Annotated in this window: 53 protein-coding genes (1 of these 53 cut by a window edge); 22 read left to right on the top strand and 31 right to left on the bottom strand. The window is 46.5% G+C overall.

Going from position 1 to position 57,671, the window contains the following annotated elements; genetic code table 11:
- Positions 1–563, top strand: partial view of a Calx-beta domain-containing protein gene (locus QUA02_RS08735; protein ID WP_333026743.1) — the 3' end only. 1,267 nt of this gene lie to the left of the window's left edge; the window shows 563 of its 1,830 coding nt (coding positions 1,268–1,830); its start codon lies off the left edge, out of view; the stop codon is at positions 561–563.
- A gap of 155 nt (positions 564–718) precedes the next feature.
- On the opposite strand, the gene QUA02_RS08730 is transcribed toward QUA02_RS08735, so the two are convergent.
- Positions 719–916 carry a hypothetical protein gene (locus tag QUA02_RS08730; protein ID WP_333026742.1) on the bottom strand — a complete coding sequence of 66 codons (198 nt, stop codon included), beginning with the start codon at positions 914–916 and terminating at the stop codon, positions 719–721.
- 11 nt (positions 917–927) lie between these two features.
- The gene (locus QUA02_RS08725; protein ID WP_333026741.1) at positions 928–1,068 is read right to left on the bottom strand and encodes a hypothetical protein; all 141 of its coding nucleotides are present in this window, start codon (positions 1,066–1,068) and stop codon (positions 928–930) included.
- 479 nt (positions 1,069–1,547) lie between these two features.
- On the opposite strand from QUA02_RS08725, the gene QUA02_RS08720 reads away from it, so the two are divergent.
- The 5 genes from QUA02_RS08720 to QUA02_RS08700 all read left to right on the top strand — a co-directional run bounded on the left by QUA02_RS08720 (position 1,548) and on the right by QUA02_RS08700 (position 6,566).
- Positions 1,548–3,275 carry a diflavin flavoprotein gene (locus QUA02_RS08720; RefSeq protein ID WP_333026740.1) on the top strand — a complete coding sequence of 576 codons (1,728 nt, stop codon included), beginning with the start codon at positions 1,548–1,550 and terminating at the stop codon, positions 3,273–3,275.
- Between the two features lie 346 nt (positions 3,276–3,621).
- Positions 3,622–4,251 carry a vWA domain-containing protein gene (locus QUA02_RS08715; RefSeq protein ID WP_333026739.1) on the top strand — a complete coding sequence of 210 codons (630 nt, stop codon included), beginning with the start codon at positions 3,622–3,624 and terminating at the stop codon, positions 4,249–4,251.
- Positions 4,244–5,989, top strand: a complete 1,746-nt coding sequence (locus QUA02_RS08710) for a diflavin flavoprotein (RefSeq protein WP_333026738.1) — start codon at positions 4,244–4,246, stop codon at positions 5,987–5,989. Before QUA02_RS08715 ends, QUA02_RS08710 begins: the two co-directional genes overlap by 8 nt.
- 132 nt (positions 5,990–6,121) lie before the next feature.
- The gene (locus QUA02_RS08705) at positions 6,122–6,370 is read left to right on the top strand and encodes a type II toxin-antitoxin system HicA family toxin (RefSeq protein WP_333026777.1); all 249 of its coding nucleotides are present in this window, start codon (positions 6,122–6,124) and stop codon (positions 6,368–6,370) included.
- The gene (locus QUA02_RS08700; RefSeq protein WP_333026737.1) at positions 6,357–6,566 is read left to right on the top strand and encodes a type II toxin-antitoxin system HicB family antitoxin; all 210 of its coding nucleotides are present in this window, start codon (positions 6,357–6,359) and stop codon (positions 6,564–6,566) included. Before QUA02_RS08705 ends, QUA02_RS08700 begins: the two co-directional genes overlap by 14 nt.
- Before the next feature lie 218 nt (positions 6,567–6,784).
- On the opposite strand, the gene pgsA is transcribed toward QUA02_RS08700, so the two are convergent.
- The 6 genes from pgsA to QUA02_RS08670 all read right to left on the bottom strand — a co-directional run bounded on the left by pgsA (position 6,785) and on the right by QUA02_RS08670 (position 14,672).
- Positions 6,785–7,303, bottom strand: a complete 519-nt coding sequence (gene pgsA / locus QUA02_RS08695; RefSeq protein WP_333026735.1) for a CDP-diacylglycerol--glycerol-3-phosphate 3-phosphatidyltransferase — start codon at positions 7,301–7,303, stop codon at positions 6,785–6,787.
- Between the two features lie 157 nt (positions 7,304–7,460).
- Complete coding sequence (locus QUA02_RS08690) at positions 7,461–8,309, bottom strand: ADP-ribosylglycohydrolase family protein (protein WP_510182593.1); 849 nt, start codon at positions 8,307–8,309, stop codon at positions 7,461–7,463.
- Positions 8,310–8,382: 73 nt separating this feature from the next.
- Complete coding sequence (locus QUA02_RS08685) at positions 8,383–9,048, bottom strand: sugar transferase (protein ID WP_333026776.1); 666 nt, start codon at positions 9,046–9,048, stop codon at positions 8,383–8,385.
- A 330-nt stretch (positions 9,049–9,378) separates the two neighbouring features.
- Entirely contained in the window at positions 9,379–13,845 is a 4,467-nt protein-coding gene (locus tag QUA02_RS08680) for a hypothetical protein (protein WP_333026733.1), read from the bottom strand.
- Positions 13,846–14,009: 164 nt separating this feature from the next.
- Positions 14,010–14,240 (bottom strand): hypothetical protein, encoded by a 231-nt coding sequence (locus tag QUA02_RS08675; protein WP_333026732.1) that lies wholly within the window; start codon positions 14,238–14,240, stop codon positions 14,010–14,012.
- Between the two features lie 120 nt (positions 14,241–14,360).
- Positions 14,361–14,672, bottom strand: a complete 312-nt coding sequence (locus QUA02_RS08670; RefSeq protein WP_333026731.1) for a hypothetical protein — start codon at positions 14,670–14,672, stop codon at positions 14,361–14,363.
- A 262-nt stretch (positions 14,673–14,934) separates the two neighbouring features.
- On the opposite strand from QUA02_RS08670, the gene QUA02_RS08665 reads away from it, so the two are divergent.
- The 4 genes from QUA02_RS08665 to cobT all read left to right on the top strand — a co-directional run bounded on the left by QUA02_RS08665 (position 14,935) and on the right by cobT (position 18,406).
- Positions 14,935–15,645 carry a Crp/Fnr family transcriptional regulator gene (locus tag QUA02_RS08665; RefSeq protein WP_332985332.1) on the top strand — a complete coding sequence of 237 codons (711 nt, stop codon included), beginning with the start codon at positions 14,935–14,937 and terminating at the stop codon, positions 15,643–15,645.
- 85 nt (positions 15,646–15,730) lie between these two features.
- On the top strand, positions 15,731–16,228 hold the full coding sequence (locus QUA02_RS08660; RefSeq protein WP_333026729.1) for a universal stress protein: 498 nt from the start codon (positions 15,731–15,733) through the stop codon (positions 16,226–16,228).
- A gap of 182 nt (positions 16,229–16,410) precedes the next feature.
- On the top strand, positions 16,411–17,166 hold the full coding sequence (locus QUA02_RS08655; RefSeq protein ID WP_333026728.1) for a DUF2232 domain-containing protein: 756 nt from the start codon (positions 16,411–16,413) through the stop codon (positions 17,164–17,166).
- Between the two features lie 130 nt (positions 17,167–17,296).
- Complete coding sequence (gene cobT, locus QUA02_RS08650; protein ID WP_333026727.1) at positions 17,297–18,406, top strand: nicotinate mononucleotide-dependent phosphoribosyltransferase CobT; 1,110 nt, start codon at positions 17,297–17,299, stop codon at positions 18,404–18,406.
- 286 nt (positions 18,407–18,692) lie between these two features.
- Here cobT and QUA02_RS08645 read toward each other — a convergent pair whose 3' ends face one another.
- Entirely contained in the window at positions 18,693–19,247 is a 555-nt protein-coding gene (locus QUA02_RS08645) for a hypothetical protein (protein ID WP_333026725.1), read from the bottom strand.
- A 317-nt stretch (positions 19,248–19,564) separates the two neighbouring features.
- Between QUA02_RS08645 and QUA02_RS08640 the strand changes: the two genes are divergently transcribed.
- Together QUA02_RS08640 and QUA02_RS08635 are read left to right on the top strand one after the other, a co-directional pair.
- A complete protein-coding gene (locus QUA02_RS08640) occupies positions 19,565–19,687 on the top strand; it encodes a hypothetical protein (RefSeq protein WP_333026724.1) in 123 nt (40 codons plus the stop codon).
- A 174-nt stretch (positions 19,688–19,861) separates the two neighbouring features.
- Positions 19,862–20,971, top strand: coding sequence for an extracellular solute-binding protein (locus tag QUA02_RS08635; RefSeq protein ID WP_333026775.1), 1,110 nt, complete (start codon positions 19,862–19,864; stop codon positions 20,969–20,971).
- Between the two features lie 76 nt (positions 20,972–21,047).
- Here QUA02_RS08635 and QUA02_RS08630 read toward each other — a convergent pair whose 3' ends face one another.
- The 8 genes from QUA02_RS08630 to QUA02_RS08595 form a co-directional block, all read right to left on the bottom strand.
- Positions 21,048–21,662 carry a hypothetical protein gene (locus QUA02_RS08630; RefSeq protein WP_333026723.1) on the bottom strand — a complete coding sequence of 205 codons (615 nt, stop codon included), beginning with the start codon at positions 21,660–21,662 and terminating at the stop codon, positions 21,048–21,050.
- Positions 21,663–21,935: 273 nt separating this feature from the next.
- Complete coding sequence (locus QUA02_RS08625) at positions 21,936–22,883, bottom strand: YwqG family protein (protein ID WP_333026721.1); 948 nt, start codon at positions 22,881–22,883, stop codon at positions 21,936–21,938.
- Between the two features lie 168 nt (positions 22,884–23,051).
- Entirely contained in the window at positions 23,052–23,186 is a 135-nt protein-coding gene (locus tag QUA02_RS08620; protein WP_333026720.1) for a hypothetical protein, read from the bottom strand.
- Positions 23,183–23,497, bottom strand: a complete 315-nt coding sequence (locus QUA02_RS08615) for a hypothetical protein (protein ID WP_333026719.1) — start codon at positions 23,495–23,497, stop codon at positions 23,183–23,185. Before QUA02_RS08615 ends, QUA02_RS08620 begins: the two co-directional genes overlap by 4 nt.
- Positions 23,498–23,589: 92 nt before the next feature.
- Complete coding sequence (locus QUA02_RS08610) at positions 23,590–24,117, bottom strand: hypothetical protein (RefSeq protein ID WP_333026718.1); 528 nt, start codon at positions 24,115–24,117, stop codon at positions 23,590–23,592.
- 135 nt (positions 24,118–24,252) lie between these two features.
- Positions 24,253–27,465 (bottom strand): PAS domain-containing sensor histidine kinase, encoded by a 3,213-nt coding sequence (locus tag QUA02_RS08605; protein WP_333026717.1) that lies wholly within the window; start codon positions 27,463–27,465, stop codon positions 24,253–24,255.
- Between the two features lie 591 nt (positions 27,466–28,056).
- Complete coding sequence (locus QUA02_RS08600) at positions 28,057–29,187, bottom strand: aldo/keto reductase (RefSeq protein WP_333026716.1); 1,131 nt, start codon at positions 29,185–29,187, stop codon at positions 28,057–28,059.
- A gap of 5 nt (positions 29,188–29,192) precedes the next feature.
- On the bottom strand, positions 29,193–29,699 hold the full coding sequence (locus QUA02_RS08595; RefSeq protein ID WP_333026715.1) for a bifunctional nuclease family protein: 507 nt from the start codon (positions 29,697–29,699) through the stop codon (positions 29,193–29,195).
- A 235-nt stretch (positions 29,700–29,934) separates the two neighbouring features.
- Between QUA02_RS08595 and ribE the strand changes: the two genes are divergently transcribed.
- A complete protein-coding gene (gene ribE / locus QUA02_RS08590) occupies positions 29,935–30,648 on the top strand; it encodes a riboflavin synthase (RefSeq protein WP_333026714.1) in 714 nt (237 codons plus the stop codon).
- A 400-nt stretch (positions 30,649–31,048) separates the two neighbouring features.
- Here the strand turns inward: ribE and QUA02_RS08585 are convergent, their stop codons facing one another.
- The 3 genes from QUA02_RS08585 to QUA02_RS08575 all read right to left on the bottom strand — a co-directional run bounded on the left by QUA02_RS08585 (position 31,049) and on the right by QUA02_RS08575 (position 36,510).
- Entirely contained in the window at positions 31,049–31,939 is an 891-nt protein-coding gene (locus tag QUA02_RS08585; protein WP_333026712.1) for a glycosyltransferase family 2 protein, read from the bottom strand.
- A gap of 302 nt (positions 31,940–32,241) precedes the next feature.
- On the bottom strand, positions 32,242–34,659 hold the full coding sequence (locus tag QUA02_RS08580; protein ID WP_333026710.1) for a glycosyltransferase family protein: 2,418 nt from the start codon (positions 34,657–34,659) through the stop codon (positions 32,242–32,244).
- A 72-nt stretch (positions 34,660–34,731) separates the two neighbouring features.
- Positions 34,732–36,510, bottom strand: a complete 1,779-nt coding sequence (locus tag QUA02_RS08575; RefSeq protein ID WP_333026708.1) for a M23 family metallopeptidase — start codon at positions 36,508–36,510, stop codon at positions 34,732–34,734.
- Positions 36,511–37,153: 643 nt separating this feature from the next.
- Between QUA02_RS08575 and pgeF the strand changes: the two genes are divergently transcribed.
- Together pgeF and QUA02_RS08565 are read left to right on the top strand one after the other, a co-directional pair.
- A complete protein-coding gene (gene pgeF, locus QUA02_RS08570) occupies positions 37,154–38,032 on the top strand; it encodes a peptidoglycan editing factor PgeF (protein ID WP_333026706.1) in 879 nt (292 codons plus the stop codon).
- 256 nt (positions 38,033–38,288) lie between these two features.
- On the top strand, positions 38,289–38,900 hold the full coding sequence (locus tag QUA02_RS08565) for a CPP1-like family protein (protein WP_333026705.1): 612 nt from the start codon (positions 38,289–38,291) through the stop codon (positions 38,898–38,900).
- A 234-nt stretch (positions 38,901–39,134) separates the two neighbouring features.
- On the opposite strand, the gene QUA02_RS08560 is transcribed toward QUA02_RS08565, so the two are convergent.
- Positions 39,135–39,818 carry an HAD family hydrolase gene (locus tag QUA02_RS08560; protein WP_333026703.1) on the bottom strand — a complete coding sequence of 228 codons (684 nt, stop codon included), beginning with the start codon at positions 39,816–39,818 and terminating at the stop codon, positions 39,135–39,137.
- 116 nt (positions 39,819–39,934) lie between these two features.
- Here QUA02_RS08560 and QUA02_RS08555 point away from each other — a divergent pair, with 116 nt between their 5' ends.
- Both QUA02_RS08555 and QUA02_RS08550 read left to right on the top strand, forming a co-directional pair.
- The gene (locus tag QUA02_RS08555; protein WP_333026701.1) at positions 39,935–42,088 is read left to right on the top strand and encodes a diguanylate cyclase domain-containing protein; all 2,154 of its coding nucleotides are present in this window, start codon (positions 39,935–39,937) and stop codon (positions 42,086–42,088) included.
- Complete coding sequence (locus QUA02_RS08550) at positions 42,069–42,602, top strand: GNAT family N-acetyltransferase (protein WP_333026700.1); 534 nt, start codon at positions 42,069–42,071, stop codon at positions 42,600–42,602. The genes QUA02_RS08555 and QUA02_RS08550 overlap by 20 nt, the downstream gene beginning before the upstream one ends.
- 17 nt (positions 42,603–42,619) lie before the next feature.
- Here the strand turns inward: QUA02_RS08550 and hppD are convergent, their stop codons facing one another.
- From hppD to QUA02_RS08505, 9 genes are all read right to left on the bottom strand, one after another.
- Positions 42,620–43,684 carry a 4-hydroxyphenylpyruvate dioxygenase gene (gene hppD, locus QUA02_RS08545; protein WP_333026698.1) on the bottom strand — a complete coding sequence of 355 codons (1,065 nt, stop codon included), beginning with the start codon at positions 43,682–43,684 and terminating at the stop codon, positions 42,620–42,622.
- A 367-nt stretch (positions 43,685–44,051) separates the two neighbouring features.
- Positions 44,052–44,759, bottom strand: a complete 708-nt coding sequence (locus QUA02_RS08540) for an SDR family oxidoreductase (RefSeq protein WP_333026697.1) — start codon at positions 44,757–44,759, stop codon at positions 44,052–44,054.
- Between the two features lie 165 nt (positions 44,760–44,924).
- A complete protein-coding gene (locus tag QUA02_RS08535) occupies positions 44,925–46,334 on the bottom strand; it encodes a PIN domain-containing protein (RefSeq protein WP_333026695.1) in 1,410 nt (469 codons plus the stop codon).
- Positions 46,335–46,376: 42 nt separating this feature from the next.
- Positions 46,377–47,648 carry an APC family permease gene (locus tag QUA02_RS08530; protein WP_333026694.1) on the bottom strand — a complete coding sequence of 424 codons (1,272 nt, stop codon included), beginning with the start codon at positions 47,646–47,648 and terminating at the stop codon, positions 46,377–46,379.
- A 249-nt stretch (positions 47,649–47,897) separates the two neighbouring features.
- A complete protein-coding gene (pstB, locus tag QUA02_RS08525) occupies positions 47,898–48,749 on the bottom strand; it encodes a phosphate ABC transporter ATP-binding protein PstB (RefSeq protein WP_333026693.1) in 852 nt (283 codons plus the stop codon).
- A gap of 56 nt (positions 48,750–48,805) precedes the next feature.
- Positions 48,806–49,786, bottom strand: a complete 981-nt coding sequence (gene pstA / locus QUA02_RS08520) for a phosphate ABC transporter permease PstA (RefSeq protein WP_333026691.1) — start codon at positions 49,784–49,786, stop codon at positions 48,806–48,808.
- A gap of 70 nt (positions 49,787–49,856) precedes the next feature.
- Positions 49,857–50,789: a phosphate ABC transporter permease subunit PstC gene (pstC, locus tag QUA02_RS08515; protein ID WP_333026690.1), complete on the bottom strand. Its 933-nt coding sequence runs from the start codon at positions 50,787–50,789 to the stop codon at positions 49,857–49,859.
- A 270-nt stretch (positions 50,790–51,059) separates the two neighbouring features.
- The gene (pstS, locus tag QUA02_RS08510) at positions 51,060–52,088 is read right to left on the bottom strand and encodes a phosphate ABC transporter substrate-binding protein PstS (protein ID WP_333026689.1); all 1,029 of its coding nucleotides are present in this window, start codon (positions 52,086–52,088) and stop codon (positions 51,060–51,062) included.
- Positions 52,089–52,397: 309 nt separating this feature from the next.
- On the bottom strand, positions 52,398–53,570 hold the full coding sequence (locus QUA02_RS08505; RefSeq protein WP_333026688.1) for an NYN domain-containing protein: 1,173 nt from the start codon (positions 53,568–53,570) through the stop codon (positions 52,398–52,400).
- A gap of 111 nt (positions 53,571–53,681) precedes the next feature.
- Between QUA02_RS08505 and QUA02_RS08500 the strand changes: the two genes are divergently transcribed.
- The 5 genes from QUA02_RS08500 to QUA02_RS08485 all read left to right on the top strand — a co-directional run bounded on the left by QUA02_RS08500 (position 53,682) and on the right by QUA02_RS08485 (position 56,755).
- Positions 53,682–55,190, top strand: coding sequence for a UbiD family decarboxylase (locus QUA02_RS08500; protein ID WP_333026687.1), 1,509 nt, complete (start codon positions 53,682–53,684; stop codon positions 55,188–55,190).
- A 174-nt stretch (positions 55,191–55,364) separates the two neighbouring features.
- Positions 55,365–55,604: a hypothetical protein gene (locus QUA02_RS08495; protein ID WP_333026686.1), complete on the top strand. Its 240-nt coding sequence runs from the start codon at positions 55,365–55,367 to the stop codon at positions 55,602–55,604.
- Positions 55,597–55,965, top strand: coding sequence for a type II toxin-antitoxin system RelE/ParE family toxin (locus tag QUA02_RS08490; protein ID WP_333026685.1), 369 nt, complete (start codon positions 55,597–55,599; stop codon positions 55,963–55,965). The genes QUA02_RS08495 and QUA02_RS08490 overlap by 8 nt, the downstream gene beginning before the upstream one ends.
- A 69-nt stretch (positions 55,966–56,034) precedes the next feature.
- On the top strand, positions 56,035–56,292 hold the full coding sequence (locus QUA02_RS33615; RefSeq protein ID WP_445305154.1) for a DUF6888 family protein: 258 nt from the start codon (positions 56,035–56,037) through the stop codon (positions 56,290–56,292).
- Positions 56,273–56,755: a DUF6887 family protein gene (locus tag QUA02_RS08485; protein WP_333026683.1), complete on the top strand. Its 483-nt coding sequence runs from the start codon at positions 56,273–56,275 to the stop codon at positions 56,753–56,755. The genes QUA02_RS33615 and QUA02_RS08485 overlap by 20 nt, the downstream gene beginning before the upstream one ends.
- Positions 56,756–56,923: 168 nt before the next feature.
- Here QUA02_RS08485 and QUA02_RS08480 read toward each other — a convergent pair.
- Positions 56,924–57,671, bottom strand: a 748-nt coding sequence (locus QUA02_RS08480) for a tetratricopeptide repeat protein (RefSeq protein WP_333026681.1), incomplete at its 5' end; no start/stop codon positions are given.

Raw genomic sequence — 57,671 nt, 5'->3', positions numbered from 1 at the left:
ATGGTACTGCTCAGGGTGGGGGCACTGCACCAGATTACACCCGTGTGAATAATCAAGCGGTCACTTTTGCGCCCGGACAAGCTAGCGCACAAGTTCCAGTTCAAACTTTATTTGACAGCCGCATAGAGTCTACTGAAACTGTGAATTTGTTCTTGAGCGGCGGTACTTTGGCTAGTCCATCAACGGCGGTTTTGAGTATTGTTGACTCTACTGTTGCGCCTCCGACTTTCTTCTCTTACGGTTCGTCTCCTGGTTCTATTGCTGATAATAGTTCTGGAACTTTCACGATTAATCGGACTGGCAATACTTCGGGTTCGGCTTCGATCGACTTTTTGATTGCTGCCCCTGGTGGCCGTCAACCTGTGAACAACGTGGACTACAATATTATCAATCCATCTGGTGGTGTGACTCCTTCTGGTGGAACGGTCAACTTTAATCCCGGTCAAACTAGCGTTACTCTGACGATGAACAATCCTCTTGGTTTGAGTCGTGGGGTGGTGAATTTAGGCTTTGGTGCGGGTCCGATCGGCGCTCCGGCATCGACTGCAATTACTCTGCTTTAAGGCTGTTAGTAGGGCGAGGAATCCTTGCTCTACTAATGTATTCCAGGTTGGTAGGGACACGGCAATGCCGTGTCCCTACGGAGGATATATATCTGGGGTGTATTTCATAAGCCAGGAATCTGCTGTATGTCCCGCAATTAGTTAAATGCTTTTTGTCAGTCTGGCTCATCACTACAGCTTTTTTCAAGCGTTGTGAAGTACGCGGGTAAAATCTTCGCTAGCTTAAGTGCAGCGAGCATTGTCGCCGATCCAATTACTGACTTTCGATCGAAAGAGTGCGATCGGTGGTATCCCGGTACAGGATTCCAGCTTGGTGGTTCAGCGCTGGGAACAGTGGATACGAGCAATTTCATCACCAACTATTTCAATGGGATGGCAATTTCACATTCAATTTCACAGTCGGTATATTTTGGGCAGTTTTTAGTTCCCACCACTCCTCTACTCGCTGTTGCCACTGTCCTAATTGCCAACTCAAATTAGTTTTCTCAAAGGAACTTTCAGACATAGCTTTACATCAATGAGTCGATTGTTGCTTGTGGATTGGGATTTTTTTTATTCTATCATTATCCCCAGCTCCCCGACTGATTAAAGAAATCGGGGATAAGATAGCGCGATCGCCTTTGACGTTTGATTAGGTTGACTTAAATGCCGAGTTATTGTCGCTAATCCAAATCGCCGCGCGATCGAGCATCGCATTTGACTGATAGTCTTCCAAAGGGGCGATCGCCTAACCGCTCAAACTCATTTTTAATACCACAGAGATAAGTTTTTTGTCAACTGTCTATCGACCAAAAATTGATTTTATTGAATTTTCCTTCTTCCTCCAATCCGTTACATCCCGATTCAGTGCGCGTTGCCGAACTGCCTTATGCCATAACTTTTGGGATACTTAACAGCCTCATAAGAAATTTTATAAAGATTTACAAAAAAAACGTGTCAGAATGAAGACAATAAGGTAATGGGTAAAAAGACAAGGAGGCACTGATGGTAGCGCTGACTGAACGAGTCCAACGCAGATTGACGGTGGAAAAAGTCGAAATTGCCCCTGACACAACGGCAATTCGATGCCTGGACTGGGATAGAGACCGCTTTGACATCGAATTCGGGCTCAAAAACGGTACAACTTACAACTCATTCATCATTCGCGGCGAAAAAACTGCCCTCGTCGATACCTCGCACGAGAAGTTTCGCCAGCAGTACATGGAAACTCTGACGGGCGAAATTGACCCGAAAGAGATTGACTATCTAATTATCAGCCACACCGAACCAGACCACAGCGGTTTAGTCAAAGACGTGCTGGCTTTGGCACCCCAAGCGATTGTTGTCGGCGCGAAAGTAGCAATTCAATTTTTAGAAAATCTTGTACACCAACCATTTGAACGATTGGTAGTCAAAAATGGGGACAAACTAGATTTAGGAAACGGTCACATTATCGAATTCGTATCGGCGCCGAACTTGCACTGGCCCGATACTATTTTCAGCTACGACAGCAAAACTCAAGTGCTGTTCACCTGCGATGCTTTCGGGATGCACTACTGTTCCGATAGCACCTATGATGACGATTTAGCTGCGGTTGAGGAAGATTATCACTTTTATTATGAATGCTTGATGGGCCCTAATGCTCGATCGGTACTCAGTGCAATGAAGCGGATGGCCGAGTTGGGAGAAATCAGTACAGTGGCAACCGGTCACGGGCCGCTGCTCAGGTACAATGTGGTGGAACTTACGGGACGTTACAAAAAGTGGAGTCAAGCGCAAGCTAAGGCAGAAACCACGGTAGCGGTATTTTACACTTCTGATTACGGATTTAGCGATCGGCTCAGTCAGGCGATCGCCCACGGTATCACCAAAACCGGTGTCGCTGTGGAAATGATGGATTTGAGAATCGCCGATTTCCAAGAAGTCCGGGAACTTGTCGGTACTGCTGCGGGGATCGTGATTTGTTCGCCGCCGAGTAACGGCGCGGCGGCGGAGAATGCCGAAGCTGCTATCAACACAATTTTAGTTGCAGCTAACAACAAACAATCCTTCGGTTTGTGCGAATCCGGCGGCGGCGATGACGTATCTATTTACCCGCTGAGAAACAAGTTCAAAGAGTTGGGTTTAAAAGAAGCATTTCCCAACATTTTAATTAAAGAAACGCCGACGGAACCGATTTATCAACTTTGCGACGAAGCCGGCACTGACTTGGGACAGTGGCTGACGCGGGACAAGGCTGTCAAACAGATGAAATCTCTCGACAGCGACCTCGATAAAGCTTTGGGACGCATCAGCGGCGGACTGTACATCATTACCGCTCAAAAAGGCGAGGTTAGCGGTGCGATGCTGGCTTCTTGGGTGACGCAAGCCAGCTTTAAACCGCTGGGTTTAACAATAGCAGTTGCGAAGGATCGGGCGATCGAATCGATGATGCACGCGGGAGATAAATTTGTTCTCAACGTGCTGGAAGAAGGCAATTATCAAACCTTGATGAGGCACTTTTTGAAGCGTTTTGCTCCTGGTGCCGATCGATTTGCCGGAGTTAAAACTCAACCAGCAACCAACGGTTCTCCGATTCTGACAGAGGCTTTGGCTTACATGGAGTGCGAAGTAGTCAGCCGGATGGAACTTTCGGACCATCATATCGTATATGCGATCGTCGATAGCGGCCGCGTATCCAATCCCGATGCACTGCCGGCCGTTCACCACCGCAAAGTCGGAAATCACTATTAGGCAGTCAGTTGACGGTTGACAGTTGACTGTTGTCAGTTGACAGTTGACTGTTGGCAGTTGTCAGGTGCAAGAGGGAAATTCAACGATATATCGATTGACTGTCTGAGTCAACACACCCCAAACGTATTAGTAAGGTGCGTCAGCCGATGTTTTATACGACTTCATCATCGACTATCTACTGACGCACCCTACAATTACAGGCCAAGACGCAACTGGTTACGCAAAAACTCTCAACGTTGGGTGCTTGTGGCGCACCTTACCGGGTTCTGGGTGTTGGGTGCGCCCCAAGCAGCAAACCGGGCAAACCGTTGTCATTTTGACTTCATTTTAACTAGGGGAATTGCCAATGCCTGCCAATCTTTTACAAGACCGAGATTACACAATTATTATTGCCAGAAGCGATGCCAGCAAAGACCCCCAACATCCTTGGTACGAGGAGTGGGTAGAAGCACAGGCCTCTCTGATCGACTTAGCAAAAAAATGTCAGGAATTTGACAGCGACGGCATCACCCTTTACGAAGCTTCTACTCCTATGTGGAAGTATAAAAATTCAAATGTTGCCCGGTTAGCTGAAATTTTGCAGCGACAAAATACGGAACCGGATTCAGCAAACCCGACTTCAATTAATTTGGAAGAAGCTCTGAAAGAAACTTTCAGCGATTATTTCGGAAGCAAAACAAATGCCACTGGGAAGAAAGGAGCAATAATTGTTGCAGTCCTAGATCAAAAACCAGAAAAGACCGCTGCTGTCGCCGAAATTCTTATAAGTGCGGCAAATAAAATAGATAAAGATGAAGAAATTGGGGTGAGTTTTATCCAAATTGGGGACGATGTGAAAACCCGGGAATTTCTGATTGACCTGGATACAAATTTACAGGGTAGAGGTGCAAGGTTTGACATTGTAGATACCAAGTTTTGGCACGAAATCAAAAGAAGTTCTGTAGTTCAGTTTCTCATAGGTGCAATTAATGACTAACACTTTGACTCCTAGACTCGCATCTGATGCTAAACCCCGCGACGTGCAGTTTATCCCGATCGCACTCGATACTTTTATTGTGCGATCGCGCACTTGGGACAGACTAAAATTTGAAGTCGAGTATTCGCTGCAAAAGGGTACGACAGCAAATAGCTATATTATTCAAGCTGAAAAGACTGCTTTGTTCGACCCGCCGGGGGAATCTTTTACTCAAAATTACCTGGGATTTTTGCAGCAACGGGTGGACTTGACAAAGCTGGATTACATAATTTTGGGGCATTTCAACGCTAACAGGTCAGTAACAATTAAAGCTCTGTTAGAATTGGCTCCAGAAGTAGCTTTTGTTTGCACGAATCCCGCCGCAATTGGTTTGCGGGCCGCTTTTCCCGATCAAGAATTAAACATTATGGTCGTTCGGGGAGAAGAAACTCTTAACTTAGGAAAAGGTCACGCTTTAAAATTCATCGCGACTCCGACTCCCCGCTGGCCAGATCAACTTTGCACCTACGATCCGCAAACTCGAATCGTGTTCACTGACAAACTATTTGGAGCTCACGTTTGCGGCGACCAAGTATTTGATGAAGGGTGGAGCGTTTACAGCGAAGACCGGCGCTATTATTACGATTCCCTGCACGCATCTCAGGCAAAACAAGTGCTGGTGGCAATGGATAAATTAGCCGATTTACCTACAGCATTTTATGCTCCCGGTCACGGCCCGATCGTCCGTTACGGCCTCCACGAACTGAGCAATTTGTATCGGGAATGGAGCCAGCAACAAAATTCAAAAGACTTGACAGTTGCTTTGATTTATGCTTCGGCTTACGGAAATACCGCTACTTTAGCGCAGGCGATCGCCAAAGGAATTACTAAAGCCGGCGTTGCTGTAGAAAGTATCAACTGCGAATTTGCCGAACCGGGAGAAATTAAAGAGGCGATCGAAAAATGCGCGGGATTTATCATCGGAACTCCCACGCTAGCAGGACACGCTCCGACGCAAATTCAAACTGCTTTGGGAATTGTTTTATCTACCGCAACTAAGAGCAAATTAGCGGGGGTTTTCGGTTCTTTTGGCTGGAGTGGAGAGGCGATCGACTTAGTGGAAAGCAAGCTGAAAGATGCCGGCTATCGGATTGGATTTGAACCGATTCGAGCGAAATTTAAGCCGACGGCGACGACGATTCACGAGTCCACAGAAGCGGGAACGGATTTTGCTCAAGCTTTGATTAAATCGCAAAAATTGCGGGCACCGAAACCGCAGTTGGCGGCAGGGAGCGATCGCACTGAACAAGCAGTAGGGAGACTCGTTGGTTCGCTGTGTGTAGTCTCGGCGAAGCGGGAGGATGTCAGCAGTGCGATGCTGGCTTCGTGGGTGTCGCAAGCAACTTTTAATCCGCCCGGCGTGACGATTGCGGTGGCCAAAGATCGATCGATCGAAGCTTTGATGTATGCCGGCGATAAATTTGCGCTCAATATCTTAGCAGAAGGGCGGCAGTTACGCAAATATTTCATGAAAAACTTTGCTCCGGGAGAAGACAGGTTTGCGGGAGTCGAAACGGTGGAAGCTAGCAACGGCTGTCCGGTTTTGACTGATGCTCTAGCTTATCTGGAATGCCAGGTAATAAGTCGGATGGAATGCGGCGATCACTGGGTAGTTTATGCGGCGATTGAAAACGGTCATTTGCTCAAAAATGACGGCGTGACAGCGGTGCACTACCGGAAATCTGGGAGTCATTATTAAGGAATTTGTCATTCGTCAGAATTTTTGATTCGGGCTTCTGATTTCTGACGAATGACTTTCGATCGCCAACTCAGAAATATGTCATCATAAAATAACTGATAACTTGGACAGAGCGTAAGTCAACCAGACAAACTGCTAGCTAAAATCTTACTTGGTAATTCCGACGCCAATATACCCTTTGCTCAACTTTGCCAACTTTTACGCAGACTCGGCTTTGAGGAACGGATTCGCGGCAGTCACCACATATTTGCTAAAGATGGTGTTGAAGAAATCCTAAATCTTCAACCCAAAGGCTCGCAAGCCAAAACCTATCAAGTCAGGCAAATTCGTGAGGTAATTCTCAAACACCAACTAGGAGGTGAAAACGATGCTTCGCTATGAAATTATCCTCTACTGGAGTCAAGAAGACCAAGCATTTATTGCCGAAGTGCCGGAATTACCCGGATGCGCTGCGGATGGCGAAACTTATCAAGAAGCACTACAAAATATCGAGATTATTATGCAGGAGTGGATTGAGACGGCTCAGGAATTGGGGCGTTATATTCCTCAACCGAAAGCTCGCTTAATTTCGGCTTAGTTTAATGGGAATTTTAGGCGATTGTCCTGATATTTACTAAAGTTTGATCGCCTCTCTTTTCTCCACATAGAAATGCAAACTTGGATTAAAACAATTAACTTTCTCCCCTTTATATCGCTTTCGCTTGCATCGGTATTGTTCAAATAGTCAACAGTCAACAGTCAACAGTCAACAGTCAACAGTCAACAATTCGGGTATGAGTGCAACCGGAATTGATATTACTTGTCCTCAGCAGCCTTTTCCGGCCACAGATAAATAGCGCCAGAAATCAAAGTTAAAGCCACAGAAACCCAAAAAGCAATTAATGCGGGAAAATTCCATGCTTCAGATAGAGGAGCAATTAAAAGTGCGATCGCCACAATCTGACTCACCGTCTTCAACTTCCCCCAAATATTAGCACCAGAAATTTTAGTTTTGTTAACACGCCACCCCGCAATTGTCAACTCCCGACCCAAAATCAAAAACACTGCCCAAGCCGGCACTTTCCCCAACTCAATCAACACTAAAAGCGGCGCGAGAACCAACAATTTATCCACCAAAGGATCGAGAAACTTACCCAAATCGGTAATTTGATTCAGCTTCCTAGCCAAATAGCCGTCCAGCCAATCAGTAGCCGCAGCTACCACAAAAATAGCGGTGCAAATCCAGCGGCTTTGCGCGCTTGGGTCGTACAAACCGTACAGCAGAAAAGGCACTCCCAGCAAGCGAGAAAAAGTAATCAAATTAGGCAAATTCATATAGAAGAAGGAATAAGAGGATGTAAAAATGCAATTGGGGACAATCGTTTCAGTGATTAAGAACGTCCTGACTGTCGGGCGCGGTTGCTATAAATCAAAAATTAAGGGCAACTCTGCGAAGATTGCCCTTAATTTAACATTTTTTGCAGTCACTTTACTAAACAATGCAGTTCATCAATTTTTTATCCAGTTCTATGATATAATCTCGACCGTAAGATTGATTTTCTAATCCTTGTACCAGGTTTTCTGGCAGGTCTTGGGCAATTTCACTGCTACAGGAACCAGCAGCTAAAGCAATAGTTGCTACTGTATCGACATCTCCCGAAAAGGCAATGCAATCTTGGAGCAGTTTGCTCATACTATCATGGAGCATGACAGCAGTAATAGCTGCTCTAACACAGACCAAACCTTTAGTGCTGACTTCTCCTTGCCAAGGTATCGACCACTCACCAGCAACGTGCCTTTCTAGAAAATTTCCCAAATTATTCTTTAAACCTAACTGATAAATAAAGTAATGGGACATCAAAGCGGCCGCTATAGCTGCATTAATGCCATCGGGAGTATTGTGGGTAATTGCAGCTTGAATGGTAGCATTTTCGATAACTTTTTCAACAGTCGGAAAAATGCCAATTGGGCCGGCTCGCATCGCCGATCCGCTTTTATCGCTAGCGGAGTGAATTTTTGCTAAGAATTCTTTTCCGTCTTCAACTTGTAGCAAAAAATTGTACATTTTGCCAGCATAACCAAATCGCCGATCGCGGTGAAAAGCTGCAACAAATTTGCTGGCTAAAAGTTCCGGCGTCCAAGGTTCTCGGCTGACGATCGCTTCAGCTATCGCTAAACTCATCTGCGTATCGTCTGTGTAACATCCAGGCTGGATGTCGTGATGGGGATGCTTGATGTAGCCGTTGAGATTGTTGTACAACTCGATCGTCTGCCGGTCAACAAATTCAAAACCCGCACCGTAAGCGTCACCAATCGCTAATTCTATTAACATATATTTAATCCGGTTTCCAAATATTTCATCCCCTGCTTTTTCCTAAAATAATAAAAAAAACAGCCCAAAACAACTTACCTATTTAACAAGCACCGTCTTTAGTCAACACCACCCAAATTGTTTTGCAAATCAGACTAATGTCGTAGACAACAGACCACTTGCACTGATAGTCGAGATCCATCCGCACAATATCGTCAAAGTCTTTAACTCCAGACCGTCCGTTGACTTGCCACTCCCCAGTCAGGCCGGGTTTGACATTTAAACGCTGCCAGTGAACAGCGTCATAGGCAGCAACCTCATCGGGAGTTGGCGGTCGAGTTCCCACCAAACTCATATCACCGGCTAACACGTTCCAGAATTGAGGCAACTCGTCCAAACTCGTGCACCGCAAGAAGCGGCCGACGCGGGTAATTCGCGGGTCATTTTCATTCTTAAAAATGTGACCCTTAGCTTGGTTGGTAACTAGGTGTTTGAGCTTTTCTGCGCCGACAACCATCGATCGAAATTTCCACATTCTGAAATGCTGGCCTTTCAAGCCGCAGCGGACTTGACTGTACAGCAGCGGGCCCGGATTGTCCAACAGCATCGCCACTGCGACGGGCACCGCCACCGCAGCAGCAATTGCCAGTCCCAGCAGCGAACCCAAAATATCGATCGACCGCTTTACCTTGCTCGTTACGGATCGGTGAACCTGCTGTGTGGCTACACAAACTTTGTAAGTAGGTTTCGGAATAAATAAGGAAAGCATTTCGGATAATACTGATAATTTAGAGACACCCATCGCAAATTTCCTTTGATTTGTCTCAAGTTTAAAGAGATATCACGTCTATCTTATGAGACTCCCCAAATCGGGAGAACCTGAACTGCTGGGCTTTGCACAATCTTTAAAAAGCTACAACACTTTTATAAAGTTTCTGTGTATTTCCTCTGAAAAGGTATAAATTTTATTTAGAATTTTAAGTAAATTCACATAAAAAAGTTAGTCTTTGCCGGAAAAAACCCGGTTTCTACTAGGAATCTTCTAGGAATTTTCGAGGAAGACAGGGGGGATTCCACTGAGAAACTGGGTTTTTAGCTTTTAACGATAACTATCGCAAACATCCCAAGCAATTGTTAGCGGCTCTAGCAATTTTTGCTGGCTGCTAGAGGCAAGTTTGCCTAAATATTCGCGAACAACCCCAGCGTGTTCGATATTCAAGCGATAACCCCGCGAGACATCTTCAAAGAAAAGCGGCTCGGCCAAGATTGCTTCCCAATCGGGATTTTGCCTCGACTCCTGGGCCAGCAGCATGAAATCTTCCTCCGCAGGCACAAGTCCCGCCGGCAATTTTCCTTCCAAAATCCCCAGAATCCGGGGCTCGCAGGTGCGGGTATTCACGCCCTGGCGTTCCAACAACTGCAAAATTTCCTCAAAGCTCAGAGTTTCCCCGCCCAAAACCTGCATTAATTCCCACAGCAGAAAAAAGTCGCTGTACTGCTGCTGCGGCACATCCAAAATTTGAGGGTAAAGAGCCAAACTCGCCAACCCGCAGGCAACTCGACCAATTTTTTCAGGAATATTTGTATTTTGAGATACAGAATTTAATGCAGAATTATGAATCTCCAAAATATCTCGATCGACCTCCAATTCCTGGTCTTGAACCACGATCGCATTCGGCAGCTTCTGCCGCAACCAGCGGGCGATCGCAGGCCAAGCACCCATACCCCCCGCACAAATCGCCTGATCGATCCCCGCCGGCGACATTCCCGCGCGGCTGAGCAAAGCATTCAATTCCCGATTCAACTGCTGCACAAAAGGCACTAAAATCAGACTTTCCAAATCTTTGCGCTTCACATCCCAATGCTGCTGGCCAATATCCAAAACAAAACTTTCTTGATGTTGCAAAATAACTTTCAAATGCCTTGCCGCCTCCAACAATTGCAGCCCAAAAGTAGAACCTTGCAACCGCTGCTGCAATTGATAGCGACTGGGCAAATCGGGATGCCCCGGACGCGGCAAATCGATCGACATTCCCCAAGTTTCATTTTTAGCCAACAACTGACAGATAATATCCTGATCGAAAGCATTGCCAGCAAAAGCAAAACTTTGGCAAGTAAAATCAGCACGAGTTAATTCTTGAAGATTGGACGGCAACTCAACTAAAGCTAATTCCACCGTCGTCGCCCCCGCATTCAAAATCAAAGTTCCCCCGCTAAAAGACGAAGCATTTACAGTCAGCGGCGCAGCTTCGCGTAGGGAATCGCCCTTAATAGAATGGATCGCCGAAGACTGTACTCCTCTGGAATTTTTGACAGGAGTTACAGCAGCAAGCAAAGTGGCGATCGCATCTTCCACCACAAAAATTTGCGAACCCGAAGCCACCAAAGAAGCGCCCAAAACAGCCTCCCGCAGGTTAAACCGATAAGCATTTCCCCAGCCGGCCGGAGTCCCCAAAATTACACCCTGCAAGTCTAAAAGCGCCGCATCGAGAGTTTCCGCTGTCAGTCCCGAAGCCTTACAAATTAAATTAGAAACTGGCAATAGAGCAAAATTCGCCCTCGGCATTGCAGAATCTAAAATTTCCCCCGATCCGCCAAATTTTTGCCCCTGCTTCCTCGGATTCAAAGTAGCCAGCAGCGCCCGCACAGCTTGCAGCGGCAAGGCGATCGAAACAGCTTGATTTGGCGATCGCTGCAACAGCGGTTCGTACATCCCAGCAGCCTCCCGCTGATAAGGAATGCCTACCTTTAAAGGCAATTTAAAATTTTGCCGTAAAAATTCTCCCGCAGGCAAAGCCAACTGCCGGAATCCAACCGACTTGACTGTCACCTGCGCCCCGGAGACTCCAGGGGCTGTTTCTTCCAGCACCGCAGCAGAGGGAATCCGAAAGCTCGCGCCCGCAGCCCAAGCCTCAGCCTGCGGTGTTTCCGAGTGCTGTGCGGCTTCCCAATAAATCGGGTGCAACTGCCCGCTGGCGCGATCGAGCAAAGCCGCCGACAGCCCGCTGGAGGCGAAATCAATACCCAAATACCAGCGAGAATTCGGGCGTTCCCGGGATGGGGCGATCGCACCTGCAACAGAAGGAGACGCCGACTCTTGGTGCTGTGCGGCAAACTCGCTAAACTCGGTTTTCCCCTCAACAACTCCTGCTTTACTCTCTGTCGAAATTAGGTTTTTTTTTTGAGTTTCTGGAGGACTTGACAGCAGTTGGTTAGTTTCGGCAGTTTCTGGAGGGGGAGAATCAGTCAAAGGTCGATCGGTCTCTATCAAACTAGCCAAAATGTCGTCTAGCGTTAACTTCGACTCATCTTCCTCAGCAAACAAATCATCCTCAAGTTCGTCTTCCAAAACAAAGGGTTCATTCTCAGATGAGAGTTCCAACACATCTGAGAACAAATCCTCCAGCGTGCCGAATTCTTCCTCTGCGGCAATAGCAAAGGAATTTTTTGCACTGCCCTCGGGGGAACTCGCCGATAAATCCAAGCTGTTAGCCGCTGAGGAATTCGATCGCCAGGAGCTAGTATTTTCCAATCCCTCCAGATTGTAGAGGTCTGTCTCCAACAGTTGCAGAGTATTGTTGTCCAAATTTAGAGCTCGATCGAGGTCATCTTCTAATGCCTCGACCGGCAGCAAATCCTCGTCGGGTGAAGCTTGGATGTAGGAATCATCGAGCCGCTGCGACGAGGTGCCGAACGCGGCACTTTGAACGCCACCGGCACTCGCCACACCGGGCGCGGCACTGGGGCGGTTCGGGCTCATTTCTGCAGACACCCTCAAGGCCGGCGGAGGTAAAGGTCGCGATCGATCGACAGCAGGAGTGTCGAAATGCTCGCCTCGGTTTTGAGCCGTTTCTAGATTTTCTCGATCGCCCGGGTCAAGTTGCGGCTCTAACGAACTTATGGCTGACGGTTCTGAAACCTGAGATACTGTTGCCTCTAACGAACTTATGGCTGGCGGTTCTGAAACCTGAGATACTGTTGCCTCGAACGAACTTATGGCTGGCGGTTCTGAAACTTGAGGTAGTATTGTAACTTGCGGTTCAAATAAATCTTCAGTATCTAAAGTTAGATCCTCTACAGAATTACCGATTGCGAAGTCTGAATCTTCACCTCCTAAAATATCTTCCAGCGATTCGCCTTCATCAAGCAGATTTACAAACAAATCTTCTGCATTATTTAGGGGTTCGGCACTTTCATAATCGGTCGCATTTTGAGCTTGTACCGATTCAATCTCGGTCGCATTTTCTGTATTTTCGAGGGTGAAATTTTCTAGTTCGAGTGCTATTTCGGCGACTGCTTCTCCTGCGAACAAACTTGCGTACAAATCCTCACTATCTTCGCCACTTTCTGCTAACATACCTTCCGATTCAGCACCGGGCAACCGAGTTACTGAGCGAGGTATTTCGGGTGCATAACCGAACAAATTCTCTTCCAAATCCGGGAGCGAGATTGGGACTTCAAGCCGATCGCGATCGCGCCTCGACTTTCCGAATTGCGAAGAAATTTCTGTACCGGCGTAGGGCAATATGTCTTGTTCTGGGAATTCGCCGGTGCGATTTTCACTCTTGGCGGCTGAGTGCTCGATCGCAGTATTTGAGAGGGCTGGAGCGGCAGGAGATCGATCGGCTGCGGTTGGGCTGACCGTTTCAAGATTTGCATCGGCGATCGGCTGCTGCACGTAAGAAGACGCTTCTCGCCCCAACTGTGCGGCCAAGTGGTTGACGAAAGCCGCGAACATCGCCTCGCTCTGCTGGCTCAAACCGTACATATTTTCGAGTTCTTGTCCCAACGAAGCTTGATAGCTTTGCAGATTTGCTTGCAAAGCCTCGAACACGATACCCATCCTAGAATCGAGACTCATCAGCAGACTGTCAGCACGAGATTGCAACAGTTGCATTTGCTCCAACCTCCTCGCCGGCGTCAGCAGCGGGTGTTCTTCTGAGGTTTGTGGGTTAAGTGTTACGTCAAGAGCCGGTTGTTCTGATGGTGCACTGTTCAAAGAGTTAGGTGCTGCGCTGCTTTGCAACAACTGATTTTCTAGGGAACCTAGAATTTGGGAGAAATCGCTAGTCAAGGTTTCTTCCAAGCGCGCAGTCAGTACCTGCAAGAATTCAGAAATGATTTGCTGTTGGTTTGCTTGTTGCTGAGCTAGCGATTGTTGCTGCTGCCGTTGTGCTTCTAGCTGTTTGATTTCTTGAATTAGAGCTTGCTGCTCTTGTCGCAGAGCTTCTATGTCTTCTTGGAGCGGCCCCGTCAAGCTTGAACGCAGGTGACTGAGTTCTCCGGTTACGGCAAGCATGATTTGCTCTGCTGCTGAGGGGCGAGGGGCGGGCATCGGCAGTTTGGGCACTGGAACTGGTTCCGGGCGGACATTTGGGGTGGGGGGGCCCTTGCTGGCCGCTACCTTTGAGTCTGGGGAAACCAGATAAGCGCGAACTCGTTCTAACAATTGGCGCTGGTGGACAGTATCGATGGAACCCGTCCAAGGCAAACGGGGTGCGGGCTTGCTGAGTACCTCGTCAATCTCAGCAATCAGTGCTTGAATTTTGTACTTCTGAGAATTCAAGGGCGGAACCTCTGGGAATGCGGCTAGGGAGAAACTTTACCGAAAAAAGACTGAAGTCAGGCGGCAGCGATGCCAATAGATAGAGTAATCTGAATGCGAGTCCGTCAATAATTCACTAATATTTTCTGACAACTCTTAATTAACCTTTTGTCTTCGGATGACTTCTATTGCCTATGATAGGTTAGTCGGTACTTCCGCACCAAATGCCCGCTTCTATCAACTGCAAGTGCTGTCAAATTCTGCGCCTGCTTTCCTGTTTCCCGGGCGGGAGGTCGCTTCCTGCTCGCTATAGCTGCGATCGCACGAAATGAATGCCCCCCACCCGCTTGAACGGCCTGCCGTACACCCGTCACCCCGAGTTTGGCTAGCGTGGCGGCGCGCCGCTCTCTCTTCATGTTTCACAGACTTGGAAAAAACCTCAAACAATTTGCGACTCGGGATACCGGGATTCGGGATTGTCCCCGTGCCGTCGATTTGACCAACCTTTTATAGTAGCCTTTTATCTGTGTTCATGGCTAGAGATTAATGGTACAGTAATCTCGGGGTAGCAGAAAAGGTTGGTGGGAACTGCGTGGGTTTCCCTCGCTACGAGCGCCAACCGAAGGGCTCGGAACGGCTGTGGATTTTCCTGATAGTGCTGACATTTGACAGGTTCGGCGGCAGTTGCAGTCGGATTTGGGATCTGTCTGCGGTGCTTGCCGACTTGTGAGCGTCGTGGATTGTGCCGATCGACCCAGGAGCCGGCTGACAACAAATCTCTCAGCAGTGTTAAACTTTGTAAACGAAGTGCTTTCAAAGGTAATTCGATCGGCAAAGGAGCTTGCCACGTTGCTAAATTTTTGTTAATAAAATTTGCTCAGTGGTATGTATCTAAAAAATTATGGTATGGTGTTTGGTTTCGAGCTCGCAATCAGAGCCTGAGACTATATAATTCCCATATTCGACCTTTGACCGCAAAACTTTAGAGGTAAAATTACCGATTTTAGATACTTGTTTCTCAAATCTTGAATCTGAAATCAAATGACTCGGCTGCAAGCTATTTCTAACTGCCCAGCGCAGCTCAAGCGCATAAATTAAAATGATGGCCTCATGGAAGACCGCTTTAACACCCGAGATCCGAATTCCAATATAAATCAATTGATAGTTTCTACTCCTTTTTTTGCAGGCTTGCCCGATCCTGTAATCGAGAGAGCAACTCTCCACATTGTTACCCGCAGTCATCCGTCAAATCAAGTGATTTTACTGGAAAATGACTGGGGAACATCAGTGTATTTTATATTGGATGGTTGGGTGAAAATTCGCACCTACAACCTAGACGGAAAAGAAGTAACACTGAATATTTTAGGGAAAGGAGAACTGTTCGGGGAAATGTCCGCGATCGAAGAAGCACCGCGATCGACAGATGTCATCACCCTAGCCCCAACACTGATCGGCAATATGCCATCTCAGGATTTTGTGCAGCTCATTCATACCGAGCCGCTAGCAGGCATTCGGCTAGCTCAACTGATGGCCCGCCGCCTGCGACAAGTCAACCGCCGCCTGCGTTTGCGAGAGTCGGACAGTACCTCGCGAGTAGCAGATATTCTATTATTTTTGGCCGAGGGGCAAGGGAAAATCATGGTAACAGGAGGTACAGAAATTCCCAACCTGCCGCACAGAGAATTGAGCAGCCTCAGCGGGCTGGCTCGGGAAACAGTAACGCGAGTGCTCAGCAAGCTGGAAAAAAAAGGAACTATTCAGCGCGAACGTGACGTTTTGTGCATTCCCGACCTGCACGCCTTAGAGCGTCTGTTAGTCTAGAAGTATCAGAAATTGCTAATTTGAATGAGATTCAAAAGCACTCTCTGTTAACTACTAATGATGATTTCCCGCAGGAGGTAAAGCTGTGAGTTTTAAGAAAATTTTCGCCGCCGTAGATGATTCTGAACTCGGCCACCGCGTCTTCAGTCAAGCTTTAGAATTAGCTCTGGGCGATCGGGCCCTGATGATGCTATTTCACTGCGTTACTGTCAGCTCGCTGGGCGAGACGGCAGTACCAATTCCGGTAGATTTGGGCATGAATGTCGAGTTAATGGATCAAGCTTATCAAGCTCAACGTTTGCGGCTGGAAAGGGACGCAAAACACGCTTCGGGTTTGCTACAAAATTACTGCGATGCCGCAGCAAAACAAGGATTGCAGGTGGAATTTGACTGCAAAACGGACGGCGATGCGGGACATTCTATCTGTGAATCCGCCCAAAATTGGGGCGCAGATTTAATAGTATTGGGCAGGCGCGGCCGCACGGGGTTCACAGAAGCTTTCCTCGGCAGCGTCAGCAATTATGTCGTTCACCACGCATCTTGTTCGGTTTTTGTAATTCAGGAAGTGAAAACCGAAAAATGATGCTGCTGAAAATTTTGGCTGAGAAAATCCATCTAAAATAAGACTTGCGTTCGTACCTAAACCCGGTTTCTATGAGCAATTAGATGTGGCGGCGAGGCATCCAAACAGTGAAACCGGGAATCAGCCGTATAGCGCGCAAGTCCCGTAAAATCTAAAATCTAAAATCTAAAATCTAAAATCGGATGAGTGATTTTTTGTCAGCAGATGCCGCGTCTAATTCGGGCAGTTCACCCAGTACAAATAACGAGCCGGAAACTGGCACTATTTCAGATTTGGCAGGCGATCGCCCAAATCCCGATAAGGGAACGCGCGCCTCTGGGGAAGCGCCTTTGAGGCTCGTAGAAACGGCATTTTTGGCAAGTACAGCTAGCTTGATTTGGCTGGTAAATTATTACTTTCCGCTGGGGCCTTTGCTGCGGGTTTTTTTCCCGATACCGATCGCCCTGGTTTACCTGCGCTGGGGCAACCGGGCTGCTTGGATGGCAGCTTTGGTTTCGGGTTTGCTGCTGTCGGTACTCATGGGCCCGACGCGCAGCATTTTGTACGTGATGCCTTTTGGAATTATGGGAGTTGTGCTGGGAGGACTTTGGAGGCGCAAAGCGAGTTGGTCTGTCTCTATTAGTTTGGGCGCGCTAATTGGTACTGTCGGCTTCTTTTTTCGGTTTTGGCTGCTGTCAGCTTTGGTGGGTCAAGACCTCTGGGTTTACGTCACCGCCCAGGTAACAGAGATGGTGGAATGGGTTTTTGTGAAGCTGGGCTGGCTTAATGTACCGAGTTTGAACACAATTGGGGCGATCGCCGCCGGGATGATTTTGGTTAACAATATTGTCTATTTATTTGTAGTGCATTTAGTAGCTTTACTGCTATTAGATCGTTTGGGAAATCCGATTCCGCGGCCGCCAAGCTGGGTGCAAGTTTTGATCGATTATGAAGAGTAGTTATTGGGCAGTTGGCAGTTGGCAGTTGGCAGTTGGCAGTTGGCAGTTGGCAGTTGGCAGTTGGCAGTCAACTAACAACTAACAACTAACAACTAACAACTAACAACTGACAACTGACTAATAACTAATTATGATTCATATTTATACAGAAATCGAACAGGGTCAGCGGTGGCTCGATCGCTATCGGGGACGAAAAGCGATATTTGCCTGCGTGTTAGGATTTACCGCTACAGGCTTAATTCCGGGGATTTCAGCAGCAGGAGCAACCCCGCACGATCGACAATTTACTTGTTTGGCCGATGCAGAATTCTTGTATAACGGCCCCCAACCGTCGCCCCAATATCCTTTGCCGCCCCTTGAAGCGGGTGCCTCGCCGGTACTGATATCTCGCGCTGTAGTCGAAGCTTTGGAAATTCCCCTTTACCTATTTAATGCTGGTTTGCCCCTCCCACCTCCGGTACCTGCAATTGATTTGGGCGGGACTGCGGCAAAATGTGTGATTTCTGGGAATGCTTTAGAACTCGAAACCGTCAAACATTTGCTCGAACAAGGATTAATTTGGGGAGCTAAATTGGCCGCTCAAACTAATGGCAGCTATTTAATTTTAGGGGAGTGCGTAGTTGGGGGAACAACTACTGCTTTGGGCGTGTTAATGGGTTTGGGTATTGCAGCGGCGGGCAAAGTTAACAGTTCTCATCCTCGCTGCAATCACGCTCAAAAATTGGCTGCGGTGACAGCGGGACTCAATAATGCTGAGTGGGAAATTGGCGGACAAAACAGCACTCCCCTGGCATTGGTGGCGGCGGTGGGCGATCCGATGCAAATAGCGGTGGCGGGAATGGCGATCGCCGCGAGTCGGACTTGCGGGGTGCTCCTAGCCGGGGGCACGCAAATGCTGGCAGTATACGCTTTGATCCAAGCCTTAGCCAGGGAATATGCTCTGTTATGGCGTCCCGAACAAGTTGCGGTGGGGACTACGCGCTGGGTAGCAGAAGACCCTACAGGAGACACTGTAGGACTCGCTAAAGAGATCGGCGGTGTGCCTTTGTTGGCCGCGCAGCTAAGTTTTGCTGGATCTCGCTACGGGCAACTGCAAGCTTACGATCGCGGATATGTTAAGGAAGGTGTCGGTGCCGGAGCGTGTGCGATCGCCAGCGGGCTAGCTGCAAATTGGACTCCCACTCAACTCCTCCAAGCTGTTGAAGCTTTAGCACGGCGCAGGTGTGAAATTAAACATTAAGTAGGTAGTTATAGCAATCAATGCCGGATTTGCGAACTTCTCTCTTTCTGCTCTTTCTTCTCTCTCTCTCTCTGCGTCAAGAGCGCCCTCTGCGGTTCATAAAAAAATCTTGTTCACCAAAGAAAGAGCATTGCTATTTCTAGACAAAATATCGCCTTAATATGCTATTCCCATACTAATTGCGCGAGACAAAAAACTCAACTTAACGACTCTATAAGTAGACGAGCAGAAATCAACGCAACTTGTATTTTTTCTGCGATTAATGCCCGATCGCCTCTAGCAGTATTTAATTAGACCCGCCTACCTGTTGCGAGTGCATTCTTTTGGATAGCAACTGTTCTTCCAAGGCAGCAATTCGATTGTAAGCCGCTGTTAGCTGAGCTGTTAGGCGCTGGATTTGAATATCTGCGCTCAGCTCTTTTTCCAGGCTTTGAGAATTCTTGTCGAAATAGCTGTCATCTAACAGTATGTCCTTGTGATCGAGGAGCCCGTCGAGACTGCTGTAGCTTTGATATGGCGAGGTTTTGTCATTTCCTACCGTTCCAGAGCAGTCGTTTCTTTGCTGGGTCAGCTTCGTCTCCTGGGCGGACTCCAATAGCTTTTCACTGAGGTTTTCTATGAGTTTGTAAAGGGCATCGACTTGTTGCGTCAATAATGTAACTTGCTGGTGGAGCGCTTCCATACAATCATCCTTTGGCTCGTAACTTATATCTTTACATATAAGGTAAATCTTTACATAACTGCGATTTATCACTAAATTATTTAATTTTTGACGTAATTGTTGTGTTCCCAATCCTGACGGTAGATTTAGGAAGCCAAGCTGAAGATAATCGATCGCCATTCGTGAGTCGATTTGAGATTTGAGATTTTAGGTTTTAGATAGTCTTGGATGCAGGAAGCTAGTTTTTTAACCCCCATACTTCGTTCAAACTTTCAATCAGAGTTAAAACATCAGGTTTCTGAGAGTCGGAACGCGGAGCGTCCTATTAGATTGACTTCGCTCTAGCCAGCGCTTTCAGGATTCACAATAGTGGATTTTTAGTTATTAAGCTGTCGCGGATTTAAAAAGGATTTTTCACTTCGCTGGTGTAAAAAGCGTCATCCAGTGGCAGAGGGCAACACTCTCCTTGTTTCGTTATATTAAAAAATGTAACACAGATGCAATCGATCGACCCGGCTGGCGAGGGAAATTCGCCCAAAAGAACTTTTCGCAGACAAATCAGGCGTGAAGTTGACGGAGTTGTCGGCATCGGAAAGCTCGATCGACAAGCTAGAAGGTAAAATCAGGGCAAGAGCAAAACAGACTCACAGCGCAGCAGAACCGAGTACAATGGCTCTGTGTTTGAGGAAGAAATAAGACAAATCGGCGCCAACTACCGGACTCGACAAACAATTATTTCCCGGGCCTCCGAACACATGGACGATCGGTCAATAATTAGAAAAGCGGATTCACAGGTGAAACGAAGGTCTTTGCTATTGGGGGCCGCCACCCTAACTTTAAGTCAATTGGCGGCAGGGTGCGGCTCGAAGCCCATTCTCAAAATTCGATCGCTCAAAAACGGTATTCCGGCCCAACTGGCAAGCAAATTTAGCCGCGATTTACAACCGTCTCCGCTTTTGCAGGTAACGCAAGAAGCACAATTAAAAGAATTATTCGCCCTGTTGCAGGAGTGGAAACGGGTTCCCAAATCAAAAAATCAAGCTGACTTGGTGATGTTGGGAGATTACTGGCTGACTTTGGCAATTCGGCAAAAATTGATTCAGCCGATCGATCCTGCTAAGTTTGCTAATTGGGTACAATTGCCCGAAAGATGGCAAAAACTTGTCAGGCGCAACGATGACGGTCAATTAGATCCTAAAGGTAAAATTTGGGGCGCACCCTACCGCTGGGGAAGTACAGTAATTGCCTATCGAACAGATAAATTCAAGTCTTTGGGGTGGACTCCCACAGATTGGAGTGACTTGTGGCGAGTCGAATTGCGCGATCGAATTTCTTTGCCGGACAGTGCTAGAGAAGTTATCGGTTTAACATTAAAAAAACTCGGAAAATCTTACAATACGCAGCAATTAGATCGAGTCCCGAATCTTAAAAAAGAACTCGCAAATCTGCACCGACAAGTTAAATTTTACAGTTCCGACGCTTACCTGCAACCATTGATTTTAGGCGATACTTGGTTGGCAGTAGGTTCCTCTGGCGACTTGCTGCCGCTGCTGCAAACTGAAAAGGATATTGCTTTAGTAATTCCGGTTTCGGGAACTGCACTTTGGACTGATTTGTGGGTAGAACCAGCATCGGGGAATCCAGTTTCTTTAGTGGAAAAATGGATTGATTTTTGCTTGCAGCCTCGGATTGCTCCTCAATTATCTTTGCTGGCTAAGGCTAGTTCGCCGATAATTGTCGGCATGAAACCCGAGGATTTGCCTGCCGATGTTCGCAATAATTCTGTGTTGTTGCCGGATGCTAAGATTCTTGCTGCTAGCGACTTTCTGCTGCCTTTTGGGGATGCGGGGATTCAGCAATATCGATCGCTCTGGCAAGACATTCGGCAAGTAGTTCCAAGTTAAAATTGAATTTATTTACCGGGATTTTTGTGCTTAACGATTCTTACTATTTGCATCAATGCTGGAGGATATTGCATCACTATAGGTGACAATTTAGACCAACAGCAAGGCAATCTGGATAGCAAGCAAGAGTTTCCTGAACTTTGAGGTTCCAGTTTACTTCTGCTTCGCTCATGTTTACATCACAGTTTAAATAAATTCTCATGAAAGCCTGCACGCTTACTTCTCCACCCACCTCATACCACTGACCATCAGGCGTTACAAGAGCATAAGGAACTACTTCAGGTAGCTCTACTACCTGACATGGGTAGCGAATAGGTGTTGCAGATTCTCTGGGTTCAGCTTCAATAAAGCTGTACCAATCCCATTTTCCTTGAGGATTAATAGTTGTCATTCGGTAGAAACCATATTCATCAGCTCCTGCTGACTCATCTTCATACCAATCCAAATTGAGCTTGGCTATCTCTTCTAAATCCTCACTTGAAACCTCCATATCTTCTGCTAATTTTTGAATGCTTTCCTTCGGGAGAGTGGATAAACGTTTTACTTCTTTTTCAACTGCTGCTATATCTAGATACTCTTTGTATGGTTCAACGCCTAATTCAGAGTAGTAAGGACTAAGCAGGTTTCTTACTTTTTCTTCTGCGTTGCTTGTATCGGGAGGTAAAATAACCAATACTTTAAAATGCGCCATTTAACTTACATTTCTTACTTTGAACCCTGAGCGCTGAAGCGCAACAACAAACCCCGAGCGCTGAAGCGCAACCGCGAACCCTACTAAAATCCTTTGAGTTAAAATGTAGGGTGCGTCAGTCACCAGCCCAAAAGCGCCGATAAAATCATCAAAACTGACGCACCTTTAACCGTAGGGTTCGTCAGTCACCAGCCTTGTGTGTGTAGCAAAGCAACCAACGGCAGTGAAATAACAAACAAAACAGCAGGGGCGGAAAGTGTTAGTATTTTAATTTTAAGAACAATCGTAATTATAAATCACCTGAGAAAAATCTAAATTTTCTAAGTCCTCAGCACGAATCAAAAAGTTACCTACTCCACAATCACCCCAACAAATCTCATCATCACTAATCATGTGTAAGAGTACAACTTTATGGTCTTTGTATTGCGGACTATCCTCACGAGGATCAGTTTGCGTAAAATAGCCGTATCCCCCTATTTTATGGTGAATCTCGTATATATTAGCATAATACCAATCAAATAATTTGTAATTATCTGCACTCATTACCTCCCATAATTGTTTAACTTTTTGTTCTTCAAAAATGTTATTAATTTGATAGTCTTCTGGGCAAACGCCCTCATTGTCATGACTAAACTGTAAAGCCAAACATTCTTGATAATTATTCACATATTGGTGCTTTAAAGGTAAATAATCACGCTCAAAAATATGCTCACTAAAAGGATTATCAATCTCAATCGGACAATTATTTTCGTCAACCAATTGCAAGGCACTAAATCTTTGATTGTTTAAAGTTGAATAGCTCTCATTATTGATATCCAACAAAAAAGCAAAATCTGTTTGACAATTATTTCTGTCAAATTCTGAAAAGTACAATACTTTGAAATCTTTTTGATTGTCCAAGTTCTCTGTATCCATTCCATAGCAACCTAGATTGTTACTAATATAAAATTGCAAAATTCCTTTTTTGGGGAAAGGCGCTAAATATGGCACTTGGGCAAAGATTTCCTCAAAATTGAGTTGTGCCAAAAGGTGCATATATTTTCCATCACTATCTTTGGGAAAATCGTAACCTTTCGGCAAGTAAGGCACTCCGCCAAATTTGCTTGACCAGAAATCAGTCGCCTTTCGTTCGTAAGTGATTTTGATAACAGGCTTTTCTGAACTTTCAATTTCTTGGCGAAAAGGTTCTAATTCAGCAGGAAGCTCAAGGTTTGTTTTCATTTTTTTCTACGTATTACAAACCGCATTTATCAGCTCAAATGCACGGTGCGTCAGCTCTTGATTTATCCATTATACATCAAATAACTCGCAGATGACGCACCCTACTAAAACCCTTTCAACTTTCCTCGGAGACGCGGATTTGAGAGAGATTCTAAATCAATGCGACAACTAAGCCGATCGCTCTGGCAAGAAATTCGGCAAGTAGTGAAAAGTTAAAATGTAGGGTGCGTCAGTCACCAGCCCAAAAGCGCCGAGAAAATCATCAAAACTGACGCACCTTAAAACGTAGGGTTCGTCAGTCACCAGTTGTACCTGTATGGTGCGTCAGCTTTTACATTCTCAACTACTACTAAGGGTGAATTTTCAGGTAAACAAAAATCCTGACCTTTTTTGTGAGGCGTGTATCCTTGTGCTAAGGCATGGAGAATTACCTCACGTACCAGCACAGGCGTAATAGCTTGATAATCATCAGAAAAACCAGTCGTCAATTTTTGAGCAGGATTCTCATATAACTCTACGTACAAACCAATGCCGTAATCGTCGCGTGAAATAAGCCAACGATATTTTTGCCCGTTTATGGTGATACTGCGTGAAGCTTTTTTAGGAAGTGCCATTTTTTGTCTGTTATTTTGTTAGCTAAAATGTGGGTGCGTCAGCTCTTGATTTATCGATTATTCATCAAATTACTCGCTGCTGGCGCACCCTACTAAAAGCCTTTGATTTTGCCTCGGAGACCGGGATTTGACAGAGATTCTAAATCTATTTTACAGCTTAGCCGATCGCCCTTGCACGAATAAACCGCCAAAGCTGTCCCTTGACGGTTGCAAACTCGCACATTGTAACCGTATTCGCTGGCGACAGTGCCAAAGCGGTTAACAAACTGATAGCGTTCCATATAATCGAGCAAACTCCAAAGTTGGCGGTTAACTATGATAATTACCCAAGTATTGCCGGGATCGACAAACCAGCGATCGAGCAATTTTCCGCCAAACTGTTTTTGAGCTAACCACAGACTCGGCACGCTTTTTTCGGTTTGCGAAAGCGGGGGCGACGGTAAATTAGCAGCGTTGCCAGTCGGGCAAGCCGGCTGCTGGGAAAAAGCCGCAGATTGTCCCCACAGCAAGGCTCCGAGGCACGCATAACAGGCGATCGGGAACAAAAATAAACTTTTTGTCAAAATGCCGTGCCTGCGACGGAAAACTTGATTTTTGTAGGGAAAGTTGTGGTAATTCATAAATTAACAAGGGCCGGTTTTGTACAAAAGTTATCTGTTAATATCGAGTCCTGTAAAATCGGTTTGTAGTGAGGAATTTAGTGCTCAGGAAATTTTGAGGACTGAAGTTCTTACTGCGAACCGGCACAATTGTTGTTAAAATTCCGATCGCCTAAACAATGAAGCAGGCAGACAAGCAGTAAAAGTAGAACCGCAATTTAACTCGCTAGTAACTTCAATATCGCCGCCCATCATCTGACAGAAACGCTGGCTGATAGTCAGTCCCAAACCAGTACCGCCGTACTTGCGAGTAGTTGAATTGTCGGCTTGAGTAAAAGGTTGGAACAGTCGCTCTTGCTGCTCTGGTGTCATGCCGATGCCCGTGTCCGTCACTCGGAAAATTAAAAATTCTGCATCCAAAATTAACATTTGAGCAACTCTGGGTTGATACTTATTTTTTAATTCTTCGCTGGTAATTCTTTCGACAGTAAGTGCGATCGCCCCATTAGCCGAAAATTTAGCAGCATTGCTGAGCAAATTCAGAATTACCTGCCGCACTTTCATCAAATCGCCGTGCATAGCGCCGATATTGTCAGAACTCAATACTTGCAAAGTATTGCCGTTTTTATCCATTAGCGGTTTGATGGTTGTTACCACCTCCTCGATTAAGCCGCCGACATCGAAGCTTTCGAGGTAAATCTCCATCTTGTCAGCTTCAATTTTGGAAATGTCGAGAATGTCGTCAATCAGTCGCAGCAAATGTTTCCCAGCAGTGCGAATTTTGTCTAAATCCGAGACAACCTCTAAGTTGCCCAACTCTTCGGCATCTTCCACCAGCATATCGCTGTAGCCGATAATCGCGTTCAGGGGAGTCCGCAACTCGTGGCTCATGTTTGCCAGAAAAGCGCTCTTGGCGCGGTTGGCGAGTTCTGCGGCTTCTTTTGCCAACTGCCACGCTTCCTCAGCGTCTTTGCGATCCGTGATATCCCGCAGCGTCGCCACCACCGCTTCGACGCTGCCGTCTGTCGCACAATGCGGGCTGAGAATGTACTCGTAGTCGCGGGTTCCCCAGCTTGCCGTGGGGACGATTACTTCGCCTTTCACGGGCTCGGCTGTGGCAAATATGGCGTCGCATTCTTCGTGAACCCGCTGCATAATTGTTGGCGACCAGCCTAATTCCTGCCAGGTTTTGCCGATCATTTCTCTGGGATTCATGCCGGCTGCTTGAGCGGCGGTGCGGCTGACATAAGTGTATTTTCCCGATCGATCGACTAGAAAAATTAGGTCAAGAGAAGCGCCGAGAATCCCGTCAACTGTTCTGGCGTGTCGGGCTACCTGAGCAGTCATTTGTCTGACAGCGATAGCGCCGCGGACTTTGGCGGCGAGTTCAAACTGCAAAAGTTCGTTGGCTTGTTGGAGGTATAGGGTGCGCTGTTCGACTTCTATTTCTAGTTCTGCTTTGGCTTTTTCTAGGGTGAGTTCGGCAAGTTTGCGATCGCTCACGTCTGTAGAAATTGTACCGACTGCATAAGCTTGACCTTCGGAGTTGCAGAGGGGAAATTTCAGAGAAATATAAGTGTGCGGGCCGTCGTCTTGAGGGATAATTTCTTCGAGGGTTAGGGGCGAGGAAGATTCGATAACTTTCAGGTCATTTTCTCGCAAGGCTGCTGCTTTATCTTCGGGAAAAATATCGCCGTCGGTTTTGCCTGTTATTTGCTCTTTTGCGATGTCGAACAAATTGTCGAAATGGCGGTTGGTGAGCAGGTATTTTCCGTCAACATCTTTGATGTAAATCACTGCTGTTGAGTTGTCTAAAATCGCTTGCAGCAGTGCTTCGCTCTTTCGCAGGGCTTTTTGAGTGTTTTGGCGATCGAGTATTTCTGGCTGCAATTCCAAGTTGAGGCGATTTAAGTCTTGCCAAGCTTCCTGGACTTGATTTAAGGCGATCGCGCTTTTTTCTAGTTCTGTATTTGCCGTCCGCGACTGCTTTGAGACGGAGTTTGCGGGCAATTCTAGGGGTTGGAAAGTTAGCGGGATCTGGGGATTTGCGATCGCCAGATCGCCCGCAAATTTTTTATAGCGAAAATCTACCGCTAATTTACCGTTTAAACTCGATTTTTTGGGAAATAAATCGGGAAATTCGCCGAAATTTAAATTGTCATAAATTAGATCCAAATTCTGGGATCGCTGCTGCGGTTCGGCGGTGGAGTTAGATGGCCAATTCCCGCCTGCTGTTGATAAATCTGAGTTAGCGGGTTTGGCAATCCGGCGGGTGACTGCAACCGCCAAGGCGAAGGGGAAAACGGCAGCAGCAGACAGTGCCAGCAGCCAGTTGTTGCCCCACCAAGTTTCGATCGAGGTTTTGGGGATGCCCCGCACTAAAATTACAGCGGGTTTTCCGGCTAGATTCTCCAGGGATTTTGCTGCTACTGTATAAGTTTGATTGCCTATTTGTATTTGCTGGGCAACTGGTTTGCCATCGGCGGCGCGTGCAGATCTCAGTAGCGATCTGTCTATCCACTTTAAGTCTGGCAACAGTTGATTTTTCGTAACACTTTGTCCGCTTACCAAGACATATTTGCCCTCATTAAGCGGTGCATAAATAGCGTAAAATCCGAGGAGTGAATTGACGGTTTCGCTACTGGCAACCATCGGGATTTTGCTCAGATTTGTTCCTAGAAATAAAGCAGCAATAACAGTCTGATTTTTTGGGTTTTTTACGGGAATTTCTGCATAATTCACAAGGACACGTTCGCTCAATTCCGGTTGCAAAGTTGGCAATTGTTTCTGATTTTCCGATTTAGCCAGAATTTTGCTGGCCATAATTGGATCTTTTTTTGCTAATTCTTGATATGCTAGGTTGCGAGGATTAAAATTTTGTCCTTCCTGGTTGAGATTAACGCTAACAATTATCTTCCCATCTTTCCCCACTAAAGCTGCACTGTGTATTGCTCCTGTTTTGACATGACTTTCCAGAATTTGCTTGACAGATTTTCGCAAATTTGATATGTTTTTGTCGCTGTTGTAAGCTAAAGCTGTTTGGGCGATCGTTTTGCTGTCAGAGGAGTTTTGCAAACGGTCAGCGGCGCGATCGAGTTTGAGATTGTAGTTAATTTCACTAAGGCTCAGTTCTGATTTAGCTTGATTTTGCAGTTGATTGCTTCCAACTGCTGATGTTAGCCAAAGTGCTGCTCCCGTTAGTCCGACTGGCAAGATTGTTTGTAAAGCCAGCAGTCCAATTAGCTGTTTTTTGGTGACGGACAAGTTGTAGGTACAGGGCTTGATAACTGCTTTAAATCTTTCGGAAGTCGCAACTTTAGTGGGCTGCAGACAATTTGGCTTGCTGTCGTTTAACTGAGTTTGAGCCATAGTAGTAGATGCTGAATCGGTTATAGATGACAGGCGATCAATTAATCGGGAACGCCATCAATTTAGATTTTAGATTTTAGATCGAGTTCGGTTAATCGCTGATCATAAAATTCTTCGCCCTCCCCTGGCCTAACTAAGCAATAAAATGACTGGGGTATTTTCAAATAAACTGCGTTTCTGGCTGTCAAACCAGATTTTGTTATTTAGTTGTTTTTACATATACTGTCGGCTCCTATTTAAAGTTTGTTGGGAGCCGACAGGGGGACATTGGTGTCAACTTAAGACTAAAACCTTTTGTATCTCTCGTTTATAGCCGAGTCTCGATCCCCTAAATCCCCCTTAAGAAGGGGGACTTTGACGCTCTTGTCCCCCCTTTCTTAAGGGGGGTTAGGGGGGATCGGGAAGACTATGAACTCGAACAGTACACTGGTACTACATAAGACGTTAAGTTGACACCAATGCCCGCAGACAGTCGCCAAACTAGGTAATTTTTCGATCGACTGTATCGTAAATTTACTTAAAACAAAGTTTAGCGTAATTATTGCAACACTTATATACGCTCGATCGCCTTTTCCCTGCTTCACCTTTTTTTCAATCCCACAACCGCCTACCTGCTTTACCGCCCAGTCGCTGGTGAGTATCTTTGAGCAAGGTTGGGATGTCTAACTCTTCGGGACACCGGGGCAAACATTCGCCGCAATCGGTGCAGCGGTTGCCTTTGCTGCCAGGAAACCAGTGTCCGGCATTTTCAAACATTGCATAGCGGTATTTGCCAAAGTCAATCATGTCGCATCCGACAGCGAGATTGCGAAGCCGCAATACTTCGGGAATGTTGATGTTTTCCGGGCAAGGCAAACAGGCATAGCACTGGCTGCATTTGTCGGTTTTCAAACTGCCTGCAATAGCCGATTCTAGCCGATCGAACGCAGCGATTTCGGCGTTGGTGAGGGGAAAGTCGCGATCGCAATATTTCAGAGGTTGCTCTAATTCGGTCGCATTTGCAGCCCCCACACTCAGAGTCCCAATCCTAGTATCGCTCAGTAAAAACCGATAGTTCAACTCTAAAGGCGAGAAAGGCGAGCACAATTGTGCGAGAGTTTCCGGGGGCGTGTAGAGTTGCCCTCCTTTGTCTGCCGGGGAAATGATGAAAACGCCCATATCTTTGTGATTGGCGAGTTCAATTGCCGGGGCGTTGCGCTGAAAAAAATAGTAGTAATGCAGATTGACAAATTCAAACAAATCTGTATTGATTGCAGCCAAAATCAGATCCAGAGGCCCGTGAGTCGAAAAGCCGACGTGCCGAATGCGACCATCGGCGAGGGCTTTGCGTACAGCTTCCATGCAGCCTGCGGGCGATCGCACCATCGCCAAATGTTCCCAAGTATTTAAACCGTGAATTGCCAGACAGTCGATACAGTCTAAATTCAGGCGTTTGAGGGATGCGTCGATGCAGCGTTCCATTGCAGCAGCATCCTCCGTCGGGGCAATTTTCGTGGTGACGTGGAGGCGCGATCGATCGACAGACAAACCAGCCGAGATGGCCGCACCGAGATATTCCTCGCTGCAACCGTAACCCGCCGCTGTTTCCAGGTGATTGATTCCCTGAGACACAGCCTCTTGTACAGTCTGACCGGCAGTTTCCTCAGAAGCCAAATAGCGCATGGTTCCCAAGGAAAATACGGACAGGTGCAAGTTAGTTTTGCCAAACCGTCGATAGCGCATAAATGTTAGGAAGTTTCGCCCGGGCTAAAGCCGCTTCTCTTGATCAAATCCTCTGGACGGAGGTTTGAGATAAATTCCCGGAATGCCCGGCGTTCGGCTTCATCAGCATCTCGATCGACCGGTATCGACGCATCGGCGACGACTTCTTCCATCACCCAGATGGGGCTATTCGTTCGCAGGGCCAGGGCGATCGCGTCGCTAGGTCGGGCATCGATCTCTTTTTTAACTTCACCCTGACGGACGATCAGCACGGCATAGAACGTGTTATCTTGCAGCGAGTGAATAACTATGCGCTCCAAGGTAAGACTCCAGGCCTCTAAGAAATTGACCATCAGATCGTGAGTTAAGGGCCGAGGAGGCTTGTGGCCTTCGATCGCGCTAATAATAGCCTTTGCCTGCTCCTGACCGATATAAATAGGCAAAGCCCGTCGCTCAGTAGCGTCTCTCAACAGGACAATAGGACTGCGCGTGGCTGCATCTAAGGCAATTCCAGCGACTTTCATTTCAATCATTCGATCGGCCTCATAGAATTAAGAAACTGTAAGGCAGTAGAGAACTTGGACATAAAGATCACCTAAATCCAGTATGACTCGATCTTCGCCCGAATCTGCAACCGATCGGGGACTGTCGATTTTAGATTTTAGATTTTAGATTGACTTGGGGGGGAGAGGGGAGGGCAAAAGCTCCTGTGTCTGGTTTGTGGTTGTGGTTTGATTTAAATAAGCGATCGACTAAGGAAAAATACTTATGTTTACAGGACTGATTCAATCTCTCGGAAAGCTGAAGTCGCTAGGCAACGATTACTTCCAAATTTCCTGCACCTCAAGCAACTCTTATCAGATTTTACAAGATTTAGCCGTTGGGGACAGCGTAGCCGTGGATGGAGTTTGTTTGACGGTGGTGGAAGTTCTACCGCAAGGTTTTGTGGCCGTCGCTTCCCCAGAAACCCTCCGCCGCACTACTTTGGGAGCATTCCCCGATGCTTGGGTGAACCTAGAAACCTCCCTGCGCGCCGGTAGCAAATTGGGGGGACATTTTGTGACGGGGCACGTAGATGCGATCGGCGCTTTAGCGACATCAACCCAAACCGCCAACGCTTGGGAGATGCGGTTTACTGCCCCACCAGCAGCAAATTCGGGATGGCAACGCCAAATCGCACCTTACATCGTTTCCAAGGGCAGCATCGCCGTCAACGGCATCAGCTTAACCGTGGCAGATTGCGATGCTGACGGAAACTGGTTTGAAGTTGCTGTCATTCCCCACAGTTTTGGTGAGACAAACCTCAGTTATTTGCAACCGGGAAGTTTAGTTAATTTAGAAGCAGATATTCTCGGCAAATATGTCGCCAAATTTCTCCGCAGCGGCTCAAGATCCCATCCCGAACCTTGGGAAGAAGCCCCTGCAATCAACAGTTTGGGAACAATTACACCAGAATTTTTAGCCGAACACGGATTTATTTAATCGCAGCCAAGATCGAACTCGGCGGTTGAAACCGCTACTATAGCAATCCTAAATCATTTGTGAATTTCTTACTCCCTCCCCTTGCTAAGGGGAGGGTTGGGGTGGGGTAAAAAAATTATGACTCCTGCAAGGATTGCTATATAGCAGTCCTAAATCAGTCGCAAAATCGATCGAGATCAGAATCCTTGTAGTGCGAGCATCTTGCTCGCGTACTATTTTTCAAATCATTTAGGATTGCTATATACAAACTTTCGTCCGAGCAAAGGAGGACACGGCAATGCCGTTTCCCTACCCAAAATAATCGTAGGGAAACGGCATTGCCGTGTCCAACTCCCCGCGCTATTTTGCAGAATTGATATTATTTTTATCTCTGCGCCAAGAGCGGTTCATGAATTAAATTCTATTCCCCAACAAAATTGTTTTTCTCCCAAAACAATCCCGCAGCAATTCCAGCCTGAGAAACTAAAAACAATGCTGCAATTAATAGCTTTTGAATGCCCGCTGCGTGGAAAAATGGATAAGTTAGCAAATTTAGATAAAATGACGGATGTTGCAGTTTCCCATTAGCCGCGCGTTTCGAGATAACTTGCTGAAACAAAAAAGCACCTCTACCATAATTGAATTGCTGTTGCCAAAATTTGCGAAGAGTTAGTGCGTGGGAGTGATAGACTGTAACTTCGGGAGCGTAGATTGCGGCATTGCCCGAATGCAACCACCGATCGCAAAATTCCCGGTCTTCTCCAGCCGCTAAAGAAAAAGTCGTGTCAAACCCGCCGATTTTTTGGAAAGCCTCAGCGGGAAGGGCAAAATTGTTAGAAGTGAAAAATTGCGCGCGATCGGCAATAGCATTGTAGTAACTGTAAAGGTAATCGATCAGTTGCTGGCTGGCAGTAGAATAGATGTTATCCGGCAGCGCGTTGACAGTTCGCCCTCCGATTAAACAGTCTGGTGTTTCCACAAATCGCTTTTCCAGATTTTGCAGCCAATCTGCCCCCACAGTACAGTCATCGTCTGTAAATACTAAAAATTTGCCTTCTGCTGCAAAAGCTCCAGTATTTCGCGCCGTTGCGGGGCCGGAGTTTGGTTGTGTCAGAAGTGTGATATTTAACTGATTTTCAAAAGGGGAAATTGTAGTTTCTACAGAGATTTCGGTGCTGTCGTTGACGACAATCACTTGAAACTTATCGCGCGGATATTCCAGTTCCACAAAAGACTGAAGACACGCGGCTAATTTCTCGGGACGATTGTAAGTCGGAACAATAATTGAAAATAGAGTTTTAGCTTGGTTCATTATAAGCTGTTCCGCATCTAAATTGTATTTTTGGGCGGGCGGGACGCCCACCCCACAAGAAGATTTAATGGGAGCATCCCATTTTTGCTTTCATATCATGGACGGTTGCATCAGAATAATATATTTGAATGATATAGCGTGCCAGCGTCTCGCTCGCGGCTAGATCGTTCGCTATGGACGACGTGAGCACTCCTAAAAAACGCTTTTTACCAAATTGGGATGCTCCCGATTTAATTTTTGTGGAACAGGCATCTTGCCTGTTTTTGAGAATGGTGAAATATGTCAATTATAACTAATAACTTTTATTCTTTCAATCGATACAACACCGACTCAGTATTAAAATCTTTCCCGAAAACTGGTTGCAGCGGGCCCTCGGCACTTGTCAGCCAAGATAAAGCTTGTCTGGTGTATTCGTCTGTCTCAGTCAGGGGCCCGAATCCCACAGTCCTAATTTTATTTTGTCGGAGGTTGTCAATCCATGCCGAAAGTCGATCGGCTCTAAACGGCACATATAAAACTTGTCTGTCCAAATTTCTCCCGTAAAACAGGTAGCTGCGGGAACTCAAAAAGAAGCCTATTCTTTCCTCTGGTAGTGTATTTTTATCAATATACTCGTAAATTCCGCGATACAGCTCTGTGCGTGCAAAATCTCGTTTTTCTCTCCAATGACCAATTACTATCAATCCTATACAGACACCCATTATCACTATGTAAATGAATTTTTTGCGGGTGGGAAATAGATGATTAAGCCATTCTAAGCCAGGATTAATTTTCCACAATATCGCAGCCAGCGTCACTGACACAAGATAAAATATCGGATCTGGTAATATATATTGCCAACTCGGAGCTAATATTTTCCAGATACTATTAATAGCTTCTCTGGGGTTAGACTTAAAATTGTCAATCAACAAACTCCCCCAAACAATACTATCTCCGGTGAAGGAAGCATTTTTAATATAATCAAAAATTGTGTTGCTAGTAATTCCGAACAAACCACTAACCAAAACCACTGCCAGAACAACTAGATTTGGAGTTCTCAAGAGAGTTGCTGTAGCTGCTGCGGCGACGGCGAGTACGCTTAAGAAGGGAAATCCGTATCTGAGGTTAAAACCGAGTATAGGGCTGAGTTGACCGATCGACTCTCCCGCAGTACCCGAAGTGTAAGGTGTAATTAAATACAGAATTCCTGTGCTGCCAAGAAGTATAATTAAAATGATATTATTTTGATTGATTATTCTGGTTTTACCTTCGATCAAAGCCAGAGGTGCTGCCAATACCTGAAGTGCGATCGCCAGAAATGGCAGTTGCAATCTAATGATAATTTGTAAGCCGAGAGTTTGCCAGTGGGAAATATTGCTGGGATTAAATTGAGCTGCTAAAGTGCTTTGCCAAATCTTTAAAAGTGGCGAAGCGGGCGGCGCAGGTAGGGTAGGTGTTGGCTGCTGTACCGGAGGTGTTGGCGACGGCGGTACCGTAGGTGTTGGCGGTGGTACTGGAGACGGTAAGGGAACAGGCTGTAAGGGAATTTTGATCTCGCCGGCCTCGCCGACAGGATAATTGATGTGCAGCAAGTTTCTCGCATACCAAAAACCTCCTAAAAGCAAGCAACAAGCTATGCCGCACAGCAAGACGGGTTTGAGAAAGCGGCGAATTTTAAAATTAGCTGGTGTGAAATTTTTATTAAGGGCGAATCTTTTAATTTCTAATATTGCTAATCCTGCTAAAAGTGAGGCTGCATAGACTATTCCGGTGATTTTAATTCCGGCTAGCATTCCGGCGGCTGCTAAAAATAGGGAGAGTTCGGATTGCGATCGGCTGCTATGATAGGATAAACCTAGATACAAACCGACTGTAAATATTGCGGCTAGCGGTAAGTCTGGGTGAATGGTGTTAACTTGGTTGAGCACCATCGGTACTGTCAATACTAAAGATGCTGCTGCCATGCCATGAATTCGGCTGGCTCCAAATTTTACGCTCAATAGATAGACTGCAATTCCCTCAAGTATCCAGGCAATTAGCAGGGGACAAGCTGCGAGAAAGTCTTCTCGGAAGGGGAGCACACACAAAGCAGACAAAACGTGCCAATTGTAGGGATATACTCGGGCTTGCTCGTGTTCAAAAATCCAATTTCCGGCGACATCTAATAATGTAAATGAATGGGTTTGATACCATCGGGCGATCGCAGGTAGGTGAAACCACAATGAATCATAATTGGTTGTGGGTTTGCTTGCGAGAGTGTCCAACAGCAAAACCCCTGCAACAGCGGTGGCAAAAATAATGAGGCGTTCGGATTGGCCCAGAGGTTGCTTGATTCGGGGAATCGGCAATTGCGAGAAGGTAAAAGTTTTGTGGTTTTTTGTATAAAGCAGGATTACGCCGATCGCACAAATCAGAATTTCAGCTATAATAACCGCAGAAATATTTAGTCGATCGGCACTTCCTAAAATCAAGCCGGTACAAACTTGTGCAATGCTCCATCCCGTCAGGAGTACGAGGAGAAAATGGGGAAACGAACAGTTACTGTTTTCGTTCTGATTCTCGAAGGCAAGAGACAAGCTTAAGGGAATCGGGCCGACTACAACAATCAGAAATAAAATTAATTCCCACAAATGCTGCGCTATTAGCATAAGCTGCAATTTACCCATTTTTATTGGTTTTTCCTCGTTACCAGAAAGAGCCTGGTAACGAAGAAAAGCAACGGGATTGCGTGCCCGTTCCACAAAACATAAATTTTCTCGTGGGGCGGGCTATTCGCGCGCCCTAAAAAAATTAATCCAGCCCATCCCCAAGTTTTACCTGCTAGCTTGCTTCTGAGTTTTGGGTTTGACTGCTTCGGCATCTTTGGGCTTAGAAGTGTCAGCTTTTAACAGTTCCGGGAATGGCGGCTGGAGGTTGTGAACTTCGATGTCCATTCCCAGCGGCAGAGGTGGAAGCTGGGGCAGATCGTTTTCTAAATCCTTGAGTCCGCTAGCGGTTTGTATTTCCACCATTTTCGGCATTTGCGGTACTTTGGCGGTTTCCAAAGTGCCGACCATTCTTGCCAGAGCGAATTCTAGCTGAGAGCCCGGGTCGATCGCCACCCAACCCTGGTCAGTCATTTGCCGAACCTCGAAGTGGAGGTGAGGCCCTGTAGACATTCCCGTACTGCCGACGCGGCCGATCGTCTCTCCCTGTTTCACCCACTCTCCCGGTTTCACAAACAGTTCCGAAAGGTGGCCGTAGAGAGTTTCCTGAGACTTTTTGTGGTTGAGGACTACCGTCAAACCGTAGCCGCCCAACCAATCGGCGATCGCCACTTGACCCGCATAGGCGGCCAGTACGGGGGTTCCCAGCGGGGCTCCCAAGTCAGTTCCGGTGTGAAACCTGCCGTAGCCCATAACCGGATGAGTCCGCCAGCCAAACGGCGAAGTAATTTCCGCAGCAATAGATAGCGGAAACAGCAAGCTTTTGTTGCCATTTCCGGGCAAGCCTGCGGGACGCGGCGTGAGATTGTAGTAAGCAAAACCTGTATTGCTGTCGCTGCTGACACTAATCGCACCGACTTGAATCGGCCCGAGTCCCATGCTGGGCGCTGGAGCGCCGCCGCCGTAAGATGCAGGGTTAGCCGAGTATCCAGCGTCTGCCGAGTATCCGGGGTTAGCCGAGTATCCAGCGTCTGCCGAGTATCCGGGGTTAGCCGAGTATCCGGGGGGTGCGTAAGCAGATTCCGGCGGGTTTGAACCCCCCCAAAGCTGGCTGCCTATTTGTTGAACGGCTTCACCGACTTTACTGACAGCATTCGGGCTACTATTTCCGGCAACAGTTTCCCGAACATTGCCCGGAAGGGTCGGAGCATTCCCGGGAAAGCTTTCTGGTAGATTTCGATGAGGAGGAGGAGGTGCAATGTAGGAGTTGCCTGCGATCGGAGTTTCCGGGCTGTAGTTGGGTTCTCCTGCATCTGCCGTCACCGGCTCGGAAACAGCAGGGGGCGCGCACGAACCGCCTTCGCAGCCGGTCGATCGTTCTGCAAACTCTATTGTTGTTGGCGCTTCGTAGCCGCCTGTCGCGCCAACGCTGTAGTCTGTTTGGTCGGTTTCAGCGTGGGCTGGGTTAACTGGCGCTTCAAAAGGCGGCTCCTGGGCCGTTGCTTCTGGCAGGGGAATCAGCGCGGGTTCCGGCAGATAATATTGGGTGGGAGGTGCTTCGCTGGCGTACTCCGGCTCGGGCGGCGGAACTTCTGCCTGCGGTGCAGGGTCTGGTTCTGGCGACCCTTGGCTGAATTCGGGTTCCGGGGGCGGGATAGGAACTTCAAATAATGGCTGGAGGTCTGCGGCGCTGGGGACGGCTTGTTCTGCTGGCGGAGTTTCGGCTTGGGCCCACACTATGCCTTTGCTGAGCAGTCCCAGACTGGCAAGGCAACCCAGTCCCACCAGCAGTGAGCGCTCGGACAAAAGGCGCGATCGAGTCCGGGCGCCTGTAGGGTTCTTTTTTTGCTGTTTGGTGTTCAAATGGGCTGTTATTTGCTTGTCTGGAAGTGGTTTCACGATTTTTTTTTCCCAACTCAACAGGGGGCGCAAGGAGATCGAAGTCAATCGATTTTAGATTTTAGATTTTACCCCACTGATAAATCCGGGGGCTGGCGATCGGGAGCGAGGAGCTTTTTCTCGCTCTACGATGAATCCGGGGTTGTGACCAAATTATTTTCGGTCAGGATCGAAATGTATTGCAATCCTTGTCTTTATTACAGCCCTAAATGATTTTACCGGGCTTGAGGCAATTTTTTTTGGCGCATCGAACAAGGTTGAATGCCACTGCGTCGAGCCTTCGATCGATGCCCTGGTTTTTTCGATCTCGATTGCACTGGCTCAGGAGCCTGCGAGCGCCAAACTGATGATAGCGCTTTGGTGTTCGTCTATGTTAATTATTTGCCGAATTTTTGCGATCGGGTTATGCCAAATTTCGGGCGTTGGTCGTCCTTAAACAAACGGCCTCCTTCAGCGCGATTTTTTGATGAAAGCCGATCGTCCATTTAAACGCATATGTTGCACCATTCTCAATTAACCTTTTATGAACAGGCTCTCCGGCCTGTGAAGCGAGAAAATTTATCTTTTGTGGAACGGGCCGGAGATCCCGTTCTTGAGAATGGTGCAAGATGTGAGTTTAAACTCAGTCGGCTTTCATTCTTGATTGTTTACAATACAAAACAAATGATTCGCTTGGGGATGGATGGGTTTCATGACTGTAGCTGGCGATCGCTTGACAAATTTTCCCGACTCTGAATGCGCCGGACAAGCTGACGGAACCGGTTGGCAGTGGCAAAGCTGGGAAGGCTTGCCCTATTTGACTTGCAGCTTGCTCGACCGGTGGTCTCACGGCTTTTTTACGCGCGATTTCTCGCCGCGGGGGCCGATCGAGCTGACGGAAGTTCTCGAACCCGGAGCCCGGGTTTACCGCCTCCAGCAGGTACACGGCAATGCGGTACTCAACACCACTGAGTTGCCCCCGGTTGTGGCTCGCGGCCCGGAAACCCCGCCCCAAAGCTATGAGTCGGCTGATGGCTTGGTGGCTGTGCGGGAGTTGGAGGCGCTTTGGGTTTGCTCGGCAGACTGCGTGCCGGTGCTGATTGCTGACGATCGTACTGGACTGGTTGCGGCAGTTCACGCGGGTTGGCGCGGGACTGCTGCTAAGATATTACCAGAGGCGATCGCTCAACTTGTGGCGCAAGGCAGTAAAAGAGAAAATCTGAAGATTGCTATGGGGCCGGCGATCGCTGGAAAGGTTTACCAGGTATCTGTGGAAGTGGCTGCGGAACTGGGAGCCACGATTGCTCCCAAGAGTGCCGTTAGTGCGACAGCCGACGGCATTCTAGAGTTTTTGCACCAACTGCCGGTAACGCCTGTATCGGCCGATCCTGAACCGGGAAAAGTACGCTTGGATGTTCGCCTCTGCAATGCTCTGCAATTGCAGCAGTTGGGAATCGATCTTTCTCAACTGGCGATCGCTCCTTTCTGTACTTATTCTGACTCGGCTCGCTTTTTTTCCTACCGCCGCGATCGACTTAAAAAAGTCCAGTGGTCGGGAATTGTGAGCGCCTGCGGGACAAGTCCCTGCTGAAGGCATTCGGCACAAGGTAAAATTTTAGATTGCCTGCTCTAAAAATAACAATCTAAATAAAAATCTTTGGATTGAGGAATTTTGATTTCCGAATGCCTTCTACTTTCTAGCTTCTACCCTCGTAAGGTTTGCTGGTTCCTGTCAAAAAGCACTAAAAACTAGCAGCAAAACTTTTGGGAAAGCGGCCCAGCCCCCGCCCCGCTTTCCTCTCTTGTTAAGATTGCTCTATAACGAGAGTCTTCAGCGGGTTATTACAATGAGTGAGCCAACTCCCTATCAACTGCTTGAAGTCGATGAAGATGCTTCCTTTGATGAAGTGCAAGAGGCCCGCACCCGTCTAGCCGAGCAGTACAGCGGTGACAAGAAACGTTTGGAATCGATCGAAGTTGCTTATGACGCGATCCTCATGGATCGCCTGCGCCAGCGACAGGAAGGTAAAATTAAAGTACCCGAACGCATCCGCTTTCCCGAGCGGCTGACTCCCGCACCCCCAAACTTTACTCCCTCTGCTCCGTCGGGCAGCCCTGCTTGGTTGCAGCGGCTGATCGATACTCCTAGTCGAGCGGACATTTTGTGGCCGGCTGGAGTGTATGTGGGGTTAGGCGGACTGAGTATTTATCCGGCGGCTAATGATTCTTTACTACAGTTGACTCTGGCTCTTGGGGTCGGCTCTTGTCTTTATTTTGTTAATCGCAAGGAACAAAAATTTGGTCGGGCTGTGCTGCTGACTGTGGCTGGCTTGGTTATAGGCTTGGTGCTGGGAGGCCTTTTGGGCCCTTTGGTCAGTACGGCATTTATAACAACAGAGAAATTTATCGCTTTGTTTGCGTTTTTAATTCTGTGGCTGGTTAGCGGTTTTCTGCGATAGTCAGTTGACAGTTGGCAGTTGACAGTTGGCAGTGGTTAATTATTGTTATTGGTTAATTGTTATTGGTTGGTTCGTAGATTTTAGGTGTTAGTAGTTAGTTGATTGTTACCAATTACTAATTACCAATTAAAAATTACCAATTAAAAATTAACAATTACCAATTACCAATAACTAATGGCTGTTGATGGTTGACTAATGATTGATGACTGTTGACTACTGACAACTGATAACTGACTACTGACTATCTAAAATAATCTCAACTGCTTCGCTCAAATTGTTAGCAATTAAATCCGGTTGGTGCATTTCTAGTTGGGTGCGATCGCGAATTCCGCACAAAACACCAATTACCTTGACACCGTGCGTTTTTGCTGCTATAATATCTGCCTCCGTATCCCCCACCATCCAAAGGTCAGAAGCCGGCGGCATTTCGGCGAGAGCTTTTGCCATCAGCAGGGGTTTATCTTTGACATCCCCGGTTTTGACGTAATCGTTGGGGAGGCAATAGCGGCGGTTTTCTGGGAAAAAATGCCCTAAATTGCAGCGGTTGAAGGCTTCGTCCAGTTCCCTGACGCGGCGCATGGTCATCACCGCTAAGTCTACTCCAGCGCGCTGCACCTTTTCGAGGGTTTCCAGAGCGCTGGGGACTGGTCGATCGTACATCAGGTAGGGGAACGTATGGACGGTTTGACGGCGTTTCTGGGCAAATTCGCGGGCTTGGGCTGCGTCTAATCCTGAGAGGATGCCGATTTCGGTTTCGGGAACCCGCGCGCGCTTCATGTCCCAAAACTCGGCTTTCGGTAATTCGCGCACTGCTTGCCCCTCGCGTTGAGTCCTTGCCAGACACTCCTGGTAAACTCGGTAATAGCGATCGGACACGTCCATGATCGGGCCGTCAAAGTCGGTAATAAGTCTCAGCATTTAGCAGAGTATTTTTCAGCTTTTATACAAATTGTTTTATACTGTATCACTTAAAAGGTGACAGCGCCTCTACAAAACTTGACATAAAAACTAACCTTACCAGTTAACCAAAAGCGATGCTCTACCATAACGACGAAATGCTTCCCACATTAAGCATACAGAGCAGCCAGAGAAGCATTCACGTTCTTCTGAATAAGCTGTTATCCTTGCGTCGGCTTGAATATGTGGTAATCGATCGGGAACTTAAGATTCAAGAAACATCTTTGAAAGTGCAACAATTTGCCGATAATCCCGATCAAGTTGCACAAGGAAAAGATGTGCGCGCTGGTTTTCCAGAATTGATAGGAATTGAAGAAATTCTCACCAATATTATTGAAGAACGGGTGCAAAGCTTTCAGTTAAAAGCTAGTACGAGGGTTTTAGAGGACGGTTCTTATTTATATTTTGATTTATATATTTTTGGATATAAAGAACTCCAAAGAATCGAAAATTTAGTGCTTTTTTGCGAAAATGTAACAAGCAGCGTTGCCGAGCGTCAAAGCATACTTCAGGCAGCCAATGAGAACAGTATCATCGCAAATTCCTTAGCTACAGCTCACGATTATATTTATAAAATCATCAACTCTATAAGTGACGCTTTGTTAGTAACAACGGCATCGGGAAAAATCAAAAAAGTAAATCTCGCTACGGAAATATTATTTGGATATAGTGCAGATGAATTAATTAACAAATCCCTATCTACGATTACTGCTGACGCAGAATTATTGCGTCAATTCAGCCAGCTACCTCCGGCAATTAAAAGCGAATATTGGCATCAGATAAAAGTAGTTTGTCACACTAAAAAAGGTTTAAAGTTAACTCTGGCTTTTTCCTGCTCTACTATGGATACAAGCATAAAAAGCAAGCAGGCAGATAGCTACGTTGCACAAGATTTGGTCTACATTGGTAGGGATATTACCAAGGAACAGCGCCTAAAAAATAGCCAAAAAGCACAGTATGCTGTCACTACAATCTTGTCTGAATCGACTTCTCTTGATAACATTACTCAGAAAATTTTGCAAGCTATCTGCGAAAGTTTGGAGTGGGATGTCGGGGAACTTTGGACGCCAGTTACAAATGATAAAGAAGCTAGATTTTATCCAGAAAAAAGGTCAGAAAAACACGAGAGTTTTTCCGCCCTGGAATTTTGCTATCCAGTTGCGGAAACTCCTGCTTTGCGCCGGGTGGGGTTTTGGCAAGGAATAGCTGAAGTTGGCAATTTTCTAGAAAGTGGCGAGCAGATTATTTTTGCTTCGGGCGTGGGTTTGCCGGGAGCGGTTTGGCAGAGCGGTTCTCCGCAGTGGATTACCGATATAGTTAAAGATAGCAAATTCGTGCGATCGCACTTAGCTAAGCAAGTGGGACTGCACTCTGCCTTTGCCTTTCCGATTCACGCTAGCGGCCAAGTTGTCGGAGTAATGACTTTTTTCTGCCAAGAACAACTGCCGCCGGATCGAGATTTACTTCAAATCATGGCTACTATCGGTTCCCAATTGGGAGAATTTATCAGGCGCAAATATGCAGAGAAAGAATTACAGGAAGCTGAAGCTTCAATCCGCATTTTGTACGAACAGGAAAAACGGCAAAGTGAAGAATTGGCTCAGAATAATTTAGATTTAGAACAGGCTAAATTAGAGTTAGAAACGGCTAACCGGGAATTGCAGCGGATCGCGTCTGTAGATGGTTTGACTAAGATTGCCAACCGCCGCTGTTTTGACAAAACAATGGAGTCGGAATGGCGACGGCTGGCTAGAGAGAAGCAGCCACTTTCTTTAATTTTGTGCGATATCGATTTTTTCAAACTTTACAACGATACTTACGGACATCAAGGAGGTGACGAATGCTTAAAAGCAGTAGCTGAGATTTTAGCTCGAAATGCTCGGCGGGGAGGGGATGTAGCTGCCCGCTACGGTGGCGAAGAATTTGCAGTAATTTTGCCGCAGACTGATGCTAGAGGAGCCATGCAGGTAGCTGAATTTATTCGCACCGATTTGAAAGCTGCGGGAATTTTTCACGCTGCTTCCAAGGTAAGTGAGTTTGTAACTCTCAGTATCGGGGTCGCTAATGCTGTGCCTGCTGCTGGTTTATCGATTGAGGGGTTAATTGGAGAGGCCGATCGCGCGCTGTATCGAGCTAAACTAGAAGGACGCGATCGCATAGTTTGCCTAGACTCGAAGAGAGAATTTCAGGGCGGGAAAGGAGTATTTTCTGATGATTGTGAGAGAAGCTAAAATCGCTGACGCACGCGCAATTGCACGGGTTAATGTAGACACTTGGCGGACAGCTTACCGAAAAATCGTACCAGCAGATTACCTCGCACAGTTATCCTATGAAAAGCGAGAAAGCAATTGGCGAGAAATCCTCGTAAACGCAGAAAAAAGTGAAGATTTTGTGTGCGTTGCTGAGAATGAACTCGGACAAATTGTTGGCTTTGCTGCGGGCGGCTACGAACGAACTAACAAATATATTCATAAAGGAGAATTATTTGCGCTCTATATTTTGCAGGAATATCAGCATCAAGGAATCGGACGAAAACTCGTGGTAACAGTTGCAGCAAAACTGGCTCAATTAAACTTAAATTCGATGTTAGTTTGGGTTTTGAGAGATAATTCAGCCTGTAGATTTTATGAGATTTTGGGAGGTAAGAAAGTGGACGAACAGCAAACAAATAGAGCAGGAGTTCTACTCAAGGAAATTGCTTACGGGTGGACGGATATAACAATGCTGCTCGATACGCCCGCATGACCTAAAAAGTGGAAGTTTTATTCATCATCGATCAAACTTCCCCTCTTCATTTGTTCCCGTTCTATTGCCTCAAACAAAGCCCGAAAATTCCCAGCCCCAAAACCTCCAGCTTGCACCTGTTTGCCGTTAACCAAAGTAACTCGGCGCTCAATAATCTCGAAAAAGAAAGTCGGTTCTGCAAAAATTGGCTGGGTAAAGATTTGCAGCAGCATCGCTGCGGGAGTCTCTTCTTGCCAATCTGCCAAAACTTGACAAGCTGCAATTGCTTGCCAATCTGCAGGCACATAGTTTTGCCGCTGCTGCAATTCGGAGTAATATGTTGGAGGAACCGGCAGAAAAGGCAAACCGCGCGATCGCAAATCGGCAACAACCCCTACAATATCAGCAGTTTGCAAAGCCATGTGCTGAATTCCCGGCCCCCGATTTGCATCCAAAAACTCTTGAATTTGAGAATTAGGGGATGCCGATTCGTTAATAGGCAACTGCACCCCACCTTCCGAGTGAATCATAACTCGGCTACGCAAAGCTGATTTGTCAGTTTGAATGTCAAAATTTTGCTCAGTCTGAAAACCTAATATTTTTTGATACCAATTAACCGCAACTTCCAAATCGCCCGATTCCACATTTAAAACTACGTGGTCAATCTTGCTGAACAACTGGAGATGAGCGGAATTTGGCGGCAGTGGATTCTCGCCGATTCCCTCGATCAGCGTGTGGCTTAAATCTCCCCAGCCAGCAATTTTTGCCCACTTAAAACAGCCTCTTTGGTTTAGACCTTCTTCAATCGGTGCGAGAACTTTAGCGCCCTGGGCGGCTGCTCTAGCCATTGCTAGTTCAATATTTTTAACCCGGAAACCGACATCGGCAATACCAGGAGGATGCAATTTCAACCAACTAGCAACGGGACTAGCTGGTGTCAGGGGAGAAGACAAAACAAAACAGATATTGCCACTGTTCACAACTTCAATGTGAGTGTGGCTGTTTGGATACTCTGCTGTTGCTCGAAAGCCTAATTTGCTGACAAACCAGTCCCGCAACTTTACTGCATCTTCTGTGTAAAAGTGAATGCGATCGAACTCCATAATCAATAATTGAAAATGGAAACTGAAAAATGGAAAATCTGCAGATTTTCAGTGCGAAACTGCAAGGAAGGGATTGAGGAAAGGATATTTTTCATGTATTTTTCGTGTACCCAGTTAATAATAAGGTAAAAATTGAATATCCTAACTCCCTCTGAAGGCAGAAATACATCGGCATTTAAAACAAACCCGGTATCTGCGATAACTTGGGTTTGACCGTGAGTGCTTCGCCAAGCGGTAAGGTGCGGTGTGTATGAAGTCTTACATATAGATGTTCGGCGCAAGTTCTCAAACCTGAAAAGGTCATAATTTGTCTTGCCTTCAGCTTGCGGCACCTTCTCTTTCCTGCGTTCCAATCACTCCTGAATCGCTAAAAGAACAAATGACTTTCCGGCTGAATATTAATCTCCATCGGCACAGCTTGCGGGTCAGCAGAAAGAGCAAACATAATTGCATTTGCAGCAGTTTCGGTACTCAGCATTTTTGACCTGTCTACCTTCAAACTCACATTATCCCAAAACGGAGAATCCACCCCGCCAAAATAGAATAACGTAAACTTAACACCGTAGCGCCGCAACTCATCGGCCATGCACTTGCTGAAACCAACTACTCCAAACTTTGAAGCGCAATAAGCCGTTCCCATCGCCATCGAATGCTTGCCCAAAATCCCGATGACATTGCAGATGTGGCCGGATTTGCGGTCTTTCATCACATTCGCCGCTGCTTGAGATGTGTAAAAACTGCCTTTCAAGTTCAAGTCAAGCATCGCATCTAAATCAGCGGGTTCTAACTTGTTCCACTGCTTGAGAATTCCCGCACCGGCGGCGTTTATGAGAGCATCAATTTGTCCAAAATGTTCGACAGTTGTCTGCATTAGCGTCTCGACTTGCTGCAAATCGGTGATATCTGTAGGTACTGATAGTACCTCTGTTGCCGACAATTCGCCAGCTAAAGCGTCTAACTTACTGCTGTTTCTGGCGGCGAGCACCAGCGTCGCACCCGCGTCGGCGAGTTTGCGGGCCACCGCTGAACCGATGCCGCCCGTTGCACCTACCACAACCACAACTTTGTCTTGCATATCCCTTTACATTTCTTTACGTCCAGATTGTATGATAACTCAAGTTATGGGAATTGGGGAATGGGGCATGGGGAATTGGTTGTTTTATAATTGCTCCTTCTTCCTGATATCCGTTACATCCGTTACATCCGTTACAGAATCCGTTGCCGAACTTCCTTCTTTTGACTATTTTAGAGAAACTTGCCAGCCTTTTTCTACTTTTTTTAGCTGGAGAGAATCGCAGGATTGCAAAAATTTAGGAAACTTTCTACCGAGATTGAAATCCTTAATTATTTGGGTAATTTGCTTGCCGTATTGTCTGTGAAATTCGCTGCCTACATTGGAGAGAAATACAGAATTGTTAGGAGAGTTGCCAGTTAGGTCGCCAACTATTTTTACAAGAGCTGTTTCCAAGTCTTCCAGGGAATTAATATCTGTTAAGCTTGCAGGTTCTGCGATGCTAGCATTCAGATTTTCTTTGCTAAGTATTGGCGGTGGGGGCGACAATTTAACTTCAAAAAGAGTGACGTAAGTTTGAGAAGTTTCTGAGGGTTTGTGGATGACAAACTCGGTCGGATATTTGAGAAATATCTCCCTGGTTTTAGTGCCGAGCAAATGATTGGCAACAACTTGATTGAGGACTAAACCGTAATTTTCCCTAAATAAAGCTGAAACTGTAGAAATTTTTATCCACTGAGTAGAGGTGCGTTGTTGCTCTTTTTTGATTAATTCTTTTAGCTGAATAACTAATTGTTCTAGGGGTGTAATTTCCGGTATAGTTACGAGGGAATGGGTTTCTACTTGTCCGGTTTTGCTGTTTAAAACTATGATTTTATCTATTTGCTTGCGGACTTGAAATACGGTTAATCCGTGGGCTTGCAGTGTGTTGCTGAGGTGAGTGAGGGCGCGATCGGACGAACAGACAAAAATCTCCTTGGCTGTGGGATAATGTACGAAAATCGATGCGCCGACTGTAGCCATTTTCAGGTCAGCGCTGTCTTTGCCGGGGGGGACGTGAATTAGTTGATAGCCGCGCTGGTGAAATTCGGCATCTTTTTTGCCCATGCTGCGCCAGTTGGCAAAGGCGACTTTGATTTGGATGGGATAGTGGCAAATTCCTTCTAGGAATTTTTCGGTTTCGATGGTGAGTTGCAAGTTTTCGACATCTAGCAGCAAGATAGCAATGCCGGTAGGAAGCGAATTTGTTTGATTTGCGGTGGGAGTGGGAGGCTTTGAGGAAACTGAGTTTTGTGATTTAGCTGGTGCTGTTTGGGATTGGGCTAGCTGCTGAATTTTAGCAAATAATTTGCTGAATTGAGGTGAATTAATGAATTCTGGAACCAGCAGAATTTGTAGGTATTTTTTCGCTGTCAGCACCAGGGAATCTGTATCGCTGGCTACTTTAAAACTTTTTGTCAATTTTCCAATCAAAACTGACTGAAAATCAGGTTTGGCCCAGGGGGTTTTCCTATATTTTTCAGTTATCCATTCGGGATGCTGTTCCTGAATGGTAATTAGTGTTTGAGCGATATAGCGACTGATGGCGCTGAATGCGAGAGATTCTTGAGTCGCAAGCTCGGGAGTTCGATCGGGCATGGCCCTCTACAATGCGGGATGCTGTTTCAATTTATCACACTTCTAGTTTCTCGCCGGGAGTCGGACGATCGCCCGCCAAATTAAACCGGCGGCAATTAATGCCAATCCTGTCAGCCAAATTTGCCTCTCCACCCAAAAAGCCAGAAACAGACAATTCCCCAAACCCACCCAAGCCACCCACTGCGGATAAAGCCTTTCGGCGGGGGAAAGTTGCAGCGCGGCGAGGTTGGTAATGGCGTAATATATCAGAATGGTAAAAGCGCTAAATGACCAAGTGGTTTTGACATCGCCGAGGAGAATTAAAAGTGCGATCGTAACTTCCACAACCACCACAGCCACATAAGGCGTTGTCCCCTCTGGATTCAGCCGCGCCAAGACTCTCGGCATATCCAAGCGCCGCCCCATCGCCAGCCAGATGCGCGACAGCCCTAAAATTAAGTTCAGCAAGACTCCCAACATAGCGGTAATTGCGCCGACGGCTAGCAGTTGAGAAACTCCTGGAATTCGGAAACTGCGGGCGATGACTTCCAGGGGTGCAGTCGTGCCGCCTGTTTGTAAAGACAATTTACCGACTCCCCCCGCGCCCGCGACCACTACTGCTACCGCCACGTAAAGCAGCATTGTCAGTACCAAAGTGAAAATTATGGCTTTGGGAATGGTTTCCCTCGGTTCCCGCACTTCCTCGCTCATTGTGGTGATGCGGGCGTAACCGCTATAAGCGACAAACATCAGGGCGGTAGCCTGGAAGATGGAGCCGATCGAGCTATCATTCTGTAGCGCGGGCATTTCCCAGCTTACCTGTGGTAAACCAGCAACAATAAACACAGCCAAAGATAGCAGTGTAACTGAGACTATGGCAGTATTGGCAATATTCGATCGCCTAATTCCCGTCAATACAATTAAAGTGAGGGTGGCGACGGCGACTAAAGCTGTTAGGATCAGGTAAGTGCGATCGGCTACACCAACTGCATTTAAAAAATACCCCGCAAAACCCAAAGCAGCAGTAGCCGCAGAAGCCGTTTTCGCCAACAAAAACATCCAGCCTGCTGTAAAACCGAGCCAAGGATTGAGATATTTGTAGCCATATTCATAAGTACCGCCGCTAACAGGATGATTTGCCGCTAATTGAGCGCTGTTAAGACCATTGCAAACAGCCACTAAAGCCGCAATACCTACAGCCAAAATCACTCCCTGCCCCGCAATTTCCGCCGCAATGCCGATACTCACAAATACTCCCGTGCCAAGAATCGAGCCCAGGCCCATGAGAGTAGCGCCGAAAACACCTAACTCTCGCTTAAGCAGTCTTGAAGACATAACTATAGCAGGCAAGATGCCTGCAAAAAAATATTTATCTGTTGTGGAACAGGCATCTTGCCTGTTCTGAAGACATAACTATAGCAGGCAAGATGCCTGCTCCACAAAAATGTTTATCTGTTGTGGAACAGGCATCTTGCCTGTTCTGAAGACATAACTATAGCTGGCAAGATGCCTGCTCCACAAAAATATTTGTCTGTTGTGGAACAGGCATCTTGCCTGTTCTGAAAGAGGTTCAAGATGTAAGTATTAACCGAAACGGCCTTGAATGTAATCTCTCGTACTCGAATTGCCCGCAGAAGTAAAAATTTTACTTGTCGGCCCAAATTCAACCAGGCGGCCGATGCGACTTTCATCAGTATTAAAAAATGCCGTGTAATCAGAAACCCGAGCCGCCTGCTGCATATTGTGGGTCACAATCACAACAGTCAACTGCTGCCGCAACGTCTGAAATAACTCCTCAATCTTCATCGTTGAAATCGGATCTAGAGCAGAACAAGGTTCATCCATCAGCAAAATTTTTGGCTGCACAGCCAAAGCGCGAGCAATACAAAGTCGCTGCTGCTGTCCCCCCGAAATCCCCTGAGCCGATTTCTTCAAATCGTCTTTGACTTCATTCCAAAGCGCCGCACTTTTGAGTGCAGATTCCACAATTTCATCTAATTCTGCTTTGCTTTTGCGACCAAAAATCCTCACCCCGTAAGCAATATTATCGTAGATGCTCAGCGGAAAAGGATTTGGTCTTTGAAACACCATTCCAATTTGGCGGCGCAAACTATTAATGTTGACTTTCTGGCTGTAAATATCCTGTCCAAAAAACTCTACTCTTCCTTTAATTTTAACTTTTCCCTCCAATTCACCAATCCGGTTTAGAGCTTTGAGAAAGGTAGATTTGCCGCAACCTGAAGGGCCAATAATCGCCGTAATTTGCGGGTGAGGGATATTCATCGATAAATTTTCTAAGACTTTGTGAGTTCCGTAATAAAAACTCAAGTCCTGAACCCGCAATGCTGGCATTGCATGGGGGTCAATTTCCGGCGCGGCATTTTCTAGGAATTTATCTGTAGAGTTTTCGGCTTTCAAGTTAGCTTTAGGTTTCATTATTTGCCTCGTTATATTGTTAATATTTGACTGAGAGATGGACTTGAGTTATTGATTTATCGGTTTTGCAAGCGTTTCCGAGTTACTGTACGGGATGCGACGCTAGCAATCAAAACCATGCCCAAAAGCACAGAGGCAGCAGTCCACGCCAATTCGTTCTGCTCTTTGTAGGGAGAGCTGGCGTAGCTATATATTAATACTGACATAGAAGGAGTCGGAGTCAGCAGTGTCTCGGGAATTTCTTTGAGTTTTGAGATAGTTTCTGCACCTATGGGGGACTGCATTATCTCGCCCAATTTATCAATTAAAGGAGGCCAAAATTGACTCGACAACGCTGTTACAATCAGCGGTGCGGTTTCGCCGGCAGCCCTGGAAGCAGCGAGTAAAATACCTGTGGTAATAGTTGGAAGTGCTGAGGGTACGATCGTGCGAAACATCGTTTGAAAGCGTCCGCCTCCCAAAGCAGCAGAAGCGAGGCGGTAAGAAGTAGGCACTAATTTTAATGCTTGTTCTGTTGTCAGAGCAACAACTGGAAGCATGATGATGCCGAGGGCAAAACCGCCTGCTAAGGATGAAAATGCTTTGGTGGTAACGACAATTAGGGCGTAGGAAAAGACGCCAACTACGATCGAGGGAACGCTGCTGAGAATGACGGTGATAAAGCGGATGCTATTAGCCAGCGCTTTGTTTTCTCTACCAAACTCAGACAGAAATATTCCCGTCATTACGCCGATTGGAACACTAAATAACGTAGCAATTCCTACCATTAAAGCTGTCCCAATAATCGCATTTGCAAAGCCGTTGGGCTGGTCTTCAACTCCAACGGGTGCTGGTAGAGACACTAGCACTTCCCAGCTCAAATGTGTGAGTCCTTCTCCCAGGATTTTGTATAAGATAGCAAACAAAGGGAGCAGGGCCAGAGCTGTCAGAGTGAAAGCGATAACTGTCATCCCCCGGCTGAAAAATTTTCGGCTTAGCGACAGGGGATTGTTGATTTCTGCATTCAGAATACTGTTTGATTTTTTTACTTGAGTCATGGGATTTTAGATTTTAGATTAATCCAGCGGATAAATCTGGGGGCTTGTAACCAAAATGCTTTCGCTCATGTTAATTTTTAGATCCCTTGACGCCGATTAGTTGAACTAGCAATACTGCGATCGCATTTACCAACAAAGTGATCGCAAATAAAATTAGGGCTAAATACATCAAAGCGCCGATGTGCAGCGGTTCGAGAGCTTCCCGAAATTGACTCGCCAAAACAGCAGGAATTGAGTAGCTGGGAGCTAGCAGGGATTTGTTAATTTGAATCGAGTTGCCAATCACCATTGTGACGGCCATTGTTTCGCCTAAAGCGCGTCCCAAGGCTAATATGGTGGCGCCGATAATCCCCGAACTAGCTGCTGGCAATAACAGCTTGAATATCGTTTCCCAGCGGGTGGCGCCGAGGGACATGGAAGCACTTCGCAAATCTACTGGAACTGACATCAATACATCGCGGCTGATGGCGGCTACTGTTGGCAAAATCATAATCGATAACAGTATTCCGGCCGGCAGCATTCCGGGGCCTAAAGGTTCGCTGCTGAACAGGGGAAACCAACTGAAATTATCGAACAATGACTGCTGTAATGGCAACAAAAAGGGAATCAAAACAAAGATTCCCCACAGGCCAACTATCACGCTGGGAATAGCCGAGATTAATTCAACCAGGAATCCCAAGGGCGATCGCACCCAAACGGGTAAGAAGTTCTCGCTAGTAACTATAGCTACTGACAGCCCTAAAGGAAGTGCGATGATTATGCCGATCGCAGAACTAATTACAGTACCGTAAATAAACGGCAAAGCCCCAAACTGCAACTCGCCGATATCCCACTTGGGATTCCACAAGAACGAGAGTCCAAAATTGCTAATAGCTGGCCAAGCATCTTTAAAAATTACCGCACTCATCCAAAACAGCGTACCCGCTGTCGCTAGGGCAAAACCCCATACAAATAGTGTAAATCCTGACTCCATCCATAAACCTTCACCAGTAGTATCTGTCAAATCTACTTCTGTGTTTATTTCTGCCGGTTGCCGAGTCTGTTTTTTCGTGTTTTTTGAAAGATTGGTCATACCGGAATTATTGCGTAAAAAGTGAAATATTTGCTTGCAAGACGAGTAATTTAATGGGCTGGGTGCGCGCTGCGCACCTGGTTTGTAGGGTGCGCACAGCGCACCTTACACAGTAAATCAATCGCACATTAACCCGATAATTTATGAGTTTTGAGTCCTACATTTAACTCATCAACTCATAACCCTGTGCGATCGCCCAAATTAACCTCTGGCAACCACAGTCTGATTAACTGTTTGAACCACCTTTTGAGCTGTAGCTGAAGGAATTGTAGTATACTCTAGCTGTTTGTTGATACCTTGACCTGTAGTCATCACCCAATTAACCATCTTTTTAATAGCCTCTGCTTTCGCAGCAGGATACTGTTTGTAGATTAACAGCCAAGTCAAACCAACAATCGGATAACCGTCGTTAGGATTGCCTTCTACTAAGCGGAAATCTGCGGGGAATGTTTCCCCTGCTAAAGCTTTCTCTGCTTCAGCCAAGCTAGGATCTACAAACCGGCCAGCTTTATTTTGAATAAATGCTGTTTGGAGATTGTTTTGCCGAGCATAAGTATCTTGAACGTAGCCGATCGCACCCGCTGTATTTTTGACCAAAGCAGCTACGCCGGGGTTTCCTTGACCGCTGACAGGGCTTCCTGGCCAACTCGGCTGAGCGGCAGCTTTGATGCTGCTACCAGTTGCCTGCAAGTGGTTAGCAAAAATAAAGGTTGTACCGCTGCTGTCTGCCCGTACAGCTACTCTAATTGGAGTATTTGGCAAGCCTTTAGCTTGTCCAGAAATTCCGGCTATTTTAGCATCATTCCAGCGGGTAATTTTGCCTTCAAAGATGCCTTTCATCGCATCGTTATTTAGCCTCAGATTGTTCACTCCGGGCAAGTTATAAACAACTGCAACAGCACCGCCAGCAGTCGGAACCGCCATGACGCCGCGCTTTACCTCAGCTATTTGTGCAGAAGTCATCAGCGCGTCGCTGCCTGCGAAATCAACAGTGCCTGAAATTAATGCTTTGATACCAGCACCGCTGCCAGTTCCTTCGTAGTTTACAGTAATTTGATTTGCACTTCTCATCTGAGAGAAGTAGCGATCGTAAAGTGGTTTGGGAAAAGTTGCTCCCGAACCGTTTAGTGTGACAGCAGCTACAGCGGAACTAATCAAAGTCAGCGAAAATGCTGCTGCTGCTAGTGTCACTATAAAACCACGTCGCCAACGTCCTGTGAAAAAATTCATACTCCTCCTCTCCCTTAATAGCCCGCTTTGCAAATCTCCTCCATAGGATAGACTGAAATCCACAAAGAAAGGGATTGAATAGAATAAGCTTGTTTTAAATTTTGGTTAATAAGAGATTAAATAATAAAAGAATAAGCTTGTCTTAAATTTTGGTTAACATTAGATTAAATTATTGGCGGTTAGCTACTGCGAAAGCTATTGGAGTTATTGCGGGTGTTATGAACGATTTTTGCAACCTATGATTCCAGGGCAGCAGATCAGTCAATTTTTGACGCCGATGGTTGTTGAGCGAGCGCCACTTGATAATTCTTACCCTTCTTCTGAACTTTCAATTTTTGGCACGATCGCCACTTGATGTTCGCTACCGATTAATATTACTTTAAAATCTGCAGATTCTGACTGGAATAATTTGATTAGACTGGAAGTATTACCCAAAAATTGTTTTACAATTAAATCAGCATGAGAGTGATATTTAGCAAAAAAATCTTTTTTAATTTTTGCCACAGGAATAGCATCCTCTTTCAACTCAAGTTTTGCAGCTTCAATTATTTCCACCAGTATAGTTTTTAAAACATCCAGCGACTCAATAGGATTTGAATTGATATCTGGAATTATTTCTAGGAAATTTGGATTGACAGCAACAGAAGCAAAAGATACTTCAGACACCGGGGTAACTTCGTTTTCTCCTGATTCCGACAGTGCTGCTACATGGGAAGTTGTAGAAGTGAAAGCAACAGTACGGCGCTCTTGAAAAAGCTCAGCCACACAAGAAAATCGAGCTATCCGCTCATCAATAGATTTGTGTTCAGCCTTCAAAAACTCACCAATTTGATTAGCCAATTCTTCAAAACTAGGGACTTCCTGTTCCCTTTTGCAAGAATAGTGATTAGTATCACCAGTCAGAAGATTTTCTACAGACAACACAGCATTTTGTCGTCGCACCCGAAACACAGTCACTCCCTGATTTTGCAACTGATTGCAAAGGTGATTTAACAAACCGTCAGAAGAACAGACAAAAACTTGTTTTACATCCCGATAGCGGTATAAGATAGCAGCGCCAAAAGCAATCATTTTACCGTCAGCACTGTTAGAACCGCCCGGAACGTGAATCAGTTCGTAACCGCGATCGTAAAGTTCAGCATCCAATTTGCCCGTAGTAGGCTTTTTCCAGTTAGCAAAAGCAATTTTAACTTGTAGGGGATAGCCATACAAACTGACTAAAAATTTTTCAGCATTAACGTCAAGTTTCAAGTTTTCTGCGTCTAGGAGCAAAATAGCTATGCCCCGATCGCACTCTGAACTTTTGTCGGCGATTCCCTTCGGGATAGCTTCGCTTAACGCACCTTCCCCGCACCTGCTGCTAGACGGCGGTAGCAAAGGCTCAAATAATTGTTGGCGGTTAGGTTGAGGCGCATAAAACTGTTGGCTGCGAGAACGACCGTTTTTACGAAATCGATCGGGCGATCGTCGGGGATTTTTCACAATCTATCGAACGAGTATCGGGGATTTTCGATTAACTTATCATCGCAGCTTAACTTGTGGCAGTCGATCGCCCCATAATAGTAAAAGAAACTTAACATTTATTTAAACACAATGGCAAGAGACTTGCGGGGATTCCTCAAACTACTGGAAGAACGGGGACAACTGCGCCGGATTAGCGCTTTAGTCGATTCCGACCTAGAAATTGCCGAAATTTCCAACCAAATGCTGCAAAAAGGCGGCCCTGGATTGCTGTTTGAAAACGTCAAAGGGGCAGATTTCCCCGTTGCGATTAACCTGTTGGGTACGGAACAGCGGGTTTGCTGGGCGATGAACATGGAAAAGCCGATCGAACTAGAAGAGCTCGGCAAAAAACTGGGAATGCTGCAACAGCCAAAACCGCCGAAAAAGATTTCCCAAGCCATAGAATTCGGCAAAGTGCTGTTCGACGTAGTGAAGGCCAAACCCGGCCGCGACTTTTTCCCAGCTTGTCAGCAAGTAGTAATTGAGGGAGAAGGGCTGGATTTGAACAAAATCCCGATGATTCGCCCTTATCCGGGAGATGCGGGCAAAATTATCACCCTGGGTTTGGTAATTACCAAAGATTGCGAAACGGGTACGCCGAATGTGGGGGTTTATAGGTTGCAGTTGCAGTCAAAAAACACGATGACTGTACACTGGTTATCGGTGCGAGGCGGGGCGCGGCACTTGCGAAAAGCGGCGCAGGCTGGTAAAAAGTTGGAAGTTGCGATCGCCCTTGGAGTCGATCCCCTGATTATTCTCGCCGCCGCAACCCCAATTCCTGTAGATTTATCCGAATGGTTATTTGCCGGACTTTACGGCGGTTCCGGCGTGCAATTGGCGAAGTGCAAAACAGTAGATTTGGAAGTACCGGCGGACTCGGAAATCGTGTTAGAAGGAACGATTACCCCCGGTGAAGTTTTGCCCGACGGGCCCTTCGGCGATCACATGGGTTATTACGGGGGCGTGGAAGATTCGCCGCTGGTGCGATTCAACTGCATGACGCACCGCAAAGACCCGATTTATCTGACGACATTTAGCGGGCGGCCGCCGAAAGAAGAAGCTATGATGGCGATCGCGCTTAACCGTATTTATACCCCTATTTTGCGGCAGCAAGTATCGGAAATTGTCGATTTCTTCTTACCGATGGAAGCGCTGAGTTATAAGGCGGCAATTATCTCGATTGATAAAGCATATCCCGGTCAAGCGCGCCGGGCTGCTTTAGCATTTTGGAGTGCATTACCGCAGTTTACTTACACTAAGTTTGTGATTGTTGTCGATAAAAGTATCAACATTCGCGACCCGCGTCAAGTAGTTTGGGCAATTAGTTCTAAAGTCGATCCGGTTCGGGATGTATTTATTCTGCCGAATACGCCCTTTGATACCTTAGATTTTGCCAGTGAAAAGATTGGTTTGGGAGGCAGGATGGGGATTGATGCTACTACGAAGATGCAGCCGGAAACGGAGCACGAGTGGGGGGAAGTTTTGGAGTCCGATCCGGATGTGGCGGCGATGGTAGAAAGGCGTTGGGCTGAGTATGGTTTGGCCGATTTGAATTTGGGAGAAGTCGATCCGAATTTGTTTGGATATGAGATGAAGTAGGGGAATCAACCGTAAAGGCGCAGAGGAGGAGGGGAGAGTGATAATTTCTCCCTTTTTTTCGGAATTTTGATAAACTTAGAGTAACGTTTAGTCACTTCTGAGATTTTCAGTATGTTGGAATGGTTGCTCACGCTTAAAAATGCAAAATGAAAAATTAAAGATGGAGGATACACCATGACATCGCAACTTCAACAAACCATCAATCTGGCTCGGTCACTTTCATTTACAGAGCAGCTTGAACTCCTAAAAACACTATCCACAATCATTCAACAAACCCATTCTCTAGAAAACCAAATCACGCCCGAAGCAGACACAGATTTTTCAGGAGAAAGCTTTCGCACCTCCTGGCGACAAGCTGTAACCGGACAAACTCTGCCCCTTTCTGAACTTTGGGAGGGCATCGACGTTGACTGACACGCCTTTGGTAGAAATTCGGTTAACCCCTGAGTTTCAGCGCAAACTGAGAACCCTAGCAAAGAAATATCGCCAAGTCCAAGCCGATCTTCATCCTATCCTTGAGCAGTTGCAATTAGGAGCATTTCTTGGAGATCAAATCCCTGGTATTGGCTCTATGGTTATGAAAGTGCGGCTTAAGAATAGCAATATTCAAAAAGGTAAAAGTGGAGGTTATCGCCTGATTTACTGGATTTCATCGCCCGAATTGATTGTTTTATTAGATATTTACTCAAAGTCTGACCAGCAAGATACCGAAGTAGGGGAGATTCGCCAAATTATTAAAGCATTCATCACGCAATCTGAAGAAACAGATGTTTAGCTAAATATGTTCCTGAGTTAGAAGAGGTTGCGTAGTCTACTATTCTGCATTGCGGGGGTGATTTGATTTATCAGCAAAAATGGGATAATTCCATTATATCCTAAAGTTTGTGCCACAATTGAGGAACGATCGATTAATCCCACTGACGAACAAGCCCAAGCCTGTCTGCGCGTCTGCCAGATGTTCTCTAGCTACTACCGAGATATTCAACTATTCCGTTTTAATGCTCAAACCAGAGAAGTATATATTTTCGTGAGTGATGAGCTGCAAGTAATCGTATCTAGTAATGGACTTTGGAGGTTTTTGGATGAAACCGAACTTTTATGAAATGACCAGAGCCGAATTAAAAGCTTACGTCCTATCGCATCGGGATGATGATGAAGCGATTCGGGTGTTTTTTGGTCGCCGCAATCCCCCAGATTCAAAAGCGACATGGTACGGGCCGATGTGTAATGCTGAAGGTGCACCCATTGCAGAAAATATTCGCATCGCTGAGGAAGCAATTAAGAAAAGAGTTGAAATCGATCGCGAAAAACAACAACAACGGGAAAAAGCACAGGAGGATGGATTACGCCAAACATTAGAACGGGAAATTGAGCAAAAACTTAGAGCAAAAATTGAATTAGAAGTAGAAGCAAAGTTGCAGGAAAACTTAGAAAAAGAAATTGAGGCTCTGATAAGGGCGATCGCCCAATTTTTAGCGTCAACCACCAGCTTACCATCAAGACTGGCAGGGTCGATCGCACTTTTTGCGATCGAGAAAGGAAGTGAAAATTTTGGCGATTTCTAGAGGGGGCGATCGCATTGAGTGCGATCGGGACTTATGCGCTTCGTCAGAGAAACCGGGTTTTTTGCCTTATCTGCGGGCTGTAACGCGTCTTCTGGGAAAAAACCCGGTTTCTGGGCCCCATGCGTAAGTTTTGTAGGAAATTGGCAACAATCGCTCTAGCAGCAACAGCTACTCCGTCTCCCGAAGTTGCTTCAGTATTGCTTGCGTTGTTGGATGCTGGGAAAGTTGCGAGTCTTGACCCGTTGATATCGCCTTCTGGAGACAATAAATGAAATTGCTCCAAACTTTTTGGGTGTTGGGATGATTCTCTCCCAATCGGTTAAACCAGATTTCTAATGCTCTCAGGTAAAGCGGCTCCGCTTCCGGGTAGCGACCCATTGCCTTATAAAGCGTTGCCAGATTGTTCAAACTATTTGCCGTATCGGGATGATCGGCTCCGAGCTGCTGCTCGCAAATCGAGAGCGATCGCACTAACAAAGGTTCCGCCTCCGGGTAGCACCCCATTGAGTGGTAAAGTGCTGCCAGATTGTTCAAACTCCTTGCGGTATCGGGATGGTCGGCTCCGAGCTGCTGTTCCCAGATAGCGAGCGATCGCACATACAAGGGTTCCGCCTCCGCGTAGCGTCCCATTGACTCGTACAGCGCTGCCAGATTGTTCAAACTCCTTGCGGTATCGGGATGGTCGGCTCCGAGCTGCTGTTCCCAGATAGCGAGCGATCGTACAAACAAGGGTTCTGCCTCCGAGTAGCGTCCCATTGCACGGTATAGCTCTGCCAGATTGTTCAAAGTCGTTGCCGTATTGGGATGGTCGGCTCCAAGCTGTTGTTCCCTGATAGAGAGCGATCGCACATACAAGGGTTCCGCCTCCGCGTAGCGTCCCATTGACTCGTACAGCGCTGCCAGATTGTTCAAACTC

The sequence above is a fragment of the Microcoleus pseudofavosus SVA1_A4 genome (genome assembly GCF_036700565.1).
Taxonomy (GTDB): Bacteria; Cyanobacteriota; Cyanobacteriia; order Cyanobacteriales; family Microcoleaceae; genus Microcoleus.
This window is presented reverse-complemented; position numbering and strand designations above follow the sequence as displayed.

Excerpts from the sequence above, each read along its gene's own strand:
- QUA02_RS08730 (WP_333026742.1), bottom strand. The coding sequence starts at position 916 with ATGAAATTGCTCGTATCCACTGTTCCCAGCGCTGAACCACCAAGCTGG.
- QUA02_RS08725 (WP_333026741.1), bottom strand. The coding sequence starts at position 1,068 with ATGTCTGAAAGTTCCTTTGAGAAAACTAATTTGAGTTGGCAATTAGGA.
- QUA02_RS08720 (WP_333026740.1), top strand. The coding sequence starts at position 1,548 with ATGGTAGCGCTGACTGAACGAGTCCAACGCAGATTGACGGTGGAAAAA.
- QUA02_RS08715 (WP_333026739.1), top strand. The coding sequence starts at position 3,622 with ATGCCTGCCAATCTTTTACAAGACCGAGATTACACAATTATTATTGCC.
- QUA02_RS08710 (WP_333026738.1), top strand. The coding sequence starts at position 4,244 with ATGACTAACACTTTGACTCCTAGACTCGCATCTGATGCTAAACCCCGC.
- QUA02_RS08700 (WP_333026737.1), top strand. The coding sequence starts at position 6,357 with ATGCTTCGCTATGAAATTATCCTCTACTGGAGTCAAGAAGACCAAGCA.
- pgsA (WP_333026735.1), bottom strand. The coding sequence starts at position 7,303 with ATGAATTTGCCTAATTTGATTACTTTTTCTCGCTTGCTGGGAGTGCCT.
- QUA02_RS08685 (WP_333026776.1), bottom strand. The coding sequence starts at position 9,048 with ATGCTTTCCTTATTTATTCCGAAACCTACTTACAAAGTTTGTGTAGCC.
- QUA02_RS08675 (WP_333026732.1), bottom strand. The coding sequence starts at position 14,240 with ATGAAGAGAGAGCGGCGCGCCGCCACGCTAGCCAAACTCGGGGTGACG.
- QUA02_RS08665 (WP_332985332.1), top strand. The coding sequence starts at position 14,935 with ATGGAAGACCGCTTTAACACCCGAGATCCGAATTCCAATATAAATCAA.
- QUA02_RS08655 (WP_333026728.1), top strand. The coding sequence starts at position 16,411 with ATGAGTGATTTTTTGTCAGCAGATGCCGCGTCTAATTCGGGCAGTTCA.
- cobT (WP_333026727.1), top strand. The coding sequence starts at position 17,297 with ATGATTCATATTTATACAGAAATCGAACAGGGTCAGCGGTGGCTCGAT.
- QUA02_RS08645 (WP_333026725.1), bottom strand. The coding sequence starts at position 19,247 with ATGGCGATCGATTATCTTCAGCTTGGCTTCCTAAATCTACCGTCAGGA.
- QUA02_RS08640 (WP_333026724.1), top strand. The coding sequence starts at position 19,565 with ATGCAATCGATCGACCCGGCTGGCGAGGGAAATTCGCCCAAAAGAACT.
- QUA02_RS08630 (WP_333026723.1), bottom strand. The coding sequence starts at position 21,662 with ATGGCGCATTTTAAAGTATTGGTTATTTTACCTCCCGATACAAGCAAC.
- QUA02_RS08625 (WP_333026721.1), bottom strand. The coding sequence starts at position 22,883 with ATGAAAACAAACCTTGAGCTTCCTGCTGAATTAGAACCTTTTCGCCAA.
- QUA02_RS08615 (WP_333026719.1), bottom strand. The coding sequence starts at position 23,497 with ATGGCACTTCCTAAAAAAGCTTCACGCAGTATCACCATAAACGGGCAA.
- QUA02_RS08610 (WP_333026718.1), bottom strand. The coding sequence starts at position 24,117 with ATGAATTACCACAACTTTCCCTACAAAAATCAAGTTTTCCGTCGCAGG.
- QUA02_RS08605 (WP_333026717.1), bottom strand. The coding sequence starts at position 27,465 with ATGGCTCAAACTCAGTTAAACGACAGCAAGCCAAATTGTCTGCAGCCC.
- QUA02_RS08600 (WP_333026716.1), bottom strand. The coding sequence starts at position 29,187 with ATGCGCTATCGACGGTTTGGCAAAACTAACTTGCACCTGTCCGTATTT.
- QUA02_RS08595 (WP_333026715.1), bottom strand. The coding sequence starts at position 29,699 with ATGATTGAAATGAAAGTCGCTGGAATTGCCTTAGATGCAGCCACGCGC.
- ribE (WP_333026714.1), top strand. The coding sequence starts at position 29,935 with ATGTTTACAGGACTGATTCAATCTCTCGGAAAGCTGAAGTCGCTAGGC.
- QUA02_RS08585 (WP_333026712.1), bottom strand. The coding sequence starts at position 31,939 with ATGAACCAAGCTAAAACTCTATTTTCAATTATTGTTCCGACTTACAAT.
- pgeF (WP_333026706.1), top strand. The coding sequence starts at position 37,154 with ATGACTGTAGCTGGCGATCGCTTGACAAATTTTCCCGACTCTGAATGC.
- QUA02_RS08565 (WP_333026705.1), top strand. The coding sequence starts at position 38,289 with ATGAGTGAGCCAACTCCCTATCAACTGCTTGAAGTCGATGAAGATGCT.
- QUA02_RS08560 (WP_333026703.1), bottom strand. The coding sequence starts at position 39,818 with ATGCTGAGACTTATTACCGACTTTGACGGCCCGATCATGGACGTGTCC.
- QUA02_RS08555 (WP_333026701.1), top strand. The coding sequence starts at position 39,935 with ATGCTCTACCATAACGACGAAATGCTTCCCACATTAAGCATACAGAGC.
- QUA02_RS08550 (WP_333026700.1), top strand. The coding sequence starts at position 42,069 with ATGATTGTGAGAGAAGCTAAAATCGCTGACGCACGCGCAATTGCACGG.
- hppD (WP_333026698.1), bottom strand. The coding sequence starts at position 43,684 with ATGGAGTTCGATCGCATTCACTTTTACACAGAAGATGCAGTAAAGTTG.
- QUA02_RS08540 (WP_333026697.1), bottom strand. The coding sequence starts at position 44,759 with ATGCAAGACAAAGTTGTGGTTGTGGTAGGTGCAACGGGCGGCATCGGT.
- QUA02_RS08535 (WP_333026695.1), bottom strand. The coding sequence starts at position 46,334 with ATGCCCGATCGAACTCCCGAGCTTGCGACTCAAGAATCTCTCGCATTC.
- QUA02_RS08530 (WP_333026694.1), bottom strand. The coding sequence starts at position 47,648 with ATGTCTTCAAGACTGCTTAAGCGAGAGTTAGGTGTTTTCGGCGCTACT.
- pstB (WP_333026693.1), bottom strand. The coding sequence starts at position 48,749 with ATGAAACCTAAAGCTAACTTGAAAGCCGAAAACTCTACAGATAAATTC.
- pstA (WP_333026691.1), bottom strand. The coding sequence starts at position 49,786 with ATGACTCAAGTAAAAAAATCAAACAGTATTCTGAATGCAGAAATCAAC.
- pstS (WP_333026689.1), bottom strand. The coding sequence starts at position 52,088 with ATGAATTTTTTCACAGGACGTTGGCGACGTGGTTTTATAGTGACACTA.
- QUA02_RS08500 (WP_333026687.1), top strand. The coding sequence starts at position 53,682 with ATGGCAAGAGACTTGCGGGGATTCCTCAAACTACTGGAAGAACGGGGA.
- QUA02_RS08495 (WP_333026686.1), top strand. The coding sequence starts at position 55,365 with ATGACATCGCAACTTCAACAAACCATCAATCTGGCTCGGTCACTTTCA.
- QUA02_RS08485 (WP_333026683.1), top strand. The coding sequence starts at position 56,273 with ATGAAACCGAACTTTTATGAAATGACCAGAGCCGAATTAAAAGCTTAC.